This is a genomic window from Mycobacterium colombiense (genome assembly GCF_003284935.1).
Classification (GTDB): Bacteria; Actinomycetota; Actinomycetes; order Mycobacteriales; family Mycobacteriaceae; genus Mycobacterium; species Mycobacterium arosiense_A.
Map to the genome: position 1 here is coordinate 1 of NZ_QMEV01000020.1, position 54398 is coordinate 54398.

The 54398-nt window shown below is 66.8% G+C and carries 62 protein-coding genes, 4 tRNA genes and 1 pseudogene (1 of these 67 running past the window's edge); 32 read left to right on the top strand and 35 right to left on the bottom strand.

Annotated features, from left to right (window positions below; translation table 11 throughout):
- The 8 genes and pseudogenes from DQP57_RS11775 to DQP57_RS11810 all read right to left on the bottom strand — a co-directional run.
- Window positions 1-179, bottom strand: a pseudogene (locus DQP57_RS11775) (exopolyphosphatase); the annotation flags it as partial.
- The gene (locus tag DQP57_RS11780) at window positions 179-1303 is read right to left on the bottom strand and encodes a glycosyltransferase family 4 protein (RefSeq protein WP_112633149.1); all 1125 of its coding nucleotides are present in this window, start codon (window positions 1301-1303) and stop codon (window positions 179-181) included. The gene DQP57_RS11780 and the pseudogene DQP57_RS11775, both read right to left, overlap by 1 nt.
- Window positions 1303-2217, bottom strand: a complete 915-nt coding sequence (locus DQP57_RS11785; protein ID WP_205869103.1) for a phosphatidylinositol mannoside acyltransferase — start codon at window positions 2215-2217, stop codon at window positions 1303-1305. Before DQP57_RS11785 ends, DQP57_RS11780 begins: the two co-directional genes overlap by 1 nt.
- A 68-nt stretch (window positions 2218-2285) precedes the next feature.
- Entirely contained in the window at window positions 2286-2933 is a 648-nt protein-coding gene (gene pgsA, locus DQP57_RS11790) for a phosphatidylinositol phosphate synthase (protein ID WP_112633151.1), read from the bottom strand.
- A 49-nt stretch (window positions 2934-2982) separates the two neighbouring features.
- Entirely contained in the window at window positions 2983-3561 is a 579-nt protein-coding gene (locus DQP57_RS11795; protein WP_112633152.1) for an HIT family protein, read from the bottom strand.
- Window positions 3562-3563: 2 nt separating this feature from the next.
- Window positions 3564-5618, bottom strand: a complete 2055-nt coding sequence (gene thrS / locus DQP57_RS11800) for a threonine--tRNA ligase (RefSeq protein ID WP_112633153.1) — start codon at window positions 5616-5618, stop codon at window positions 3564-3566.
- 68 nt (window positions 5619-5686) lie between these two features.
- The gene (locus DQP57_RS11805) at window positions 5687-6313 is read right to left on the bottom strand and encodes a PaaI family thioesterase (RefSeq protein ID WP_112633154.1); all 627 of its coding nucleotides are present in this window, start codon (window positions 6311-6313) and stop codon (window positions 5687-5689) included.
- Window positions 6314-6349: 36 nt separating this feature from the next.
- On the bottom strand, window positions 6350-7234 hold the full coding sequence (locus DQP57_RS11810) for an aldo/keto reductase (RefSeq protein ID WP_240631741.1): 885 nt from the start codon (window positions 7232-7234) through the stop codon (window positions 6350-6352).
- Between the two features lie 58 nt (window positions 7235-7292).
- Here DQP57_RS11810 and DQP57_RS11815 point away from each other — a divergent pair, with 58 nt between their 5' ends.
- Window positions 7293-7793 carry a DUF1990 family protein gene (locus DQP57_RS11815; RefSeq protein ID WP_112633156.1) on the top strand — a complete coding sequence of 167 codons (501 nt, stop codon included), beginning with the start codon at window positions 7293-7295 and terminating at the stop codon, window positions 7791-7793.
- A 3-nt stretch (window positions 7794-7796) separates the two neighbouring features.
- Here the strand turns inward: DQP57_RS11815 and DQP57_RS11820 are convergent, their stop codons facing one another.
- Complete coding sequence (locus DQP57_RS11820; RefSeq protein WP_112633157.1) at window positions 7797-8276, bottom strand: DoxX family membrane protein; 480 nt, start codon at window positions 8274-8276, stop codon at window positions 7797-7799.
- Between the two features lie 91 nt (window positions 8277-8367).
- On the opposite strand from DQP57_RS11820, the gene DQP57_RS11825 reads away from it, so the two are divergent.
- The gene (locus DQP57_RS11825) at window positions 8368-9066 is read left to right on the top strand and encodes a helix-turn-helix transcriptional regulator (protein ID WP_112633158.1); all 699 of its coding nucleotides are present in this window, start codon (window positions 8368-8370) and stop codon (window positions 9064-9066) included.
- Here DQP57_RS11825 and DQP57_RS11830 read toward each other — a convergent pair.
- From DQP57_RS11830 to fdxA, 5 genes are read right to left on the bottom strand one after another with little or no spacing between them, the layout of a single operon-like run.
- Window positions 9047-10003, bottom strand: a complete 957-nt coding sequence (locus tag DQP57_RS11830) for an NAD(P)H-dependent flavin oxidoreductase (RefSeq protein WP_112633159.1) — start codon at window positions 10001-10003, stop codon at window positions 9047-9049. The genes DQP57_RS11825 and DQP57_RS11830 overlap by 20 nt on opposite strands.
- Before the next feature lie 6 nt (window positions 10004-10009).
- Window positions 10010-10354 carry a cupin domain-containing protein gene (locus DQP57_RS11835; RefSeq protein ID WP_112633160.1) on the bottom strand — a complete coding sequence of 115 codons (345 nt, stop codon included), beginning with the start codon at window positions 10352-10354 and terminating at the stop codon, window positions 10010-10012.
- A 52-nt stretch (window positions 10355-10406) separates the two neighbouring features.
- Complete coding sequence (locus tag DQP57_RS11840; RefSeq protein ID WP_112633161.1) at window positions 10407-10832, bottom strand: hypothetical protein; 426 nt, start codon at window positions 10830-10832, stop codon at window positions 10407-10409.
- Window positions 10829-11509 carry a helix-turn-helix transcriptional regulator gene (locus DQP57_RS11845; RefSeq protein ID WP_112633162.1) on the bottom strand — a complete coding sequence of 227 codons (681 nt, stop codon included), beginning with the start codon at window positions 11507-11509 and terminating at the stop codon, window positions 10829-10831. Before DQP57_RS11845 ends, DQP57_RS11840 begins: the two co-directional genes overlap by 4 nt.
- A 24-nt stretch (window positions 11510-11533) precedes the next feature.
- Window positions 11534-11881 carry a ferredoxin gene (fdxA, locus tag DQP57_RS11850; RefSeq protein WP_112633163.1) on the bottom strand — a complete coding sequence of 116 codons (348 nt, stop codon included), beginning with the start codon at window positions 11879-11881 and terminating at the stop codon, window positions 11534-11536.
- A gap of 56 nt (window positions 11882-11937) precedes the next feature.
- Between fdxA and DQP57_RS11855 the strand changes: the two genes are divergently transcribed.
- The 5 genes from DQP57_RS11855 to DQP57_RS11875 all read left to right on the top strand — a co-directional run bounded on the left by DQP57_RS11855 (window position 11938) and on the right by DQP57_RS11875 (window position 14643).
- On the top strand, window positions 11938-12246 hold the full coding sequence (locus DQP57_RS11855) for a DUF2249 domain-containing protein (protein WP_112633164.1): 309 nt from the start codon (window positions 11938-11940) through the stop codon (window positions 12244-12246).
- Entirely contained in the window at window positions 12246-13085 is an 840-nt protein-coding gene (locus DQP57_RS11860; protein ID WP_112633165.1) for a class I SAM-dependent methyltransferase, read from the top strand. Before DQP57_RS11855 ends, DQP57_RS11860 begins: the two co-directional genes overlap by 1 nt.
- A 161-nt stretch (window positions 13086-13246) precedes the next feature.
- The gene (locus DQP57_RS11865; protein ID WP_205869104.1) at window positions 13247-13456 is read left to right on the top strand and encodes a hypothetical protein; all 210 of its coding nucleotides are present in this window, start codon (window positions 13247-13249) and stop codon (window positions 13454-13456) included.
- Window positions 13457-13634: 178 nt separating this feature from the next.
- Window positions 13635-13898 carry a hypothetical protein gene (locus DQP57_RS11870; protein WP_112633167.1) on the top strand — a complete coding sequence of 88 codons (264 nt, stop codon included), beginning with the start codon at window positions 13635-13637 and terminating at the stop codon, window positions 13896-13898.
- Between the two features lie 97 nt (window positions 13899-13995).
- Window positions 13996-14643: a TetR/AcrR family transcriptional regulator gene (locus tag DQP57_RS11875; protein ID WP_112633168.1), complete on the top strand. Its 648-nt coding sequence runs from the start codon at window positions 13996-13998 to the stop codon at window positions 14641-14643.
- Here DQP57_RS11875 and DQP57_RS11880 read toward each other — a convergent pair.
- The 5 genes from DQP57_RS11880 to DQP57_RS11900 all read right to left on the bottom strand — a co-directional run bounded on the left by DQP57_RS11880 (window position 14634) and on the right by DQP57_RS11900 (window position 18703).
- Entirely contained in the window at window positions 14634-15860 is a 1227-nt protein-coding gene (locus DQP57_RS11880) for a lyase family protein (RefSeq protein WP_112633169.1), read from the bottom strand. The two genes, DQP57_RS11875 and DQP57_RS11880, sit on opposite strands and share 10 nt — an antisense overlap.
- Window positions 15857-16417 carry a protocatechuate 3,4-dioxygenase subunit alpha gene (pcaG, locus tag DQP57_RS11885; RefSeq protein WP_112633170.1) on the bottom strand — a complete coding sequence of 187 codons (561 nt, stop codon included), beginning with the start codon at window positions 16415-16417 and terminating at the stop codon, window positions 15857-15859. The genes DQP57_RS11880 and pcaG overlap by 4 nt, the downstream gene beginning before the upstream one ends.
- On the bottom strand, window positions 16410-17183 hold the full coding sequence (gene pcaH / locus DQP57_RS11890; protein WP_112633171.1) for a protocatechuate 3,4-dioxygenase subunit beta: 774 nt from the start codon (window positions 17181-17183) through the stop codon (window positions 16410-16412). Before pcaH ends, pcaG begins: the two co-directional genes overlap by 8 nt.
- 66 nt (window positions 17184-17249) lie before the next feature.
- On the bottom strand, window positions 17250-17735 hold the full coding sequence (locus DQP57_RS11895) for a hemerythrin domain-containing protein (RefSeq protein WP_112633172.1): 486 nt from the start codon (window positions 17733-17735) through the stop codon (window positions 17250-17252).
- Window positions 17732-18703, bottom strand: coding sequence for a Rieske 2Fe-2S domain-containing protein (locus DQP57_RS11900; protein WP_112633173.1), 972 nt, complete (start codon window positions 18701-18703; stop codon window positions 17732-17734). Before DQP57_RS11900 ends, DQP57_RS11895 begins: the two co-directional genes overlap by 4 nt.
- A 276-nt stretch (window positions 18704-18979) precedes the next feature.
- Here DQP57_RS11900 and DQP57_RS11905 point away from each other — a divergent pair, with 276 nt between their 5' ends.
- From DQP57_RS11905 to DQP57_RS11925, 5 genes are read left to right on the top strand one after another with little or no spacing between them, the layout of a single operon-like run.
- Window positions 18980-20326 carry an aromatic ring-hydroxylating dioxygenase subunit alpha gene (locus tag DQP57_RS11905; protein ID WP_112633174.1) on the top strand — a complete coding sequence of 449 codons (1347 nt, stop codon included), beginning with the start codon at window positions 18980-18982 and terminating at the stop codon, window positions 20324-20326.
- A complete protein-coding gene (locus DQP57_RS11910; RefSeq protein ID WP_112633175.1) occupies window positions 20323-20841 on the top strand; it encodes a 3-phenylpropionate/cinnamic acid dioxygenase subunit beta in 519 nt (172 codons plus the stop codon). The genes DQP57_RS11905 and DQP57_RS11910 overlap by 4 nt, the downstream gene beginning before the upstream one ends.
- The gene (locus tag DQP57_RS11915) at window positions 20838-21104 is read left to right on the top strand and encodes a dihydrodiol dehydrogenase (RefSeq protein ID WP_112633176.1); all 267 of its coding nucleotides are present in this window, start codon (window positions 20838-20840) and stop codon (window positions 21102-21104) included. The genes DQP57_RS11910 and DQP57_RS11915 overlap by 4 nt, the downstream gene beginning before the upstream one ends.
- Complete coding sequence (hcaB, locus tag DQP57_RS11920) at window positions 21101-21895, top strand: 3-(cis-5,6-dihydroxycyclohexa-1,3-dien-1-yl)propanoate dehydrogenase (protein ID WP_112633177.1); 795 nt, start codon at window positions 21101-21103, stop codon at window positions 21893-21895. The genes DQP57_RS11915 and hcaB overlap by 4 nt, the downstream gene beginning before the upstream one ends.
- Window positions 21892-22623, top strand: a complete 732-nt coding sequence (locus DQP57_RS11925; RefSeq protein WP_112633178.1) for a class II aldolase/adducin family protein — start codon at window positions 21892-21894, stop codon at window positions 22621-22623. The genes hcaB and DQP57_RS11925 overlap by 4 nt, the downstream gene beginning before the upstream one ends.
- Here DQP57_RS11925 and DQP57_RS11930 read toward each other — a convergent pair.
- Window positions 22608-23426, bottom strand: a complete 819-nt coding sequence (locus tag DQP57_RS11930) for an IclR family transcriptional regulator (protein ID WP_112633179.1) — start codon at window positions 23424-23426, stop codon at window positions 22608-22610. The genes DQP57_RS11925 and DQP57_RS11930 overlap by 16 nt on opposite strands.
- Before the next feature lie 50 nt (window positions 23427-23476).
- On the opposite strand from DQP57_RS11930, the gene DQP57_RS11935 reads away from it, so the two are divergent.
- Window positions 23477-24325, top strand: coding sequence for an SGNH/GDSL hydrolase family protein (locus DQP57_RS11935; RefSeq protein ID WP_112633180.1), 849 nt, complete (start codon window positions 23477-23479; stop codon window positions 24323-24325).
- Window positions 24322-24987, top strand: a complete 666-nt coding sequence (locus DQP57_RS11940; protein ID WP_112633181.1) for a DedA family protein — start codon at window positions 24322-24324, stop codon at window positions 24985-24987. The genes DQP57_RS11935 and DQP57_RS11940 overlap by 4 nt, the downstream gene beginning before the upstream one ends.
- Here DQP57_RS11940 and DQP57_RS11945 read toward each other — a convergent pair whose 3' ends face one another.
- Complete coding sequence (locus tag DQP57_RS11945; protein WP_112633182.1) at window positions 24988-25605, bottom strand: TetR/AcrR family transcriptional regulator; 618 nt, start codon at window positions 25603-25605, stop codon at window positions 24988-24990.
- A 155-nt stretch (window positions 25606-25760) separates the two neighbouring features.
- Here DQP57_RS11945 and DQP57_RS11950 point away from each other — a divergent pair, with 155 nt between their 5' ends.
- On the top strand, window positions 25761-26198 hold the full coding sequence (locus DQP57_RS11950) for an anti-sigma factor antagonist (protein WP_112633183.1): 438 nt from the start codon (window positions 25761-25763) through the stop codon (window positions 26196-26198).
- Window positions 26199-26220: 22 nt separating this feature from the next.
- The gene (locus tag DQP57_RS11955) at window positions 26221-27306 is read left to right on the top strand and encodes a glutamate--cysteine ligase (protein ID WP_112633184.1); all 1086 of its coding nucleotides are present in this window, start codon (window positions 26221-26223) and stop codon (window positions 27304-27306) included.
- A gap of 43 nt (window positions 27307-27349) precedes the next feature.
- Here the strand turns inward: DQP57_RS11955 and DQP57_RS11960 are convergent, their stop codons facing one another.
- The 3 genes from DQP57_RS11960 to DQP57_RS11970 all read right to left on the bottom strand — a co-directional run bounded on the left by DQP57_RS11960 (window position 27350) and on the right by DQP57_RS11970 (window position 29952).
- The gene (locus DQP57_RS11960; protein WP_430918938.1) at window positions 27350-28120 is read right to left on the bottom strand and encodes a sulfite exporter TauE/SafE family protein; all 771 of its coding nucleotides are present in this window, start codon (window positions 28118-28120) and stop codon (window positions 27350-27352) included.
- Window positions 28121-28200: 80 nt separating this feature from the next.
- The gene (locus DQP57_RS11965; RefSeq protein WP_112633186.1) at window positions 28201-29142 is read right to left on the bottom strand and encodes a catalase family peroxidase; all 942 of its coding nucleotides are present in this window, start codon (window positions 29140-29142) and stop codon (window positions 28201-28203) included.
- An 18-nt stretch (window positions 29143-29160) separates the two neighbouring features.
- Window positions 29161-29952, bottom strand: coding sequence for an SDR family NAD(P)-dependent oxidoreductase (locus tag DQP57_RS11970; protein ID WP_112633187.1), 792 nt, complete (start codon window positions 29950-29952; stop codon window positions 29161-29163).
- A gap of 201 nt (window positions 29953-30153) precedes the next feature.
- Between DQP57_RS11970 and DQP57_RS11975 the strand changes: the two genes are divergently transcribed.
- The 3 genes from DQP57_RS11975 (at window position 30154) to DQP57_RS11985 (ending at window position 33191) form a co-directional block, all read left to right on the top strand.
- Window positions 30154-30747, top strand: coding sequence for a hypothetical protein (locus tag DQP57_RS11975; RefSeq protein WP_240631742.1), 594 nt, complete (start codon window positions 30154-30156; stop codon window positions 30745-30747).
- A 91-nt stretch (window positions 30748-30838) separates the two neighbouring features.
- Window positions 30839-32398 (top strand): long-chain-fatty-acid--CoA ligase, encoded by a 1560-nt coding sequence (locus tag DQP57_RS11980; protein WP_112633188.1) that lies wholly within the window; start codon window positions 30839-30841, stop codon window positions 32396-32398.
- Window positions 32376-33191 carry an MBL fold metallo-hydrolase gene (locus DQP57_RS11985; RefSeq protein ID WP_240631743.1) on the top strand — a complete coding sequence of 272 codons (816 nt, stop codon included), beginning with the start codon at window positions 32376-32378 and terminating at the stop codon, window positions 33189-33191. The genes DQP57_RS11980 and DQP57_RS11985 overlap by 23 nt, the downstream gene beginning before the upstream one ends.
- Here the strand turns inward: DQP57_RS11985 and DQP57_RS11990 are convergent.
- The 4 genes from DQP57_RS11990 to DQP57_RS12005 all read right to left on the bottom strand — a co-directional run bounded on the left by DQP57_RS11990 (window position 33186) and on the right by DQP57_RS12005 (window position 35108).
- Window positions 33186-34016: an enoyl-CoA hydratase/isomerase family protein gene (locus DQP57_RS11990; protein ID WP_112633190.1), complete on the bottom strand. Its 831-nt coding sequence runs from the start codon at window positions 34014-34016 to the stop codon at window positions 33186-33188. The two genes, DQP57_RS11985 and DQP57_RS11990, sit on opposite strands and share 6 nt — an antisense overlap.
- A 62-nt stretch (window positions 34017-34078) precedes the next feature.
- Window positions 34079-34372 carry a hypothetical protein gene (locus tag DQP57_RS11995; RefSeq protein WP_112633191.1) on the bottom strand — a complete coding sequence of 98 codons (294 nt, stop codon included), beginning with the start codon at window positions 34370-34372 and terminating at the stop codon, window positions 34079-34081.
- Window positions 34373-34385: 13 nt separating this feature from the next.
- Entirely contained in the window at window positions 34386-34832 is a 447-nt protein-coding gene (locus DQP57_RS12000; protein ID WP_112633192.1) for a hypothetical protein, read from the bottom strand.
- Window positions 34833-34871: 39 nt separating this feature from the next.
- On the bottom strand, window positions 34872-35108 hold the full coding sequence (locus DQP57_RS12005; protein ID WP_112633193.1) for a hypothetical protein: 237 nt from the start codon (window positions 35106-35108) through the stop codon (window positions 34872-34874).
- 333 nt (window positions 35109-35441) lie between these two features.
- On the opposite strand from DQP57_RS12005, the gene DQP57_RS12010 reads away from it, so the two are divergent.
- From DQP57_RS12010 to DQP57_RS12050, 9 genes are all read left to right on the top strand, one after another.
- The gene (locus DQP57_RS12010; protein ID WP_165821804.1) at window positions 35442-36626 is read left to right on the top strand and encodes a tyrosine-type recombinase/integrase; all 1185 of its coding nucleotides are present in this window, start codon (window positions 35442-35444) and stop codon (window positions 36624-36626) included.
- Between the two features lie 181 nt (window positions 36627-36807).
- The gene (locus DQP57_RS12015; protein WP_240631744.1) at window positions 36808-37020 is read left to right on the top strand and encodes a helix-turn-helix domain-containing protein; all 213 of its coding nucleotides are present in this window, start codon (window positions 36808-36810) and stop codon (window positions 37018-37020) included.
- Window positions 37021-37352: 332 nt separating this feature from the next.
- On the top strand, window positions 37353-37994 hold the full coding sequence (locus DQP57_RS26590; RefSeq protein WP_133259233.1) for a hypothetical protein: 642 nt from the start codon (window positions 37353-37355) through the stop codon (window positions 37992-37994).
- Between the two features lie 826 nt (window positions 37995-38820).
- Window positions 38821-38973: a hypothetical protein gene (locus tag DQP57_RS26855; RefSeq protein WP_165821805.1), complete on the top strand. Its 153-nt coding sequence runs from the start codon at window positions 38821-38823 to the stop codon at window positions 38971-38973.
- Window positions 38974-39215: 242 nt separating this feature from the next.
- Window positions 39216-40409 (top strand): phage major capsid protein, encoded by a 1194-nt coding sequence (locus tag DQP57_RS12030; RefSeq protein ID WP_112633196.1) that lies wholly within the window; start codon window positions 39216-39218, stop codon window positions 40407-40409.
- On the top strand, window positions 40406-40636 hold the full coding sequence (locus DQP57_RS12035; protein WP_112633197.1) for a hypothetical protein: 231 nt from the start codon (window positions 40406-40408) through the stop codon (window positions 40634-40636). The genes DQP57_RS12030 and DQP57_RS12035 overlap by 4 nt, the downstream gene beginning before the upstream one ends.
- Window positions 40637-40972: 336 nt before the next feature.
- The gene (locus tag DQP57_RS26595) at window positions 40973-41389 is read left to right on the top strand and encodes a hypothetical protein (protein WP_133259234.1); all 417 of its coding nucleotides are present in this window, start codon (window positions 40973-40975) and stop codon (window positions 41387-41389) included.
- Window positions 41389-41763, top strand: coding sequence for a hypothetical protein (locus DQP57_RS12045; protein ID WP_112633199.1), 375 nt, complete (start codon window positions 41389-41391; stop codon window positions 41761-41763). The genes DQP57_RS26595 and DQP57_RS12045 overlap by 1 nt, the downstream gene beginning before the upstream one ends.
- A 122-nt stretch (window positions 41764-41885) precedes the next feature.
- Window positions 41886-42587 (top strand): hypothetical protein, encoded by a 702-nt coding sequence (locus DQP57_RS12050; protein ID WP_112633200.1) that lies wholly within the window; start codon window positions 41886-41888, stop codon window positions 42585-42587.
- Window positions 42588-43350: 763 nt separating this feature from the next.
- On the opposite strand, the gene DQP57_RS26600 is transcribed toward DQP57_RS12050, so the two are convergent.
- From DQP57_RS26600 to DQP57_RS12060, 4 genes are all read right to left on the bottom strand, one after another.
- A complete protein-coding gene (locus tag DQP57_RS26600; protein ID WP_133259235.1) occupies window positions 43351-44676 on the bottom strand; it encodes a hypothetical protein in 1326 nt (441 codons plus the stop codon).
- Between the two features lie 86 nt (window positions 44677-44762).
- On the bottom strand, window positions 44763-44975 hold the full coding sequence (locus DQP57_RS12055; protein WP_112633201.1) for a hypothetical protein: 213 nt from the start codon (window positions 44973-44975) through the stop codon (window positions 44763-44765).
- Window positions 44972-45280 carry a hypothetical protein gene (locus DQP57_RS26605; protein ID WP_133259236.1) on the bottom strand — a complete coding sequence of 103 codons (309 nt, stop codon included), beginning with the start codon at window positions 45278-45280 and terminating at the stop codon, window positions 44972-44974. Before DQP57_RS26605 ends, DQP57_RS12055 begins: the two co-directional genes overlap by 4 nt.
- Window positions 45281-45455: 175 nt before the next feature.
- Window positions 45456-45527, bottom strand: a tRNA-Val gene (locus DQP57_RS12060).
- Window positions 45528-45707: 180 nt separating this feature from the next.
- Between DQP57_RS12060 and DQP57_RS12065 the strand changes: the two genes are divergently transcribed.
- From DQP57_RS12065 to DQP57_RS12080, 4 genes are all read left to right on the top strand, one after another.
- Window positions 45708-45780: transfer RNA gene (locus DQP57_RS12065), tRNA-Gly, on the top strand.
- Window positions 45781-45808: 28 nt separating this feature from the next.
- Window positions 45809-45882, top strand: a tRNA-Cys gene (locus DQP57_RS12070).
- A 16-nt stretch (window positions 45883-45898) separates the two neighbouring features.
- Window positions 45899-45973, top strand: a tRNA-Val gene (locus DQP57_RS12075).
- A 548-nt stretch (window positions 45974-46521) separates the two neighbouring features.
- Window positions 46522-47898, top strand: a complete 1377-nt coding sequence (locus DQP57_RS12080) for a hypothetical protein (RefSeq protein WP_112633202.1) — start codon at window positions 46522-46524, stop codon at window positions 47896-47898.
- Window positions 47899-48808: 910 nt separating this feature from the next.
- Here the strand turns inward: DQP57_RS12080 and DQP57_RS12085 are convergent.
- The 3 genes from DQP57_RS12085 to DQP57_RS12095 form a co-directional block, all read right to left on the bottom strand.
- Complete coding sequence (locus tag DQP57_RS12085; RefSeq protein WP_112633203.1) at window positions 48809-49435, bottom strand: hypothetical protein; 627 nt, start codon at window positions 49433-49435, stop codon at window positions 48809-48811.
- A gap of 319 nt (window positions 49436-49754) precedes the next feature.
- Window positions 49755-52880, bottom strand: coding sequence for a helicase-related protein (locus DQP57_RS12090; protein WP_112633204.1), 3126 nt, complete (start codon window positions 52878-52880; stop codon window positions 49755-49757).
- Window positions 52877-54398: the 3' portion of a phospholipase D family protein gene (locus tag DQP57_RS12095; RefSeq protein WP_112633212.1), read on the bottom strand. Its footprint extends 350 nt past the window's final position; 1522 of the gene's 1872 nt are visible here — the last part of the coding sequence; its start codon lies off the right edge, out of view — the gene reads right to left on this strand; it ends in the stop codon at window positions 52877-52879. The genes DQP57_RS12090 and DQP57_RS12095 overlap by 4 nt, the downstream gene beginning before the upstream one ends.

Below are 54398 nucleotides of genomic sequence, written 5' to 3' on the forward strand. Positions count from 1 at the left end.
TCGATGGCGACGGCGCGCGACACCACCGCGCGCCGGGCCAGTGCGCCGTCGAGCGCCTGCCAGGACAGGTCGTAGCGGACGTGCAGCCGGTCCAGCCGGTTGGCGGTCCGGTACGCCCAGGCGCCGACGACCGCCAGCACCGCGACCAAGACCGCGATGGCGACAATCAGCCACGTCATCAATTGGCCACCTCAACCTTGGCGCCTGACGCGGCGACCGTCTCGTACACCCGCATGATCTGGCTGGCCACCACCGACCAGTCGTAGCGCTGGACAGCGGCCGAACCGGCCGCCACGTAACGTTCCCGCAGCCCATCATCCTCTAGCACCGCGATCAGCGCATCGGCGAGCGCGTCGCCGTCGCCGACGGGCACCAGGCAGCCCACGTCACCGTTGCCCAGCACGCGGCGGAACGCGTCCAGGTCGCTGGCCACCACGGGGGTCCCGGCGGCCAGCGCCTCGACCAGGACGATGCCGAAGCTCTCCCCGCCGAGGTTGGGCGCGCAGTACACGTCGGCGCTGCGCATCGCCGAGGCCTTCCCGGCGTCGTCGACCTGGCCCAGAAACCGGATGCGGTCCACGAATTCGCCTGCCGCGACGCGCAATTGGTCCTCGTCGCCGCGACCGACGATGAGCAGCTGCACGTCCGCGAACCGCTCGACCAGCCTGGGCAGCGCTTCGAGCAGCACCGGCATGCCCTTGCGCGGCTCGTCGTAGCGGCCCAGGAACAGCACGGTCTTGCCGGCGCGCGGGTAGCCGTCCAGGCGTGGCGCGGAGGCGAAAGAGGCGACGTCGACGCCGTTGGGGATCTCCACGGCGTCGGTGCCCAGCGCCTCCATCTGCCAGCGGCGGGCCAGATCGGAGACCGCGATGCGGCCGACGATCTTCTCGTGCATCGGGCGCAGGATGCCCTGAAACACCGTCAGCGTCAGCGATTTGGTGGTCGAGGTGTGAAACGTCGCCACGATCGGGCCCTCGGCGATGTTGAGGGCCAGCATGGACAGGCTCGGCGCGTTGGGTTCGTGCAGATGCAGCACGTCGAAATCGCCTTCGGCGAGCCACTTTTTGACCTTGCGGTGGGTGGCCGGCCCGAACCGCAGCCGGGCCACGGACCCGTTGTAGGGGATCGGGACGGCCTTGCCGGCCGACACGACGTAGTCGGGCAGCTCGGCGTGCGGCGAGGACGGCGCGAGCACGCTGACGTCATGCCCCCGCTCGCGCATCACCTCGGCCAGTTGCAGAACGTGCGACTGCACCCCGCCCGGAACGTCGAACGAGTAGGGACAGACCATCCCGATCCGCATCAGGTGTCCTTGAGCCGGGCCTGCTTGGCTTCGGGGAGGTCGGCCAGCCACTGCGGCTGCATCATGTGCCAGTCCTCGGGGCGGGCGGCGATGTTCTTCTCGAAATGATCGGCCATCGCCTGGGTGATGGCGCTTACGTCGCCGCTGGTGCAGTCCAGCGGCGGGAGTATGGCGACGCCCCAGCCGCCGTCCTCGAACCAGCAGTGCGCCGGCAGCAGGTCCGCCCCGGTCGCGATCGCGAGCTTCGCCGGCCCCGCCGGCATCCGGGTGGGCTCGCCGAAGAAGTCCACCTGCACGCCGGTGCGGGTCAGGTCGCGCTCGGCCATCAGGCAGACCACCCGGTTGGCCCGCAGCCGGTCGCACAGCACGTCGAAGGGCGGCCGCTCGCCCCCGGACAGCGGCAGCACCTCGAATCCGAGGCGCTCGCGGTAGTCGATGAACCGCCGGTACAGCGACTCGGGTTTGAGGCGCTCGGCGACGGTGGTGAAGGTGCCGTGGGTCTGGGCCAGCCACACCCCGGCCATGTCCCAGTTGCCGCTGTGCGGCAACGCGATCACCGCGCCGCGACCGGCGGCCAGCGCCGCCTCGATGTGGTCTCGCCCCTGGACCGAGTCGTGCAGCTGGCGGCCCAGCACGGCCAGGTCCATCCCCGGCAGCCGGAACGCCTCGCGCCAGTAGCGGGCGTAGGAGGCCAGCGAGGCCCGCATCAGCGAGTCCGGCACGTCCTCGGGCGGCACGCGCAGCACGCGGGCCAGGTTCTTGCGCAGCTGGTCGGGGCCGCCGCCGCGCGCCGCGTAGCGAGCCCCGGCGTCAAAAACGTTGCGCGCGGCGAACTCCGGCATCGCCCGCACCGCCATCCAGCCCGACGCGTAGGCCCAGTCGGCGGCCATGTCGCCCGTCGGGCGGCCCACCATCCGGCTCGCCAGCTGGCGCACCCGACGGGGTTGTGCCCCAATCGTTTTCATGCCCGGTGGAGTGGGGATCACGGGCCGTCCGATCCCACCAGGCGGTCGGTCGCGCCCGGTGAGGTGCGCACCGCGTGCAGCCGCTGCGCGCAGGTGAGCAGGCTGGCCAGCGCCAGCACCCACATCGCGACGGGCAGCGCCGGCGGCCAGGCGACGAACGGGAAGTCCGACACGCCCGCGCCGACCAGCACGATGATCAGCCGCTCCGGGCGTTCGATCAGGCCGCCGTCGCCGCGCAGCCCGCTGGCTTCCGCACGCGCCTTGATGTAGGAGATCACCTGCGAGGTGACCAGGCAGATCAGCGTCGCCACCGCCAGCAGCTGGTCGTGCAGGCCGAAGACGATCCACCACAGCAGCCCGCAGAACACCGCGCCGTCGCTGACCCGGTCACAGGTGGCGTCGAGCACCGCGCCGAATCGGGTGCCCCCGCCGCGTTCCCGCGCCATCGCCCCGTCGAGCATGTCGAAGAGGACGAAGAACCAGACCACCAGCGTTCCGATGAACAGCTTGCCCATCGGGAACAGCGTCAGCGCACCGGCCACCGCGATGACGGTGCCCAGCACGGTCACGACGTCGGGGGTCAATCCCAGCCGCAGGCACGCCCGTGCGGTCGGGGTGGTCAGCCGCGCGAACGCCGCCCGCGACAGGAACGGCACCTTACTCATTGGCGCCGCTCCTCAGCATCGCTACGCTCTGCATTGTCGCCGGCGCAGCTCATGGTTGTTTCGTCCACTCCGTGGCCAGCAGCTGACGCGTCTCGCGCAGCAATTGCGGGATCACCTTGGACCCACCGATGATGGTGATGAAATTCGCGTCGCCACCCCAGCGCGGCACCACGTGCACGTGCAGGTGTTCGGCGAGCGAACCGCCCGCCGACGTCCCCAGGTTCAGGCCGACGTTGAAACCGTGCGGCCGCGACACGTTCTTGATGACGCGAATCGCCTTCTGAATGAAGGACATCAGCTCCGCGCTTTCCGGATCGGTCAGGTCTTCGAGTTCGGACACCCGCCGATAGGGCACCACCATCAGGTGTCCGGGGTTATAGGGGTAGAGGTTGAGGACGGCGTAGACGAGTTCGCCGCGGGCGACCACCAGGCCGTCTTCGTCGGTGAGGTGGGGAATGTCGCTGAACGGCTGCTCGCTCTTGCTCTTGGGGTCGCGCTTCATCGGCGCCTCGGCCAGATAGGTCATCCGGTACGGCGTCCACAGCCGCTGCAGGTGGTCCTGCTCGCCGACACCCCGGTCCAGGATGGTGTCGTCGGCGCCCTGCTCGGCCGGCTGGCGATCACTCACAGTCACTCACCACTTGACACTTTCACGAGGTCGGCTGTGGGCACGGAATTCTCACGATCGGCGATCCACTTCACGATCGCGTCGACCGCCCCGTCGCGGGGCACGCCGTTGATCTGGGTGCGGTCACCGAAACGGAAGCTGACGGCGCCGGCCGCCACGTCGCGGTCACCGGCCAGCAGCATGAACGGCACCCGCTGATTGGTGTGGTGGACGATCTTCTTGGCCATCCGGTCGTCGCTGGTATCGACCTCGACCCGCACGCCGTGCGACTTCAGTTGCGCGGCAACGCTTTGCAGGTATTCCACGTGCTCGTCGGCGACCGGGATGCCCACCGCCTGCACCGGGGCCAGCCACGCCGGGAACGCCCCCGCGTAGTGCTCGGTGAGGATGCCGAAGAACCGCTCGATCGAGCCGAACAGCGCCCGGTGGATCAGCACCGGCCGCTGCCGCGACCCGTCGGACGCGGTGTATTCCAACTCGAACCGGTCGGGCATGTTGAAGTCGAGCTGGATGGTCGACATCTGCCAGCTGCGGCCCAGCGCGTCCTTGACCTGCACCGAGATCTTCGGGCCGTAGAACGCCGCACCGCCGGGATCGGGGACGAAATGCAACCCGGAGGCCACGGCGACCTCCCGCAGCACCTCGGTGGCCTCGTCCCACATCTCGTCGGAGCCCGAGTACTTCTCCGGGTCCTTGGTGGACAGCTCCAGGTAGAAGTCGTTGAGCCCGTAGTCGGCCAGCAAATCGAGCACGAAGCGCAGCAGCGAGGTCAGCTCGTCGCGCATCTGTTCGCGCGTGCAGTAGATGTGGGCGTCGTCCTGCGTCATGCCGCGCACCCGGGTCAGGCCGTGCACCACGCCGGACTTCTCGTAGCGGTACACGCTGCCGAACTCGAAGAGCCGCAACGGAAGCTCGCGATAGGAGCGACCGCGTGACCGGTAGATCAGGTGGTGCATCGGGCAGTTCATCGGCTTGAGGTAGTAGTCCTGCCCGGGCTTGCGCACCGTGCCGTCCTCGTTGAACTCCGCGTCCAGGTGCATCGGCGGGTACATGCCGTCGGCGTACCACTCGAGGTGGCCCGACGTGATGTAGAGCTGCTCCTTGGTGATGTGCGGGGTGTTGACGAACTCGTAGCCGGCCTCGATGTGCTTGCGCCGCGAGTACTCCTCGAGCTCGCGACGGATGATGCCGCCCTTGGGGTGGAAAACCGCCAGGCCGGAACCGATTTCGTCGGGGAAGCTGAACAGGTCGAGCTCGCTGCCCAGCTTGCGGTGGTCGCGGCGCTGGGCCTCTTCGATCAGCTCGAGGTAGGCATCCAGCGCCTCCTGGGACTCCCAGGCGGTGCCGTAGATGCGTTGCAGGCTGGCGTTGCTCTGGTCGCCGCGCCAATAGGCCGCCGAGCTTCGGGTCAGCTTGAACGCCGGGATGTGCTTGGTCGTCGGGATGTGCGGACCGCGGCACAGGTCACCCCAAACCCGTTGCCGGGTACGGGGATTGAGGTTGTCGTAGGCGGTGAGTTCGTCGCCGCCGACCTCCATGATGTCGGGGTCGCCGGATTTGTCGTCCACGAGTTCGAGCTTGTACGGCTCGTTGGCCAGCTCGGCGCGCGCCTGCTCTTTGGACTCATACACGCGCCGCTCGAACAGCTGGCCCTCTTTGACGATCTGACGCATCCGCTTTTCCAGCTTGGCCAGGTCTTCGGGCGTGAACGGCTCCGGCACGTCGAAGTCGTAGTAGAAGCCGTCGGTGATCGGCGGGCCGATGCCCAGCTTGGCTTGCGGGAACAGCTCCTGCACGGCCTGGGCCAACACGTGCGCGGCCGAATGCCGGATGACGCTGCGGCCCTCGTCGGTGTTGGCGGCCACCGGGACCACCTCGGCGTCGGCGTCGGGCGCCCAGCTCAGGTCGCGCAGCTTTCCCGAGTCGTCGCGCACCACCACGATCGCGTCGGGTGTGCCCCGCCTCGGCAGTCCCGCCTCGCCGACCGCGGCGGCCGCGGTGGTCCCGGCCGGCACCCGGATCGGGGCTGGCGGGACGTCGTGGGCGGGGGCGCTCATGAGGCTGGTTCTCCAAGGTTGGTGGTGTGAGGAGTCGATCGCTGCCATGCTATCGGGGCCGACCCCGCTCAGGGCTGGCCAGGCTTGAGCCGCACGAACAGCGCGTCGGCTTCGGTCAGCAACCGATCGCCGTCGGTCAGCCGTCCCGAGACGAAGATCTTGCGCCCGTCCACCCGGTCGATGCCCGCGTCGAACTGCAGTTCCTTTTCGATCGGGACGATGTGGCGGTAGTCGATCTTGAGGTAGGCGGTGCGCTGGCGCGGGTTGCCGGTGAGCACCGAGGCCGACAGCCCGAGGATCGAGTCGAACAGCATGCCCAGCGCGCCGCCGTGCACGGCCCCGTTGCGGCCCAGATGGAACCGGGCGAAGCGGGCCTGGCCGTGGATGCGGCCGTCCTCACCCTTGTGGGCCGACATCGGGATGGTCAGGATGTTGCCGCGCATCGGCAGGTCCATCCGCCGGCCCGACGGGGACGCCCACTCGTCGGCGTCGTACGGCGCCAGCAGGGCCGACGCCTTCTCCAGCAGGTCAGCGGCCTCGGTGATCACCTCGTCGGGGGCGTCGGCGGCCCGGGCGCGGTCCTGCACCGAGCGCACGGCGTCGATGAACCTGCCGTAGTCGGGCCCGCCCTTGGTCGTCGGTTCGGGCGGATTGAACCCGCCGCCGGGGTGTCGGTGATGTTCGGCCACCACCACACCGTATTGCCCGGCGGGCGGGCCGAAGCGCGCCGGTTAGGCCGGCTGCTGAGCCCCGGCGGCCGCCAGCGTCTCGAACTCCTCATCGGATAGCTCGATCTCGGCGGCGGCGACGTTCTCCTCCACATGCGCGACCTTGGAGGTCCCCGGGATCGGCACCATCACGGGCGAGCGTTTCAGCAGCCACGCCAAGGCCAACTGCGACGGCGACGCGTCGTGGTCGGCGGCGATGCGCTGCAGCGGGCCGTCGGCGGCCGCGAGCGGTCCCGCGGCCAGCGGGAACCACGGGATGAACCCGATGCCCTGCTTGGTCGCCGCCTCCAGCAGCGGCTCGGCACTGCGGGCCGTCAGGTTGTACATGTTCTGCACCGACACGATCTCGGTGACGCGCAGGGCCGCGTTGAGCTGGTCGACGTCGATCTCCGACAGGCCGATGTGGCGGATCTTGCCCTCGTTCTTCAGCGTGAGCAGCTCACCCACCTGGTCTTCCAGCGGGAAGTTCGCGTCGACGCGGTGCAACTGGAACAGGTCGATGGTGTCCACGCCCAGCCGGCGCAGGCTCATCTCGCACTCCTGGCGCAGGTAACTCGGATTGCCCAGCGGGATCCAGATGTCCGGGCCGGTGCGCAGCAGGCCCGCCTTGGTCGCAATCACCAGGCCGTCGTAGGGATGCAACGCCTCGCGAATGATCTCCTCGGAAAAGTAGGGGCCGTAGGAGTCGGCGGTGTCGATGAAGTTCACCCCCAGCTCGACGGCCCGGCGCAGCACCCGGACGCATTCGTCGCGGTCTTCGGGCGGGCCCCAGACGCCCTTGGCGGTCAGGCGCATGGCGCCGAAGCCGAGTCGGTTGACGGTCAAATCGCCGCCGAAGGTGAAGGTTCCGGATGCCCCTGCAACAGTTTTCGAGTTTTCTGCGGTCACACCTTTAGACCGTACGCGCCGAATGTCACCGCGCATCCCGGCGTGGCAAGCTGGGCACGTGGACCTACGAGCGCTCGAGGAACTCCCCCTGACCTACTCCGAAGTGGGGGCGACCGCGGGCGGCGAGCTGCCCGCCGGATACGACCATCAGCACGCCGAGCGCCAAATCGGCACGGGCCAACAGCGTTTCGAGCAGGCCGCCGCCGCCGTCATGCGCTGGGGCATGCAGCGCGGATCCGGGCTGCGCGTGCAGGCCAGCTCCGAGGTCGCCGTCGTCGACGCGGTAGTGGTGGTGAAAATGGGCTTTCTGCCCGCGCCCTGCCGCGTCGTCTACGTCGTCGACGAACCCCACATCCGCGGCTTCGGCTACGGCACCCTGCCGGGCCATCCGGAGTCCGGCGAGGAACGCTTCGTGGTGCGGCGCGACCCCGTCACCTCGGCGGTGTACGCCGAGGTGACGGCCTTCTCCCGGCCCGCGACCTGGTGGAGCAAGGCCGGCGGGCCGGTGGTGAAGGTCGGTCAGCGCCTCATCGCCAGGCGCTACCTGCGGGCGGTGTGACCGTCATCGGGTGGCGACGCCGCCCCCGATTCCGGCCCCGGTGCCGCGGCCGATGACGCCCGTGTGCACGCCCTGCGCCAGCCGGGCCAGCGCGACGGCGCCGACGAGCAGGCCGAAGTCGCGCAGCGCGACGTCGTAGAAGCCGGGCCCGCTAACCAGGTCGATGATGATGCCCGCCAGCCACGCCGCGACCACCCAGGCGCCGATCCGCGGGGCCACCGCGACCAGCACCCCGGCCACGATCTCGATGACCCCGACCAGATACATGCACTGATCGGCCGTGCCGGGCACGAGATCATCGATCCACCCGGCCAGGTACATGCTCCAGTGATGCGGGTGGGTCAGCAGGTTGAAGAACTTGTCCAGCCCGAAAACGATGGGCGCGACCGTGAATACGGCGCGCAGCGCGAAATACGCCGAGTAGGCCGGATCCCGCAGCTGATCGGCCAGGGCGGGGGTGGCGCTGGCGTGGTTGGTGCTCATGGCAGCCTCCGTTTCTAACAGATGATATTTCGTACGTTAGATTGGGTAGACTGTAGCGTCAAGCATTTTGTCTGTTAGAAATGGCGGTCGGATGGACGACGCGGACGCCCTGCAGCGCGACGCCGCCGGCATCGGCGCACTCGCCGATCCGGTGCGCCGGCGGCTGTATCAGTACGTGTGCGCCCAACCCGGGCTCGTGGGCCGCGACCAGGCGGCCGACGCCGTCGGGATCCCCCACCACCAGGCCAAGTTCCACCTGGACCGGCTCACCGCCGAGGGCCTGCTGGAAACCGATTACGCCCGCCTGACCGGCCGCTCGGGGCCCGGCGCCGGACGGACCTCCAAGCTGTATCGCCGCGCGCGCCGCGACATCGCGGTCAGCCTTCCGCACCGCGAATACGAGCTGGCCGGGCGCCTGATGGCGACGGCCATCGCCCGGTCGGCCGACACCGGGGAACCGGTCACCGACGTCCTCGACCGCGTCGCCCGCGAGTACGGCCGGTCGATCGGCGCCGGCAAGCGCCCGCCGGCCGACGCCGAGGCCGCGCTGCGGCGCGCGGTCGGATTGCTCAGCCGGTACGGCTACGAGCCGCGCTTTTCCGACAGCGAGGTCGAGCTCGCCAACTGCCCGTTCCACGCGCTGGCCCAGGAGCAGACGGAGCTGGCCTGCAACATGAACCACGCGCTGATCAGCGGCTTGGCCGATGCGCTCGCACCGCACGGCCCCGACGCCCGGCTCTGCCCGGGGCGGGACCGGTGTTGCGTGGTGCTCACGCCCGCCGGCCGGTAGACCCCCAGCGGGCCAGCAATTCTTCGGCCCCCGTACACATCTCGTCGACGACGTCGGCCACCGAGGCCTCGTCGCGGATCATCCCGACGCCCTGGCCGGCATCCACGGGTGCGATCCGCGTGTCCCCGGCGCTGATCGCGGCGGCCAGCTCGTCGCAGGCGCCGGCGTCCAGCGCCTCCTCGTGGCCCGTCCAGTGCTCGACGAAATCGTTGGCCAACACCCGCGACGGGAAGCGCGCCGGCCAGGGCAGCCCCTTGGCCACGTCGAAGACCCGGGTGACGGCGGTGTCTGTTTCGCCGGCGGTGACCAGGGCCCGGCGGCCCGCGTCGCCGGTGAGCGCTTCCGGACATGCCGACAATCGGGTGCCGACCCACGCACCGCTGGCCCCGGCGGCCAGCACCGCGGCCAGGCTGCGCCCCGAAGCGACCCCGCCGCCGGCCAGCACCGGCACCGAGACGGCGTCCAACACCGCGTCCAGCAGCGGCAGCAGGCCCAGCTTGTCCTCGCCGTGCCCGCCGCCCTCGGAGCCGCGCGCGACCAGGATGTCGACGCCGGCATCGACGGCCCGGCGCGCCCCGTCGCTGTCGTAAACCTGTGTGACCGTAGGGATTCCGGCGTCGTGCGCCTTGGCGACCCACGACCATTCGGTGCCGAAGCTGACCGACAACAGCACGGGCCGGGCGGCCAGCGCGTCCTCGAGCAGGCCGGCCTCGTTGCGCATCACCCAGTCGACCAGCCCGATGCCGAACCGGCCCTGGACATGCGCGAGCTGCTCGGCCAGCAGCGTTCTGGTCGCGACGCTGCCCATGCCGACCATGCCGAGGCCGCCGGCCGCCGTCACCGCCGCGGCCAGGCGGCCGCCCGCGACGCCGCCCATCGGGGCGTTGACGATGGGAACCCGCAGTCCAAAGCTCGTTGACCAGGGCGTCGACAACATCGGCGGCTAGTGCTCCGACGGAATGGTCTTGAGCACGGTCAGCAGGACCACCGAATCCTCGACCGCGTGCAGGGCGTGCCGTTCGGGGGGAATCGCGACGTACTCACCGGCCTTGCCGTCCCAGGCGTCCCCGCCGGTCGTCAGGCGCACGTGGCCCTGCAGCACCTGCAGGGTCGCCTCACCCGGGCTGTCGTGTTCGGACAGGTCGTGACCGGCCAGCAGGGCCAGCACGGTCTGGCGCAGCTCGTGGGTGTGGCCGCCGTGGATGGTGTGGGCGGCGCGTCCGCTGTGCGATTGCTTGGCCTCGGCGATCTTTTCGGCCGAGAGGTCGGTCAGCGAAATGGAATCCATGTCGGTCCTTCGAAGTTGCAAGGCCCCGCCTGGGGCCTCAACGGGTTGGGAGTCAGCCGCTCAGTAGCAGTATCCCCGCCACCACGAGGGCGACCACCTTGACCGCCTCCAGCGCGACGTAGAAGTAGTGGGCCCGCGAGCGCGGCCCGTCCGACCCGGCGAGCACCCTGTCCGCACGGCGGGTCAGCGCGGGACGCACCGCGACCAGCTGGACGGCCAGCGCGGCAACGGCGACGGCCACGGCCACCGTGACGCCCGCCCGGGTGGGGCCGGCCACCACGATGGCCCCGATGACGAGCGCGAAAGCCACCTCGACGGTGTTGAGCGCGCGAAAGACCAACCGCCCGATGCCGAGTCCGATCTGCAGCGTCACATTGGGCGCCCGGAACTTCAGCGGGGCCTCCAGGAACGAGATGGCCAGCACCATGCCGAGCCAGACAAAGGTCAGCGCGACGGCAATCGCTGTGCCCGTGCTCATTTGGTGGCCCCTTGCAGCGTCAAATGGGCCAGACACAGGTCCGGCTCGACGAACGGGTCGAGCCGGTCCACCGAGACGGGCGCCCCCCAGGTCTCCATGGCTCCCTGCATGAGGCCCAGATGCACCGGGCACACGACGCTCGACCGGTTTTCGGCCAACTCCAGGAACGGGCAGTGCCGCAACCCGACCTGCTGCTGTCCGTTGCTCACGCGGCGTTCGGGCGCGAAGCCGAGTTCGTCGAGCACATCCATCAGATGAGCGATGGCCTGCTCGGCGCCGTCGCGCGACGGGTGCAGTTCGGCATTTATCTTCTGCCCCCACGCGCGGCCCGCGGCCAGGGCCTTGGGTCCGGGATCGCCCTCGGCGGCAAAGGCCGTCGCCAGGATCTCGGCCAGCAGCCGATAATGCCGCGTGCCGCCGCGATCCATCCGCCGGACCGCGCGGAACATCAGCGGCGGCCTGCCCGGTCCCTTGCGGCCCAACTCGACGAGTTCGGCCTGGCCGTCTGCGACCAGGCTGTCGAGATGGAAGCGCACGGTGTTGGGGTGCACGCCGAGCACGTCGGCGATTCCGGCGATGCTCATCGGATCCGGCGAGGCCCGCAACAGTCGGATGACGGCCCGCCGCCGGCCGGCCGATTCCCGGTCCGACGAGTCGTGGGACTTCTCCACCTTCAACGCGCCCCTCCCGCCTCTTGCCCGTTACGCCTCGGCAGTTGTGGGGTGGCCCGCCACCAGAGGTGTGTCGACACCGAGTGGACCGAGCTTGCCCGCCCCGCCCGGCGACCCCAGGGGCGCGTCGCGACCCGGCAGCGTCTCGGTGAAGAACGCCTCATTGTCGGCCAGGTACGGTTTGAGGTCCTCAGGCAGGTCATCTTCGTAGTAAATCGCTTCCACCGGACAAACCGGTTCACACGCGCCGCAATCGACGCATTCGTCGGGATGAATGTAGAGCGCCCGGCCGCCTTCGTAAATGCAATCCACCGGACATTCGTCGACGCAGGCGCGGTCCATCACATCGATGCATGGCTTCCCGATCACGTAGGTCATGCGCTAGAGTTTACACAACACTACTTGTAAAAACTAGAGCGGAGGTCGGAGAACCCATGGCCGCCAACGAACTTGACGTGCGCGAGCTGCGCAAGCCGGACAAGCATCCGACGATCTTCGCGACGTATGCCGCGCTGAAAGTCGGCGAATCCTTCGTGCTGGTCAATAACCACGACCCCAGGCACCTGCACGACGAGTTCGAGGCCGACTACCCGGGCGGCTACGACTGGGAGTACCTCGACACAGGACCCACCGTCTGGCGGATCCGGATCGGTAAACTCACCGACGCCCCACCCCCGGCGCTCCACGGCCACCTCGAGCTGGCGTTGGAGCCCCTGGAAAGCTCTGCACGGCAGGAGATCTGATGCCAGGACAACGAGCAGGTGCCGAACTCCCGCTACCGTCATCGGGGCGCGCCGACGACGCGGTTGCCGGCCACTGGCTGCTGGCCCGGCTCGGCAAACGCGTGCTGCGCCCCGGCGGCGTCGAGCTGACCCGCACCCTGCTGGCCCACGCGCGGCTGAGCGGGGCCGACGTCGTCGAGCTGGCACCCGGCCTGGGCCGCACCGCCACCGAGATCGTGGCGCGGGGGCCGCGGTCGTACGTCGGCGCCGAGGGCGACCCGGACGCGGCCAACGTGGTGCGCGGCGTGCTCAGCGATCTCGGTGCACAGAACGCCGCGGTCCGGGTCGCCGACGCGGCCGACACCGGATTGCCCGACGCCAGCGGCGATGTCGTGATCGGGGAGGCGATGCTGAGCATGCAGGGCGACGCGGCCAAGCGGGCCATCGTCGCGGAGGCGGCGCGGGTGTTGCGCCCGGGCGGCCGCTACGCGATCCACGAACTCGCCCTCACTCCCGACGATGTGCCCGAGGACGTCAGCACCGACATCCGCCACGCACTCGCCCGGGCGATCAAGGTCAACGCCCGGCCGTTGACGGTCGCGGAGTGGTCGAACCTGCTCGCCGAGCACGGGCTGGTGGTCGACCATGTGGCGACCGCGCCGATGGCGCTGCTGCATCCCCGCCGGCTGGTGTCCGACGAAGGTCTGCTCGGCGCGCTGCGATTCGCCCGCAACGTGCTCGTGCATCGCGACGCCCGCAAGCGCGTCCTGACCATGCGCCGCACGTTCCGCAAGCACCGCGAGCGGTTGGCCGCCGTCGCGATCGTCGCCCACAAACCGGCGCCCTCGAGCACCGCCTGACATAACACGGCTGCGACCTTCGCCTTTGCACCCCCGGGGACTTTGGGCCCGTTCCGCAATCTGTACGTGACGGTTTAGTGACGCCCCCTGACGTAACTTGGCTGCGGCAGTTGCGGGGAGAACAAAGGAGATTGCCGGCTATGGGTGTTACCTCACCGTTGTTGACCGAGTCCGACCTCGATGCGCTGGCGTCGGATTTCCTGCAGTCGCATTACCTCGGGGCGATCTATGCCGATTGGTCACCGGATCGACGGCTGGACGTGTTCCTGCGACGGCGCGGTCTCGCCCGGGTCGCCAACGACGGCGACCTGTCCCACAACGTTCTCGAGCGCATCATGGCCCGTGGCCGCGCCACGATGACGCGACAATGATCGGCCCGTTTTCTCCGTAGGCCCAGGTAGGCGATCCGATGACGAAAAACCTCAAAAAAACGCGATTTCGCGCGGCGAAAATACCGACCAACGCATTGGTACAGACGTACTATTGTGCCCTAGAGCTGAACACGCCGCCGGGGTCGGATGAGTCGTTGAGGCTAGCGGGGAGGGCACGATGAATTCACCGAAATGGATGGTTCATTGGCCGCAGCGCAGACCCTCGGCCACGATCTACCAGCTGACCGATCGGCTCCACAAGGGACACATCGCTCGGGTACCCGCGCACCAGATCACGACGACCGTGGCGGCGTGGCTGGCCGATCTGGGTGCCAACAGCCCGTTGGTCGACGAGCTCGAGCGCGCGGTGTGCGGTGGCGACTGGGCGGCCGCGCACGCGCTCAGTGAATGCTTGTCCATCGAGATCGCGGTGGCCGACTGAGAAGTCGTCCAGCAAAGCGCCGTTCTTAATCGACATTATTGCTGGTTTTCATCGACAGTTTTGTTGACGTATATCGACGTGCCCAACAGTAGCGGGCGTGTCCGACCTCCCGACACAAACGAAATATCTACAGGCCTCGCGGGGCCGCCGCGCGTCGCACCACGCCGGTGACGACCGCGAGCAGGCGATACTGGCCACCGCCGAGCGGCTGCTGCAAGAACGGCCGCTGGCCGACTTTTCCGTCGACGACCTAGCAAAAGGCGCCGGGATCTCGCGGCCCACCTTCTACTTCTATTTCCGGTCCAAAAACGCCGTCCTGCTCTCGCTGCTCGACCAGATGAACGGCAAGGCGCAGGCGGCGCTGGGGGCGCTCGACGTGGTGTCATCCGGTGACCCCGAGGCGATTTGGCGGGCGCGCATCGAATCGTTCTTCGAGGTCTCCGGATCGCACCGGGCGGTCGCCGTCGCGGGCGCGGCGGCCAAGGCGACCAACCCCGAGGTGCGGCAGCTGTGGTCGGCGCTGATGAGCAAGTGGATCGCCTACACCACGATCGCGATCAAGGCCGAGCGTGGCCGCGGCACCGCCCCCGACACCATCCCGGCCGCGGAATTGTCTGTGGCGCTGAACATGTTGAGCGAGCGGATGATGGCCGCGGCGTTCACCGCCGAGGATCAGGCCATCCCCGAAGACCGGGTGATCGACACCCTGCTGCACATCTGGCTGGCCAGCATCTATCAGCGCTGAGCGAGCGCCTTCGCCGCACGGCTCAGGCTCTCGTCGATCAGCCGGTCGGTGGCGCCGAAGTAGGTGGCGGACGGTTCCTTGCCCGCCAGGTCGGCGATCGCCCGCTGCTCCCCCAAAACATCTGCGGCGGCTAGGTTTTCGGCCATGCGCTGCGTGTGCACGGTCAGCCCGGCGAGCAGCTCGCCACTCTGGGAGGCCGCGACCAGGGCGCGCCGGCCCAGCGTACGCAGGGTGTCCCATTCGGCGTGCCACGCCCCGTCGGGCCGCTCGTCGTCGGTCAGCGCCGCGGCGGTGTGCAACGTCGCGGCCAACGGGGGTGCCGCGATGGCGGCGCGGCGGATCAGGATGGACAGCACCGGGTTTCGCTTGTGCGGCATCGACGACGAGCCACCGCGGCCGGCGGGTGTCGGCTCGCCGAGTTCGGCGATCTCCGGGCGGGCCAGGGTGACGACGTCGGAGGCGATGCGGCCCCAGCAGTCGGTGCAGCCGACGAAGGCGTCGGCCGCGGCGGTGACGGGTGCGCGGGCGGTGTGCCACCCGGGGCGGTCGGCCAGGCCCAATGCGGCCGCGGTGCTGTGTACCAGCCGCAGCGAGACACCGGCCGGGTCGGTCGTAGCGGTGAGCAACGCCGCCAGCTCCGTCGTCGCGGCCAATGTGCCTGCGGCGCCCCCGATCTGGACCGGCGTGGTCAGCGACGCCACTCGCTCGCACGCGTCCACGGTCCCGTTCAGCCAGCCGGCGGCCTTGGCGCCGAAGGTGGTGGGTGCGGCGTGCTGGGTGAGGGTGCGGGCCACCATGGGCGTGGCCCGATGCCGCGTGACGAGTTCGGACAGCGTGGAAATCTGTTGCATGAGTTGGGTCGTCAGGTCGTCGGCGGCCGCGCGCACGGCCAGCATCAGGCTGGTGTCCAGGACGTCCTGGCTGGTGAGCCCGCGGTGAATCCAGGGCGCGACGGCGGGTTCGGCCCGCTCTCGCAGCAGCTTCACCAGGGGTATGACCGGGTTGCCGCCGTCCTCGGCGCCGACCGCGATGGCCTCACAATCGTGCTGCGTCACCAGGTTCGACGGTTCCGTCGCCGCGCATGCGGCCGGAGCCAGGCCGGCGGTCACCAGGGCGCTCAGCCACGCGGATTCCGTCGCGAGCATCGCTTTCAGCAGGGCCTCGTCGGTCATGTGCTCGCCGGCGCGCTGGTCTCCGGGCCACAACAGGTTGGTCATCGCGCGCCTTCGGAGTACGCCAGGAACACGGTCTCCGCCGGGCCCTGCAGGTGGATGTCGAAACGGTAAGCGCCGCCGTGGTTTTCGGCGACGCTGAGCAAGGTGCGCCGGCGCTCGGGGGTGACCGCGGCCAGCAGCGGATCGGCGTCCGGGTCGGCGCCGGGCAGATAGGCGCGGGTGAACAGCCGGTCCAGCAATCCCCGCGCGAACACGGTGAGCGCGAAGAACGGCGGTCGCCCGGGGGCCGGCGGGCCGGGCGTCAGCGTGGTGAACGAGTACCTTCCGGCGGCGTCGGTCGCGCAGCGCCCCCATCCGGTGAACTGGGGTGGACGGCGCAGCGAACCGGCTTGGCGCGGAACGCATCCCGTGGTATCGGGCTGCCAAAGTTCCACCAGTGCGTCGGGAACGGCGACGCCGGCGCCGTCGTACACGGTGCCGTACAGCCGGATGGCCTGCGGGTGGCCGTCGTCGACCATCAGGTTGTCCCCCGGATACGGCAGTCCCAGGTCGAGGAAGGGGCCGACCGTTTGCCCTGGGGTGCACGACGATTCAGTCATGATCGTCCTCGGTCGGGGTGCGAGCACCGCCGGTCAGCACGATGTCCCACCGGTACCCGGTGGCGTATTCGGGCACGGTGAGCTCGTGGTCGTAGCGGGCGATCAGTCGTCGGCGTGCGGCGGGATCGAGGACCGACTGGAATATCGGGTCCAGCTCGAACATCGGGTCGCCGGGAAAGTACATCTGGGTCACCAGACGCTGCGTGAAAGCCGTTCCGAAGACGGAGAAATGGATGTGCGCGGGCCGCCAGGCGTTGTGGTGGTTGCGCCATGGGTACGGGCCGGGCTTGATGGTCAGGAACCGGTAGGTGCCGTCCGGCCCCGTCAGGCAGCGGCCCGCGCCGGTGAAGTTCGGGTCCAGTGGCGCCGGGTGCTGGTCGCGCTGGTGGCGGTAGCGCCCGGCGGCGTTGGCCTGCCAGATCTCGACCAGCTGGCCCGCCACCGCCCGGCCGGTGGAGTCGGTGACGCGTCCGGTGACGACGACGCGCTCCCCGATCGGCTCGTCGGCGTGACCGGCCGTCAGGTCGGCGTCGAGGGGGTCGACGTCCTGGTGGCCGAAGCAGGGTGCCCAGCGCTCGACGCCCTCGGGATCGACGACGACCAGGGGTTGGTTCGGGTGGCGCAGCACGGTGCTGCGGTACGGCGGATAGTCGAGGCGCGGCTGCCCGAGTGACCCCGCTTGCGCGGCGGCCCCCTGGTATTGCGCTGCGATGCGGGCGATCTCCGCCGTGATGTCGGCCTGAGAAGCGACACGCTCGGCGTCCATGTGCCGTGAGGCTACTCTCGGTGGCCCCCCGAATCCCGCAAGCGGGCGATGTCGTCGGGGCAGACGTTAGAGGGCGCGCACCAATGCCGCGCGGCCCTTGGTCCGCAGGCGGTGCAGGGCCGAGCCGCGGTATTGCTCGATCTTGGCGGCCATCTTGTCGCCCAGCTCCTCGAGCTCCGCGTCGGTGATCTGCACCTCCGGCGGAGCCGGGATCATGTCGCGTTCCTCTTCGTCGGCGTGCGCCTCCAGGACGGTCTTGAACGAGTTCCACTCGTCTTCGTAGCCGGGCGCGCTCTGCGGGGTCTTAAGCAGCACCGAAAGCTGGTCGACCACCTGGCGGTGCTCGGCGTGGGCGATCGCGATCAGCTTGCTGGCATCCTTGAGCGCCGGGTAGTACAGGTCGTCCTCGATGCGGAAGTGAATGTCGAGTTCGATCAGCAGGTCATCGAAAAGGGCATGCCGCTCTTCGGAATTCACCGGTGCGTCGCTGATCTTGCGGCCGAGGCCCTTGATCACGATGTGGTGTTCTTTCAACACGTCGTAGGCGTTCAATTGGCTCCTCCTTTTGCGATTCCTACCGCGCCGCCGGGAGCGGGCTGCTGCTCGCCGCGGACTTCGACCACTCCGTCGACCAACCGGGCCTCGTAGCACGGCAGCGGCGCCGCGGCCGGACCGCGCACCACCTCGCCGGACTCGGCCGCGAACCATGAACCGTGCCAGGGGCACACCAACCGGCCCCGGTCCAGCCAGCCGTCGGCCATCGGCGCTGCCAGGTGCGGACAGAATTCGCCGTACGCCGCCACCTCACCGGGCTTGGTCTGGCAGACCACCAGGCCCACTCCGTCGACCTCGACGCGCACCGGTTTGCCGTTCAACGAACTCGCCGGCAGCACCGGCGTCCAGGTCGGGGTGCGCAGCCGCGGACCGGACTGGTCGATGCCGATCCCGGACTCGAAGACCAGCGCGCCACCGAGGTAGCTGCCGGCCACGGTGATGCCGTAGCCCAGGGCGGTGAGCACGATGCCGCGTCCGTGGCGCCCCTTGCGCCGGTCCCACCAGGACTGCATGTACAGCGCGGTGGCGGCCAGGTTCACGAGGCCGTGCACCGCCCCGACCCGGCGGTCCTCCTCGTGGGTGTGCTGCCAGTCGGTGACACCGGTGACGGCCGAGCCGAGGCTGGCCAGGATGCCCACCCCCAGCGCGCGCGAGGCGAATCGGGAGGCGTCGACGACCTCCGACGCCGGCTGGCCGGGCAGGATGCTGAGCGCGTCGAGCGCCACCGTCGTCCCCAGGGCGCCGCTGGTCAGCGACGCCAGCGGCGGGTGCACCGGGTGCCCCAGCCAGACGCCGTTGAGCGCGTTGGTGACGGTGTTGCGGGCGCCGCCCAGCCCGTTGTAGGCGAAGCTGAGCAGGTGCTCGAACCGATAGCTCGGCCGGTCGATCCACTCCTGGCGCCCGATAGCGGCCAGAACCTTCGATCCGACCTGCTGCAATCGACCCCCTCGTGGCCGACCCACCATGGCACCAGTTCCTTCCTCAGATCCGTGGAAAACAACGGTTAATAACCGCAAAACCAGATGATTACCCATTGTTTACGCCGCGCTCACGGGCGCGGAGTGGCTGTCGTGAACCACCGTAGCCGCGGCGTTGCGCCGTGTAGTTGTGTGCAACCTGTGAATTGGCACCAAGCATTCTTGTAGAACGCTGATGACGCGGCCGTCTGGTGATTGACCGGCGCCCTCGACTGCGAGACTCTACTTAGCGGAGAGTGTTTCTGTAGAACAGAGAGACGTGGGATGGCCGACCAGAGCGCCGACGTGGCCGAGGTGTTCGAGAACGTGCGCCGGGGGATGATCCCCGCGCACATCTACAACGACCCCGAGCTGTTCGCGCTGGAGAAGCAGCGGCTGTTCAGCCGGGCGTGGACGTTCGTGGGGCACGAATCGGAGATCCCGCAGGACGGGGACTACGTGGTGCGTCGCGTGCTCGACGACTCGTTCGTCATCACCCGCGATTCCGACGGCACGGTGCGGGCGCTGTTCAATATGTGCCTGCACCGCGGAATGCAGGTCTGCCGCGCGGAGATGGGCAACGCCTCCAACTTCCGCTGCCCCTACCACGGCTGGACCTACCGCAACGACGGCCGGCTCACCGGGTTGCCGTTCCACCGGGAGGCCTACGGCGGCGACGAGGGATTCGCCAAGGGGCAAACCCTTTTGCCCGCACCGAATTTCGCCAGCTACAACGGACTGCTGTTCATCAGCCTGGATCGAGATGCCGAACCGCTGGAAGAGTTCCTCGGCGACTTCAAGTTCTATCTGGACTACTACACCAAGCAAAGCGCCGGGGGCGTCGAGGTGCGCGGGCCGCAACGCTGGCGCATCAAGGCCAACTGGAAGATCGGCGCGGAGAACTTCGCCGGCGACATGTACCACACCCCGCACACCCACGCGTCCATCGTGGACATCGGGCTGTTTCGCGAGCCGAAAGCGCAGAAGCGCAAGGACGGCGCCACCTATTGGGCCCACCGCGGCGGCGGCACCACCTACAAACTCCCGCCGGGCGGCTTCGAGGAGCGGATGCGCTACGTCGGCTACCCCGACGACATGATCGGCCGCATCAAGGACGTGTGGACACCGCAACAACAACGGGTGGTCGGCGAGGACGGATTCATGATCTCGGCCGCCACCTGCTTTCCGAACCTCAGCTTCGTGCACAACTGGCCCAAGGTGCATGACCGGGAAGATCAAGTGCTGCCGTTCATCTCGATCCGGTTGTGGCAGCCGGTCAGCGCGAACGAGACCGAGGTGTGCTCGTGGTTCGCGGTGGACTCCGCCGCTCCCCCGCAGTACAAACAGGACTCGTACAAGGCGTATCTGATGTGCTTCGGGTCGACCGGCATGTTCGAACAGGACGACGTGGAGAACTGGGTGTCGCTGACCACCACGGCGGGCGGTTCCATGGCGCGGCGGCTGCTGCTGAACAGCCGGATGGGCCTGCTCGCCGACGACCGCCCGGTCATCGACCCGTTGGCGCCCAGCGCATTCCACGGGCCCGGTCGCGCGCAGGTCGGCTACAACGAGCACAATCAGCGGGCGTTGCTGAACATGTGGGCCGACTATCTGCAGCGGGTGCCGGCATGACAAAACCCTTGCCATTCAACGATCTTCGCCATCTCGAGGCGCATCAGTTCCTGGTGGACGAGGCATACCTGCTCGACGCCCAGCGGTACGAGGCGTGGCTGGACACCCTGACCGACGACATCCGCTACATCATGCCGGTGCGCGTCACGACCGCGCGCGGCGCCGGGTTCGACACCTCACCCGGCATGGACCATTTCGACGAGGACAAATACTCGCTGAGCCAGCGGGTCGCGCGCATGGGCACCGAGCACGTGTGGGCCGAGGACCCGCCGTCGCGGCTGCGCCATTTCATCACCAACGTGCGCACCTTCGCCGGCGACGACGACGCGCACCTGGTCGTCGAATCGGCCGAGCTGCTATTCCGCAGCCGGGGCGACGTCAACGACGGCGCCCTGCTGTCGTGCGGGCGCGAGGACGTGTTGCGCCGGTGCGGCGATCGCTGGAAACTGGCCCGGCGCAAGATCATCGCCGACGAGTCGGTGCTACGGATGCAGAACCTGGCGGTGTTCCTATGAGCGACGAGCTGCAGCGGCTACTGGACGGCGCGGTCGGCGAACCGATCAGCGTCGCAAACGAATTCACCGAGGTCGTGGTGCGCCGGGTCGAGACCCGCAACGGGTCGCGGCTACTGATCAGCGCGCCCCGATCGGGCCAGTGGATCACCCTGGACGCGCTTGAAATCGAGGCACTGACCTGGCAGAATCCCCGTACCCTGGCTGCCATGGTCGGCAATGCCCATGCGCCACTGCTGCCCGACGACGGCGAACCGCAGCCGTGACCGCGTGGCTGGAGGGCAAACGCGCCCTGATCGTGGGCGCCGGTTCCGGGATCGGGCGGGCCGTGGTGGCGGCCTTCGGCGCCGAGGGCGCGAATGTTGCCGTGCTGGAACGTGATCCAGACAAGTGCGACGCGCTGCGCCGGCAGTTGCCGCAGGTGCCGGTGATCGAGGGCGACGCCACCACCCACGAGGCCAACGACCGGGCCGTCGCCGCCGCGGTGGATACCTTCGGCGGGCTGGACACCCTGGTCAACTGCGTCGGCGTGTTCGACTTCTACCGCGGCGTGGGCGACATCGAGGCCGACGCGCTTTCCGATGCGTTCGACGAGATGTTTCGCACCAATGTGCTCAGCCATCTGCAGTCGGTCAAGGCGGCGATCCCGGCGCTGCGGGCCGCCCCGGGGTCCTCGATCGTGTTGACCGAGTCCGCGTCGTCGTTCTATCCCGGACGCGGCGGCGTGCTCTACGTGTCGTCGAAATTCGCTGTGCGGGGCCTGGTTTCGGCGTTGGCGCACGACCTTGCGCCGGAAATCCGAGTCAACGGGGTGGCGCCCGGCGGCACGCTGAACACCGACCTGCGCGGCCTGTCCAGCCTGGGGCTCGGCGCGACCCGGCTGGACGACAGCCCCGACCGGGCGAGCGAGATGGCCGCACGCACTCCCCTGCGCGTCGCGCTCACCGGCGAGGACCACGCGTGGAGTTACGTGTTCCTGGCATCCGACCGGTCCCGCGGCATCACCGGCGAAACCGTGCGGCCCGACGGCGGATTCGGGCTGGGCGCACTGCGATGACGAACCTGGATCGGCAGCGGGCCGTGGTGGCGCAGGGCTGCCGCGTCGCGGCGGCCCGCGGGCTGGTCGACGGCATCCTCGGGCACCTTAGCCTGCGGGTCGATGACGAGCGCCTGCTGGTGCGCTGCCGAAGCGATACCGACGCCGGGGTGGCGTTCACCCGCCTCAGCGACATCCGGCTCGTCACGTTCGACGGAACTGCCGGTGCCCCAGGCGAACTCGACGGGTATCGCGTCCCCAACGAATTGCCGATCCACGTCGAAACGATGCTGGCCGATCCGGGGCACGCGGCCGTCGCGCACCTGCACCCGCCGGACGTGGTCGCCGCCGACCTGGCCGGCATCACGATCCGGCCCATCTACGGCGCCTACGACATTCCCGGCGCGTGGCTGGCGCGCGGCGGCGTGCCCGTCTACGAACGCGCCGTGCTGATCCGGAATTCGCGCCTGGGCAAGGAGATGGTGGCGGCGATGCGCGGCCGCCCGGTGGTGATCTGCCGGGGGCACGGAATCACCAGCGCCGCCGTCACGGTGGCGCAGGCGGTGCTGCAGGCGATCAGCCTCGACGCGCTGGCCCGGATGTCGTTGCGGGTGCGCGCGGCCGGGGGCACGCTGCGCGACATCGACGACGCGGACTGGGACGACCTGCCGGACTTGGGGTCGGCATTCACCGCCGAGGCGGCCTGGCGGCACGAACTGGCGCGCCTGGGCGATCAGCAGCCGAGATGATCGCCAATCTCCTTGGCGGCAGCCGCAAGTGCGGCGGCCACCGTGGCATACCGGGAGGCGTCCAGCCGGTTTTGTGGCGCCGCGGCGTTGAGCGCGAGCCGTAGGCCGGGCGCGCGGGTGGGGATCGGCACGGCGACCGAGGCGACGCCTTCCTCGCTCTCTTCGGAGTTGGTGGCATAGCCGCGCTCGCGGATGCCGGAGAGCTCGGCTTCCAACTCGGTGCGGCTGCCGATCGAATGCGAGGTGATCCGCTCGAGTTGCTCGTCCGGCAGCAGCGCACGCAGCTCCGATGGCGACAACTGGGCCAGCATCACCTTGCCGGTCGACGTGCAATGGGCCGGCATGGCGCGGCCGAGCCGCGACGCCACCCGCACCGCGGCCGGCCCCTCGACGGCGGCGACGAATCGGACGCTGGCGCCGTCCAGCATTCCGACATGCACTGTCTCGCGCAGCTGTTCGGACAGGCTGCGCATGACGGGTGCGGCGGAGCGGGCGATGTCGATGCGGCCGAAGATTGCGAACGCCACCCCGGTCAACGACGGGCCGGGCAGGTACGCCTTGGACACCGGGTCTTGCCGGACGAACCCGCGGTAGGCGAGCATCGCCAGCAACCGATGCGCGGTGGACGACGCCACGCCCAGATAGCGGGTCGCCTCGCTCAACCGGATCTGGGGTTGCTCGCCCAGCAGCAGCAACAGCTTGAGCGCGTTGTCCACCGACTCGATCGGGTACTGCGGCGCAAGCGAATCGGCGACGGGGGCCGCCCCGGCGGCCCGGGCGTCCGGCTCACGCTTGTGTGGCATGGGTCCACGGTAACCAGTTATGGGCGCCGATTCGGGTTATTCTCGGCTGCGTGAGCGGGGCTATTCGTGCTGGATACCGCCGTTACGTCGCCATCGGTGACAGCCAGACCGAGGGCCTGTGGGACGGCGACGACACCGTCGGCCTGCTCGGATTCGCCGACCGCCTCGCCGTGCGGGTCGATTCGCTGTATCCCGGCCTGCAATACGCCAACCTGGCGATCCGCGGTAAGCGGATCAACCACGTGCTCACCGAGCAGCTTCCGCAGGCACTGGCGATGCGGCCCGACCTGATCACCGTGTGCGCCGGGATGAACGACGTCATCCAGCCCGGGCGATCGTTCGGTCCCGCCCTGACCGACCTGCAACGGGTCTACGCCGCGCTGGCCGGATCGGGGGCGACGGTGGTGACGACGACCTTCCCGAACGTCGCGCAGTTCCTGCCGCTGGGGCGGCTGGTGGCGGGGCGGCTTGCCCGCATCAACGCGGCGATCACCGCGGCCGCCCACCGCTACGGGTTCGCGCTCGTCGACCTGTACAACGCGCCGTCGATGCGTGAGCTGGACACCTGGGCCATCGACCGGGTGCACGCCTCGACCAAGGGGCACATCCTGTTCGCCGATGCGGCCGCCGAAGCCCTGAATTTGCCTGACAGCAACCATGATTGGGCGCTCGGCCGCCGCGATCCCGCCCGGCGTTCCTTCGCGGCCGGCACGTACGAGCAGCTGCGCTGGACGCAGGAGAGTTTCTTTCCGTGGATCTGGCGGCGGCTGCGCGGCCTGTCGTCGTACGACGGGCGCGAACCCAAGCGTCCGCGGCTGGCGGGCTGGGCGTCCCCAGCGAGTTCCACCGCGCACCTCAGGCCGCGGATCCGCGGTCGGTCAGGCATTCTTGACCCATGAATCTCGAGCCCCTGCTGCACTCGATTCCGCCGCTCGCGGTCTACTTGGTGGTCGGCGGTGTGGTGGGGATCGAGAGCCTGGGCATTCCGCTACCGGGTGAGATCGTGCTGGTCACCGCGGCGCTGATGTCCTCGCACCACGACCTGGCCGTCAATCCGCTGGGGGTCGGCGTCGCCGCGGTGATCGGCGCGGTGATCGGCGATTCGATCGGCTACGCGATCGGGCGCCGGTTCGGCATGCCGCTGTTCGACCGGCTCGGGCGGCGGTTCCCGAAACACTTCGGTCCCGGGCACATCGCGCTCGCCGAAAAGCTGTTCAACCGCTGGGGTGTTCGGGCCGTCTTCCTGGGCCGCTTCATCGCCCTGCTGCGAATCTTGGCCGGGCCGCTGGCGGGGGCGCTGAAGATGCACTACCCCCGATTCCTGGCGGCCAACGTCTCGGGCGCGATCTGCTGGGCGGGCGGCACGACCGCACTGGTGTACTTCGCCGGAATCGCCGCCGAACGCTGGCTGGAACGGTTCTCCTGGATCGGGCTGGTGATCGCCGTCGTGGCCGGGCTGACCGCCGCAATCCTGTTGCGGGAACGCACATCCCGGATGATCGCCGAACTGGAGGCCGAGCACTACCGCAAGGCCGGCAGCACCGCGCCGGACAGCGTCTGACTAGACGGCCTCGCCGGTGTCGGCCACCAGCGGCGGCCGGTGTTGGTCGATCAACGTGCGGGCCATCCTGCGGGCCCGCAGCGCGGCGTCGAGGTCGCCGACGGCGGCCAGAATGATGGCGCCCTTCATCAGGATGTGCCATGACGAGGCGAAGTCCTCGACGTCGGCCAAACCCGCCGCCTCGGCGCGGCGCCGCACGATGTCGCGGACGTGGTCGATGTGGGCGATGCACGCCTGTCCGATCGGATGCTCGGGCCCCAGCTCGAGCAGCACGTTGATGAACGAGCAGCCCTCGTATCGGTCGCGTAGCTGGAACCAGTCGTGCATGACGTCGAAAATCGCCAGCAACTGTTCCTCGGGGGTGTTGCCGCGCAGCCGCGACTGCTCCTCGATCAAACCGTGCGTCCAGAGCTCCTCGCGACGCTGCAGCACCGCCAGCACCAGGTCATTCTTGGTCGCGAAATGCCGGTACAGCGTCGCCCTGGCGACACCGGCCCGCCCGATCACCTCATCGGTACCCACCGCGCGGATGCCACGCCGGCTGAACAGGTCATAGGCCGCGGTCAGAACGCGTTCGCGAGGCGACACGGCGGGAGTTCCGACATCGGGAGTTGTCATACCAGGCCTTACCGTACTCTTAGGCCCTTGCCGGTAGACAGACCGCCCTGTCTCGTTATAGAAAAGAGATTCGCATCCACGAACAGTCTGTCTTCAGACATTAGGACGGGCATCCATCGGGGCGTTTCCCACGCCTGTCGATTAGGGGGTCCATCATGAATTCCGTCATTGTCGAGGCGATGCCGACCACTCATCTGACGCTGAGCACCAAGCTGGTGTACGAACTCGGCGACCCCAACAGCACCCTGCGGGCGACCGCGGACCGCAGCGGCCCGTCGGTGGTCATCTACGCCGGGGGCGAGGTCGACGCCTGGAACGAGGACACCTGGCGCCACCTGGTGCGCGAGGCGGCCAGCGGCGTCACCGCGCCCGGCCCCTTCGTGGTCGACGTCACCGGGCTCGACTTCATGGGCTGCTGCGCCTTCGCGGTGCTCGCCGATGAGGCGAAAAGCTGCCAGGCGCGCGGCATCGACCTGCGCCTGGTCAGCTGCGAGCCGCTCGTCGCCCGCATCGTCGACGCGTGCGGGCTCGGCGCCGTGCTGCCCATCTACCCCACCGTCGACTCCGCGCTGTCCGCGGCCGACCGCTGCTAGGGGCCGGGCCGTCAGCGGCTCAATGGCCGACCATCCCACCGTTGGTGCCGAGGAGGAATTCCTCCTCATCGACCCGCGAACCGGCGAGCCCGCCCCGCGCAACGCCGCCGTGGCCGCCGAGGCGAAGCGGCGCGGCGTCGAGCTGCAGCTCGAACTCAGCAGTTGCCAGGTGGAAACCACATCGACCGTGGCCGCGACCAGCGCCGAGCTCGGCGAGGAACTGACCCGGCTGCGGCGCACCGCTGCGCAGGCCGCCGAGGCCGCCGGGGTTGCGCTGCTCGCCTGCGGGCTGCCGCCTTCCACGCCGCACGAGTTCCCGGTGACCGACACCCCGCGCTACCAGCGGATCGGCGAACAGTTCGGCATGATCGCCCACGAGCAGGGAATCTGCGGATGCCACGTGCACGTGCAGGTGCCCGATCGCGGCGCGGCCATCCACATCAGCAATTGGCTGCGGCCGTGGCTGCCGACTTTGCTTGCGCTGTCGGCAAATTCGCGGGTGTACCGCAGCGCCGACAGCGGGTACGCGAGCTGGCGCAGCGTGCTGTGGCGGCGCTGGCCCGCCGCGGGGGCACCGCCCTATTTCGCCTCGCCCGAGGAGTACGACGACACCGTGCGCATGCTGGTCGACAACGGGGTCATCCTGGACAAGGACATGATCTATTGGGACGTGCGCCCGTCGGCGGATTTCCCCACGGTGGAGGTCCGGGTGGCCGATGTGCCGGCCACCGTCGCCGAGACCGTGCTGCTCGCCACCCTGATCACGGCGGCGGTGATGACGGCGCTCGACTCACCCGACGACGCTCGGCGGCTGCCGCCGGGTGCGCTGCGCGCGGCGTACTGGAAGGCCGCGCACGACGGATTGTCCGGCCACACACTCGATTTGATCCACGGCCGCGGCGCGGTGCCGGCGGCCGAGCAGCTGGGGGCGCTGGTGCGACGGGTGCGCCCCGCGCTGGAGTCACTGGGCGAATACGACCGCGTGCGCGACGAACTCGCCCGCGTCGTCACCGACGGCAACGGCGCGATGCGTCAGCTGCGGGCGTGGCACAAGCGCGGTGAAGTGTCCGATGTCCTCGCCGAGGCCGCCGCGGCGACCCTGAGTTGAGACGGCCGGGACGGTCAAACGCGCTGTCGCGCCTGGCTTCTCGTCAGGTGACCGCGAGCAGGCGGTAGAGTCCGATCAGTCCCACGGCCACGATGACCGCCCGCAGCGCGTTGCCCGACAGCCGCCGCCCGTACCGCGCGCCGAGCAGCCCCCCGACCAGTGAGCCCGCCGCGATCAGCCCGGCGGCCGGCCAGCTGATCCGATCGAACGCGACCGCCGTATAGGCAAGGGCGGCAACCACATTCACCATCAATGCCAGCAGGTTCTTGGCCGCGTTGGTGCGCTGCACCGACTCCGGCAACAGGGCGCCCATCAGGCCGACCAGCAGGATCCCTTGTGCGGCGGTGAAATAGCCGCCGTAGACGCCGACGGCGAACGTGCCGAACACCAGCGTCGCCATCCGCCGGGGGCTGACGTGTTCGGGCGATCGACCCGCCTGCTCGGCCCGCCGGGCCGTCCACGCCTGGATCCGCGGCCCGATGACCACCAGCACCAGCGCCAGCACCAGCAGCACCGGCACGATGTCGGCGAACACCTTCTCGGGCAGATGCAGCAGCAGGTACGCACCCAGCGCCGCACCGGTCAGCGAGGCCGGGAGCTGCCACCGCAGCCGGTCCCACTGACCTCGCAGCTCGGCGCGATAGCCCCAGGTGCCCGAGACGCTGCCGGCGACCAGACCCGTCGCGTTGGACATGGTGGCCGTCACCGGCGGGTAGCCGAGCGCGACCAGCGTCGGGAAGGTGATCAGGGTGCCGGACCCGACCAAGGCGTTGATCGCACCGGCACCCAGCCCGGCCAGGCATATGAGGAACATCTGAAATAGCGACACCGAAGAAAAACCCTAGCGTGCCGACGATTTCGGTGCGAGGTGACCGTGGGGCCGGGCGATGCCGGTCAGGCGGGCGGGGCTTCGGCGCCGCGTTCGACGCCGGTACGCAGCTTGACCGAGGCCGAATACGCCAGGGACCGAAAGTGCAGCACCGGATCGTCGGAGGGTTCGATGCCGTCGGTCACCCGCATCGGGTCGAACACCACGATGTCACCGCCGTGCTCGCGCTCGGTGTCCAGGCCGGTGATCGACAGGGTGCCGACGGTGACGATCTGGGTGCTCTGCCAGGCCGCCGACGGGTCGACGGTCGAGTCGGTGGGCCCGGCGATCTGCACCCGGAAATCGAACCGCACCGGCCCGTCGTCCAGCCGCGCCTGCAGCTCGTCGGTGAGGAAGTCCGGATCCTTGCCGTGGGCGTCCGCCCCCGACAGGTACTCCTCGGACACGGTCGGAACCAGGTGGTAGCGAACGAATCTCGCGCTGCCGTCCGCGGCGATCCAGCGGAAGGCGTGCAGGCCGTGGTATTCGGTGGTGGCGTAGCTGGCCGGCACCCGGTTGGCCTCACGCAACAGGGGCAAGGCGCCCAGCAGCCGCGGATGGGTGAGCAGGTGTGTGGCCATGCGCAGCGGCGTGGTGAGGCCGGGCCGCATCGCCTTGAGCAGATCGATGAATCCGTCGGGCGTGCTGGAGACGAACAGCCGGGCGGTCTGCGTCGAGACGTCGGTGGTGGAGCCGTCGGGCAGGGTGAACTTGACCGCCATCCCGCGCACCCCGGGCGCGCCGTCGCGCTGCTGGGGGTTGCCCGACCCGTTGGAGAAGCGGATCAGCGCCGGGACCGTCGAACCGTCGAGATGCCGTGCGCGCGAGAGCATGAGCGCGTCAGGGGTCGCGGTGAACGTGCCGCGGTACAGGGTGCCCTTGGCGTGCAGCGCGCGACAACCGGGCTGGGCTCCGCCGGCGCCCCGGATGGCCTCGATCGCCTGGTCAGGAGTAAGTGCACCGCTCATGGACGAATCTTAGTTGGATCAGTCGGGAAAGCCGAAGAGTTCGACGACACCGTGATCGCGACCGGCGGTGTAGCCGCCGTCGACGGCAAGCGCCTGGCCGCTGACGAACGAGGCGTCGGGCGACAGCAGGAAGGCGGCCATGGCGGCGATCTCGTCGGGCTGTCCCAGGCGCTGCAGGGCGTGCTCCTTGGTGATGGAGGCCAGCGGCCCCTCCATCCCCGGGATGCTGAACACGCTGTGCGCCATGGGTGTTTCGATGAAGCCGGGGCAGATGACGTTGGCCCGGATGCCGCTCGGCCCGTAGTCGAGTGCGATGTTCTTGGTGAGCAGCACGACGCCGCCCTTGGCCGCGTTGTACGAGCTGCCCCCGGCGGTGCCCTCCAGGCCTTCGACGCTGGCGACCGTCACGATGGAGCCGCGTTCGCCGTCGGCGCGGGGTTGGTCGATCATCTTGGCCAGGGCCGCCTTGGCCACCAGGAAGGTGCCGGTGAGGTTGATCCCGATCACCCGGTCCCATTCGGCGCGGTCGAGCAGGTGCACCGGGCCTCCCCCGGCGACGCCGGCGGCGTGGAAGAGGCCGTCCAGGCGGCCCGGCACGGCGGCCAGCACCGCGGCGATCGCGGCTTCGTCGGTCACGTCGGCGGGCACGAAGGTGAAGCTCGCGCCCAGGTCGTCGGGCGGGGCGGCCAGGTCGGCGCCGATCACCGTGCCGCCCTCGGCCAACAACCGCCGCGCGGTGGCCAACCCGATGCCGGACGCGGCGCCGGTGACGACGAAGGTGCGGGAACGGGCGCGCTCGGGGTTCACCATGTCGCATCCTTCACGGGTCGGGCGGGTCGGCCCAGTCATGGTGACACACGTTCGCGCCGTTGGCTTTAGCAACGCATGCACCGGTTCGATAGGCCGGCTGTATCGAGCCATAGCAAACCCGTCTTGGACATGGCCGTCACGACCGGGGCACGATAAGCCCACGGGCGAATTCCGCAGCGCCCGACGGCGTTAGGAGCAACGATGTCAACACCGCAGCCGCAGGCCCTGTTTCGTCGGACCGGATGGCGAGTCGGGGCGATCGGCGCAGCCGCCGTCGTCGTGCTGGCCGCCACCGCCAACCGGGCCGAGCCGACCGCCGCGGTGGCACTGATGTCCGACGACGCCGTCGCCATCGCGCAGGGCGTCTCGGTCACCCCCGCGCCGGGCTGGACCGTCGGACACCGCGGCCCGAACTGGGTGGCGCTGAACAACGCCGACACCAGCGCGCAGCTGCGGATCACGGTCAAACCCGCGGCCGGCGCAGACGCCGCCGGGCTGCTGCAGGCCGACGTCGACCAATTCACCGGCGGCGCCTCGGCCATCCTGACCGACGTGAACCGCCTGACCGCGCCGGAGACCCGGGCGCTGCCCGGCCCCACCTTCCAGCAGGAGGCCTCCATCGACTACACCGCGACCGTCGTGCACCCGCAGGGCACCATTCCGGTGATCGGCACCTTCACCGAGCTGCTGAACCCCTCGACCGGCCGATCGGCGTTCGTCGACTTCCGGCAGGACAGCAGCGCGACCAGCCAGGCCGCCGGCGAGGGCGGAATGATGATCGCCTCCCTGCAATGAGGCGCTAGCGACCCGCGCGGGCGAGGGTCGGCGTCGCGCGCGCAACCGACCGCGTAGTACAAACTGGTACGAATCGAACGCGGAGGGGTTCATGCCACCAGCCGACACGGCGACCAGCACGGCGGAGACGCTCGCCGGCATCGTCGAACGACACGCGCAGCAGCGGCCGGACGCGATCGCCATCCGCTACGGCGAACGCCAGTGGTCGTGGGCCGAATGGAGCTCGCGGATCCGTCGCGCGGCCGGGGCGCTGCGCGCCGCCGGGCTCGAGCGGGGCCAGTGCGTGGCGTTCCTGGACAAGAACCACCCCGCCTGTCTCGAGGTGCTCATCGCCGGCGCCTCGATCGGCGTCGTCACCACCGTCGTGAACTGGCGGGTGATCGGCGACGAACTCGTCCATGTCCTGGCCGACAGCGGCGCCCGGGTGCTGCTCGTCGGCGCCGAGCTGCGGGCGTCGGCCGAGGCCGCCGCCGCGCGGGTTCCTGTTGTGGAACGCATCATCGAGGTCGGCGACGAGTACGAATCGTTGGTCGCCGCGGCGGCGCCGACGCAGCCCGACGCGAGCGTCGAGGAGAACGAGACCGCGTTGGTGATCTACAGCTCCGGCACCACCGGGCGCCCCAAGGGCGTGCTGCTCAGCCAGCGCGCCCTGGTCAATCACGCGTGCAACCTGGCCCCGGCGTTCCCCTTCGACGAGGGCGACGCCAACCTGGTGGCCATGCCGCTGTTCCACGTCGGCGGCATCGGCTATGCGCTGTTCGGAATCCGTTCGGGTGCACCGACATTCATGACCCGTGAGCCCGACGCGGCAACGCTGATCGGCGCGGTGCGCGCCGGTGCCACACACGCGTTCTTCGTCCCGCCGGTGATCGCCCGGTTCCTGGATGCGGGTGAGGCGGCGGCCGCGGCCATCGCCGGCCTGCGCTACATCGTGTACGGCGCCGCGCCGATGCCGCTGCCGCTGCTGCATCGCGCGCTGTCGACCTGGCCCGACACGAAATTCGTGCAGGTGTACGGGCAGACCGAATTGTGTGGTGCGGTCACCGCGCTGTCCGACGACGATCACCGCGATTCGGCGCGGCCCGAGCTGCAACTGGCGGCCGGAAAGGCGGTGCTGGGCTGCGAGATTCGCATCGTCGACCCCGAGACCGGTAACCCGTTGGCGGCCGGCGAGTCCGGTGAGGTGTGGGTGCGCAGCAACCAGAACATGACGGGCTACCTCAACCGGCCGGACGCGACCGCCGAGACCATCACCGCCGACGATTGGGTGCGCACCGGCGACATCGGCCGCCTGGACGCCGACGGTTACGTCTACATCGAGGACCGGATCAAGGACATGATCATCACCGGCGGCGAGAACGTGTACGGCCCGGAGGTGGAAAGCGTGCTCATCGAGCATCCCGCGGTGCAGGACGCCGCGGTGATCGGGGTGCCCGACGACTTCTGGGGCGAAGCGGTCAAGGCGATCGTGGTGGCCGACGGCGAGGTCGATCCCGCCGGCATCATCGAATTCTGCCGAGCGCATCTGGCCGGCTTCAAATGTCCGCGCACCGTCGACGTCGTGCCCGAACTCCCCCGCAACGCGAGCGGAAAGATCCTGAAAACTCAGCTGCGGGAACCCTTTTGGCGTGACCGGGCGCGGGGCATATGAGCACTGCGGTAGACGCGGCGCGCCGCGACTGCGCGATCAGCGTGCTGGGCGGCCCACCACCGTCGTCGACATCGCGGGTCGCAGGATCGTCATGGACCCGACGTTCGATCCCCCGGGCGTGCACGCCTACCTGACCAAGCTCACCGGTCCCGCGGTCGGCGCCGAGGCCCTGGGGCCGGTGGATGCGGTGCTGGTGAGCCACGACCAGCACCCCGACAACTTCGACGACGAGGGCCGCCGCATGGCGCTGGCCGCACCGCTGCTGCTCACCCACCCCGGCGCGGCGGGCCGATTGGGTCCGCCGGCGGTCGGGCTGGCGCCCTGGCAGTCTTACGAACTGCAGGGCGGATCGGGATCGCTTACCGTGCAAGCGGTTCCGGCGGTGCACGGTCCGGCCGATGGGCAGCGCGACGACCGCGGTCACGTCAACTGCGAGGTGACGGGTTTCGTGCTGTCCGGCCCGGGGCTGCCGACGGTGTACCTCAGCGGCGACAACGCCTCGATGGCCGCGGTCAAAGACGTCGCCGACCGTGTCGGCCAAGTGGACATCGCCGTGCTGTTCGCCGGGGCGGCGAGTGTGCCCACCAAGGAGCGTGGCCGGCCGCTGACGCTGACCGCGGCGCGCGCGGCCGCGGCGGCCGAGTTGCTCGGCGCCAGGGCGGTGATCCCGGCCCACGTGGACGGCTGGGCCCATTTCAGCGAGGGCGTCGACGAATTCGTCGCGGCGTTCGACCAGGCCGGCATCAGCGACGTGCTGAGGGTCGCCCCGCACGGCGAGTGGGTCGACCTATAGGCGTCCCTCGACGCGCAGGTCCGGATGCACCCAGTCGGGCGAGCGGCGCTCCTTGAACGAGCGGAAGCCTTCGATGGCCTCGGCGTCGGACAGGCTGGCGGTCATACCGATGCGGTCATAGAGGCCCAGGTAGCTGTCGATGCTGGACTTGATGACGCCGCGGGCGCGCGGCGCGGTTCGACAGCATTGCGCCAGAAGGTCTTTCGCCGCGTCCAGCAGGCCCTCGTGCGGCACCACCCTGGTGACCAGGCCCCAGTCGAGGGCTTCCACCGCGGTGAGCACCCGCCCGGTGAACATCAGGTCGCGGGTGCGCACCGGGCCGATGACGCGGGTGAGCATCTGGCTGTAGTAGGTGTCGGCGTAGCCGCGGAACAGCTCGGGCACCCGGAAGGTCGCCCGGTCGCTGACCACCGACAGGTCGCTGCACAGCGCGATCTGGAAGCCGCCGCCCTGGCACAGCCCGTTGACCGCGGAGACGATGGGCTTGGCCGAGGTGCGCACGGCGTCGAACGGCGTCACGTCCATGCCCAGGGCCGAACCGAAGGTGATCCAGTTGTCCTCGCCTCCCCCGCCGCCCATGTCGCCGCCGGGGGCGAAGACGTCGCCGGTTCCGGTGAGCACCAGCCCGGCCAGATCCGGGTCCTCGTTGAGACGTCCGACGGCATAACGGATTCCGAAGTACATCGCCGGGCTCAGGGCGTTGCGCGCGTCGGGCCGGTCGATGGTGCACACGGCGATCGGTCCCTGGCGCTCGAAGCGCAGGTACGGCGTGCCCAGCCAGTCGCCGTCGGGTGGGCGGGGGGTGCTCTGCGGTGTCTGCGCCACGGGACTCCTCTCGGGTCGGCGTCGCTACTGTAGCTCTTACAGTATTTTGGCGACCCGGGCGCCTATACGTAGGGCAGCGTCACGGTCTCCGCCGTCGCGGATGCGTCGGCGATCACCGAGGCGAGTTTGGTCTGCAGGGTCGACGTGGCGTCGCCCACCGGCTTGTCGCAGAACCTGCAGAGCGCCTTGAAGTTTGGTTGTTCGTCTTCGTCCGGCCAGAACCGGCGGGGGCCGACCTGAGCCCCCGGGTCGAACTGCACGGATTGATGTGGGGCGTCTTTGAGGATTCTGCCGACCGGATGGCGTTGTGGGCATTCGAGTTTCAGCATGCCGACGCCCTCGAGGTTTCCGACCATGATTCACCGTCCTTCAGTGCAGGATTCGCGCGAGCTTGCGCCAGCGTCGGTGGCGGTGGCGAAACATCACCCGGACGAAGGCGCGGGTCAGCAGCCCGTGCAGGCCGTCGTCGGTTTCGATCTCGTCGGTGTAGCGACAGCTGTGCTCGTCGATGGGTTCGAATGTCAGGCGGTGATTCCAGGTGCGGACGGGGCCGCCGTGCTCGTTGGTGTAGATCTCGGTGGGCTCGAGTCGCTTGATGGTGAGGTGATGCGTCCAGGCCGGGATCACGCCGAACCACCAGAACCGCGCCGATCCCTGGGTGCCCACCTCGATGCGCTCCGGGACATCGAGCCGGTAGACCCGCAGCACCGGGCTCAGCACATGCCGCATCAGCTCGGGCTTGCGCGCCAGGGCCGACGCCGTCTCGACCGGGATCGGCAGCTCGGTAGTTAGGGTTACCTTACTCACGCAGTTCATGGTGGCGCAGCGGGCGCGATCAGGCAATAGCGCGCATGCCTATCCGGGCGGTTCCGGCGCCGTGGGGCTCGGCGCCTGGGTCGGCGGGGACGGGGCGGGTGACGGAGCGGCCGACGGTGGGCAGTCCGGCATGAAGATCCATACCGATGACCACTTGGCGGTGATCTTGTTGCACGCGACTGGGGTGACGGGCGAGGCGTCGCCGACGGCAATCAGCGCCGCGATGAGCCCGGTGACCAGCGCCGGAAGAAGGATGCGGGAGACGAGAGTCAACATGGTTCCCTCCGCGCCTGGCGTTCGAATTTCCGCCGCGACGTGCAATTGAGGGTACGGCAGGGACCATCGGGCCGCAGGGCGAGAAGCCGACGGCGCGGGATGTCTCAAAGGTGGGATGATCGCGGTCAAGTGGAGGTGACCTGCGTTGATTTGTGGTCCCGGCTGGGATCGAATTAGCCGCTTCTGTAGTTGCTCCGCACAGCCTGTACCAGTCATAATATGCCTGTCACCAGCTGATATACTGAGCGTACGCCTTGGACCGTAGTGGACGCAAGAGCCCCGAAGCGGACCGATGGATAACACACGGATAACATCACTGAAGGGCATCATCTAGTGGCCGGGAAGAAGGGGCACCGCGGGTGGGGCTGGCTGCGCCAGAGCGGCCGGCGTCCACCCAAGCGCTGGCATGCCAGCTACATCGGCCCCGACGCCGCCCGGCACAAGGCGCCTGGCACCTTCGGGGCCAAGATGGACGGCGAGGCGTGGCTGGCCGCGGAGCGGCGGCTGATCGACCTCAACGTCTGGACCCCACCGGCACAGCGCGAGGCCGAGAAGATGGCCCACGGCTTGACCCTCGCCGAGTACACGCCGACATGGATCGAGCAACGGACGGTCAGCGGGCAGCCGCTCAAGCCGCGCACCAAGAGCCATTACACCAAGCTGTTTGAAGAACACATCAAGCCGGCGCAGCTCGGCAAGCTCCCGCTGAGCAACATCACGGTCCAGGCCGTGCGCCAGTGGCACGCGACCACGCTTGTCGACAAGCCCACCTATAGGTCTCACGCTTACGGGCTTGTCCATGCCGTTCTAGCGACCGCGGTCAGCGACGGATACCTCGCGTCGAACCCCGCACAGATCACCGGCGCCGGGAGCAGCGCAAGCAAGAAACAGGCCGTGATCCTCGACGTTCCGGAGGTCGCGCAGCTGGCCGACATGATTGACGAACGGTTCAAAGCCCTAGTCCTAATCAGCGCGTGGTGCGGCCTGCGTTGGGGCGAGGTAACCGAACTGCGACGTAAAGACTTCAGCGCCGATCGCTCCCTCATCACAGTTGAGCGCGGTGTCATCCACCGGGACGGTAAGTGCATCGTGGACACCCCGAAATCGAAGAAGGGACGTACGGTCGTCACTCCCCCGCACATTCGGCCGGCCATCAAACACCACCTGGCAACCTACGTCGCCAAAGGCCCTGACGCACTTGCCTTCCCGCCCGACCGTAGTTGCCACTTATCCGACAAGACTTTTCGCCGCTACTTCAAGACGGCGCTCACCGCGATCGGGCGCGACGGAAAGAAGAAACCGCGCCCGGCGATCCATGACCTTCGGCACTTTGCGGGCACTCAGACGGCCCGCGTCGGGAATCTTGTCGAAACCATGGGCCGACTCGGGCATTCCACGGTCAAGGCCTCTCTCATCTATCAGGGCATTGTGAGCGGCCGGGACGCCGAGATTGCCGAGGCGTTATCGACGCTAGCCGGTTCAACATCGAGCGGTACATCTGCCTCCACCACCACATAACGATCACGCTGGCCAACCTTGCGCACTGTGTTTTGCGCCACTGGGCCGCCACAAGCTGCCCGCTTAGCCGCAGGTCGCAGCCGTCGCGTATGTGCCGAGGCCTACGAACGGCCCACGCCGCCAACAGAATTGGCACCGACAGAACCGCGGGGATCGTTGGAGGGGGTGCGATAGTCGATACATGACCACATCAGACACGATGACGGACTTGGAGTCGCTTCCCGTCCGCATCAGTATCGCACAGGCGGCGGCCGTTTTCGGTCTGTCGCACAAGACTATACGCCGATGGCTCGCCGAGGGGCGGATCAGCGGATACCGACTCGGCAAGCGCGCCATACGAATTGACCGCGACAGCCTGCTTGCGGTGCAGCGCCCGATTGGGGGCATGCTGTGACCCCGGCAGAGCGCAAGCTCCGCGCCAAGATCGCCGGCCATGCCTCATGGAAGAACACGACGGACCGCGCCGCACGCACAGCTCCGGCTCGCAGAGCCGCGGCGGAACGTTTTGAGCGTCAAGTAGACCCCGAGGGCAAGTTAGCGCCGTCCGAGCGCGCCCAGCGCGCGGAGAGCGCGCGTAAAGAGCACATGGCTCGCCTGGCGCTGAAGTCCGCACGGGTGCGACGTGCCGGCGCTGGGGGTACTCAATGACCGAACCAACCGAACCAGATGAGTACGTGTTGACTGACGCGCAATGGCGCGCCGTGCGCCCGTTATTCGAGAGCTTCGATGACGACGAATGACAACATTATTCTGCGGCCCATAGCTGATTGGCCGTACTCCATCGCAAGCAATATCGAGGTATGGAGTCATCAGCGCATAGTCGGCGCAAAGAATGGCAGCAAAAGAACCATTATGGCTCGGCGAATAACGCCAGTGGGTCGCCGTGTTACGCTCTCGGATGCGCCCAGGAAAGAAACCTTTAATGTCGATCGACTATATAGGCGGTACTTTCCAGAAATCGCATATCCGAAAGTGCAAGCGTGTTGCCGAAATGGCCATCCGCTGATAGAGCCTGCGCACGAAGTCCAGTCCGATTGGCTGCCACCGCGGGTGGCCTACTGGGGTTGCGGGAACCGGATTTGCCGGCATTGCAATCCCGACTTGCCCGAGAAATTCGCAAACGGATATTCACGTGCTTCCGGAAGCCCGGAGCGACCGCGCGGCGATAATGACGAAATAGCCGGGATGGTCAGCCTCGGCCATGGCTTTCAGATAGAGACGATAGGCGATGCCGATATGCCGCGTCCCGACCTGGTACCCGACCGTCTGCGCGAGCTGGATGCCCTGCTGCGCGAGATGCCGCAGGGCACGGCATGGGGTGCCGATGACTATGCGCCGGGGTGCCATGGATTCGCGGCGAGGCCGTGACTCGTCTAATGAGCCGGGACGCTCCCTCGGGAATTCACCGGCAGAATGTCTGGCGGGAGCGGGCGAAAGATACCGAGCTGCCATTGTGGCAGCGCGTCGCTGCGCTGGCCTATGGCAATCACAAAATGAACGGGCACGCCATTTTCACACCGGGAGAGCTGGTTAAGACGCTCGCCAAGCCGAAGGCCGAGGTATATCGCGCCATCGGTAAAGCGAAGGATAAAGGCTGGATCAGTCTGGATTCGACCGCGCGGTGTCTCGTGGTTCCCCCGCACGCGGTTGTGGGCGGCGACGGAGGGGGGTCGCTCGACCCTTGCCCCGTCCACGGCGGGGTGGCAACCAGTGCCACCCCGCGATCGCGAGCACGACACGCTGAGCAGCCACAATGACCTGGTTTGTGCCGCCTGGGGTGTCTTTCAGTGATACCCAATGTTGCACTCAGTGCCACCCCGCACACGGGCTGACCAGCACGGATATGACGACACTCTATGACTCTATCTAGGCGTCCCAGTCCAGCAACTTGGCGACCAACAGGCCGCCCCAACTATTGACGACGCCGCGGGAGCGGGTTGATTCCCGTTTGCTTACCGAGCCCGGTTGCCGCGCTCCGCGCGGCCGGAACGAACCCGGCGTAATCGAGCGGGTTGTTAAAAGTCTCGCACTGGTCGGACGTTGAACGCTGGCCGGGCGCATATCACCGCAGGTAGATTACTTCCTCGCCTTTCTACTAAAGGTGGGAGATTCCCTATCGCGACATCTCCTAGAAAAGACAGACTTGAAAATGAAAACTTGTGAACTTCCATTGCGCGTAACCTTTCCCGACTGCGTGAGCGGCGCCGTAGTGGATAGCGCCGAAGGCATCGTCGGCCTGCTCAATATCGCCGCCGGTCACGACACGATGCGGCTGGCTTTTGGGCCGACCCAGGTTCGCCAGCTGGCCGCGCTGTGCTTGAACATCGCTGACGAAATGGAGCGATAACCAGACTTCCCACGCCAGGCGGGCCCTCTCAGTCACCCCCTGGCGTGGGATTTGGCCACCGGCGGCCTTCCGGCACCGAAGACGCCCCACAGCCCCATCCGCTCCGCTGGCACAGCGGACAGCGGCGATGGCCCATTCAGCCATCACCACTTGCTCGACTCGCTGGCACCGCGAGCGGCACGCCCAGGCACCGGGCGAAAAATTTCCGACCACACAAACAAGCAAGGAATCAGTTTTTTCAAATGAGAGACATTACCGAACTGCGCGAAACTCGTGCCAAGCTCGCGGCCGCGCGGGCAGCGATCACCAGCAGCGTCGAGGCACGAGGCGACTCCCACGCCAACCCGAAAGAGAGCGAGGCGTTTCGACGCCTCACGGAGCGGATCGAGACCCTCAACGACGAGATCGAGGAGGCCGTGCGCGCCGGCCAAGACAACCCTCAAGCCCGGGCGGTCGCCGGGGCAATGGCTCGCGCGACGAACTGCAACCGCCCTGGCGCCGACGCGGGTACCCGAATCGGCGACCGCGCTGGCGCTGGCGATTGGGCCTCGCGGGCGGCTGATGCGATCTGGGCCGCCAACTCGTTCGACGGCGAGACCCGCGCCATCACCGCTAGCTCCATCGATTTGCCCAGCATGGTGTTGCCGCAGGTCGTCCCGATGGAACGCCCGAAGCGGGTCATCGATCTGTTGGTGGATCGCGCTGAATCACCAAGCAACGCATTCGAATTCTGGCAGCAGACCACGCGCACCAATAACGCTGCGATGACCGCTGACTTCGCCACCAAACCGACGAGCACGTTCACGGTGACGCCGGTCGAGGACCGCCTGCGGGTGCTGGCGCACCTGTCCGAGGATGTTCCGAACAGGTTGTGGCTCGACTACGACGAGCTGCGGCAATTCCTGATTACCGAGCTTTACCAGGGATTGTTGGATGCGCTTGAGGAGCAGGTCCTCAATGGCGACGGCAGCGGGGAGAATTTCGAGGGCATCCTGCACGCCTCCGGTACCACCGCAGTCGCTTTCGACACCGACGTGCCGACCACCCTGCGTGGCGCGCTGTCGACGTTTGAGACTTCCGGTGTTCAGCCGACGGGGTGGGTGCTCAACCCCACGGACGCTGCCGCGCTCGACCTGCTGCGCGAAGGTGGCACCCCCGACTTGTTCGTCCTCGGCGGTGGATACCAGAACGGACCGGCGAACAGCGCCAACATTTTCGGCGACGTCCCGCGGCTCGTGAGCCCGCGCGTTCCTGCTGGGAAAGCATTGCTGGCGGATTGGACAAAGGTTCGTCTGTTCACGCGGGGCGGAATCCTGACAATGCTCGATCCCTTCTCTGGATTCGCGACCAACACAACCCGATTGCGGTCGGAGATGCGCATCGGTATGGGCTTGCTGCGGCCGAGCGCCTTTGCGGTAATTGCTCTTTCGGCATGATGCAGCGCGAACCACGGCACAGCTGGGTCAAGTTTGACGACGAGCGCGGGTTCAACGACGAGCCCGCGTTTGTCGATCTTGACGAGGCGGCACGGCGCATGAGCCTGAGCAAGTCCGCCGTGATGGAGCTGGTCCGCATTCACGCTCTGCGATACACGGTGGCAGCCGGCGAGCTGCTCGTTGAGCCGGCGATTCTGCACGGCGCAGTAACGACGCCTAGCAAGTAAAAACTTCGTGGCCTGGGGTGCTGAATGCCAGGCAGCACCCCAGGCCACGGACAAACGTCCGGCGCCGTAGCGCACGCCGGATCACAGCCGCCGCGTATGGGGTCGGTTAACCTTCCCCGGCCCCGGCTCGCCGAGTGCACTTCGCGTGCAGCCGCTTAAACGCGGCGCCGCGATGCGGCGAGCCGCGCGGCGGCCGCTCACTCGACAGGACAACGTATGCAACTCGGTTGGCGACTGTGGGTCATCGGCCACGGCAAGGGCGGTCTAAAGCTCTGCGCACCGTTCGTCACTGGGCCGCGGTGGCGTAACGACAACCCCGGAACCCCCCTTCCGCCTGTGACTCTCGCCGCCGATGGCATCCTGCGCGCCTCGTGCGTCTACGGGCATAATGACCCGCCGCAGCCGGGATGCGTGTGTGGCATTCACTATTGCGATACGCCGCACAGTTTGCTCACTATGGCACCCCGTAATAACCGGTGGATCGATTTGCGGCATTCGTCCTTCGCGCTCACGTTGGGCGAAGTCCACGGTCCCGTGCTGCCTGATGAATGGTACTTCCCGGAACGGTGGAATCCTGCCGTCCTCAGTCGCCATCAGGGCAGCTGCCGCTGCGCTGAGTATCGGGTGCGCGCCATCGTGGGCCGCGCGGCCGCCGGCCTCAAGCACTACGGCGTACCCGTCTACGAGGCCACCCCGACGCTGGAATACTTGCAGAGCGTCGAACGGCGTTGGCGCCGCGAGAGTCAGTCGTGATGGCTCGCATCCCGGCCGCCATCATTGATGTTGACGACACGTTGGTCGACGCACGCGGGCGCAGGATCGCGCAGGGTATCGAGTTCGCGCGTCGCCAGTACGGCGCCGGTCGAACGATTGTGGTGGTTACCGCCCGCGAGGCACGGCTGTACCGGCAGACAACGCGTTGGCTGGCGATGAATCTGCCGGTGCCGTTCGTGGGTCCGTTCCATCGCCGCAACGGCGACGCTCGGCCCTTCGCGATCGTCAAGCAAGAGATTTACCGACTGCTCAGCGAGCGCTTCGACATTTGTGCAGCCATCGATGACAACCCATCCGTACTCGCGGCGTGGAGACAGCTAGGCATTCCGGAAGTCGAAGCCGTGCCACATTGACAGAGGAAACCCGCAATGACCTACCACCATCCACCGAGGCCGTAATACGTGGAATGTGCTCACCAAATCTGTGATTAGCAGACTACGCACGATTCCCGAGAGATCATTGGAGAAGGATTGAAATGTCCAGGCTAGGCCGCGGATTCCCCAATAACCAGCTGATGTGGCAGTTGCGGCCGTTGGTGACGCCGGTCCCGCAGTTCGATTCGACCGGCGCCGGCCTCTACAGCGGCAGCAACGCCGGTAGCTGGACACACAACGTCGGCACCCACGCCAAAGCGGTGCTGATATTCGGAATGTGGTACAGCAACACAGGGTCCGGCAACGCAACCGTCAGCTTCGGAGGCACCAGCGTTCCATCAATTACCGGCCTCGGCGCCTATGGCAACACCACATGGGGCGGAGGCGGCGGCTACTACACCTATTACTACGTGTGGGCGATGCTGAATCCGCCCGCTGGGACCGTGACCGGAGCCTTCTCGATCCCCGGTGGATCAGGCTGGGCCATGACCATCAACTCGATTACTTACAGCAATGTTTCAAGCATCGGCGCTGGCCTGACCAACTACGGCGCCACGACCGCGGTATCCCATACCGGGGGCGTGTCCCCTAGCAACGGTAAGACGTTAGTCCATGGACTCGCGCAAAACACCAGTGCGTCAACACCTTTCACGAGCTACAACCAGAATCAACGGTGGCGCTCGTCATCAGGCTACGCCATGCTGCTCGGTGACGCGCCGGCTGCGGCGTCGGTCCCGTTCACTGCTGTCGCACCGGCTGCCAGCCCCGACTGGGCCAGTCTTATCGTCCCACTGGCCGCGTAACTTCAAATACGACCGACGCTGGCCGGGGATGGGTTTGATGACTCAAATGCGTTGCTTAGCAACATATTTGATCGTAGAATCGTCAGTATGACATCCACCCCCGGGGGCCCCTCGAAAGTTCGCGTGGCCGCATGCGGTGGTGACACCTGTCGCGGATTTCCCCCTCCGCGCGAGGAAGTACATTTTTTTTGGGACAACAAACCCAAACTGCAAACGCGCAGCTCAGAGTAGGTTTTTATGGAAACAACACCATCGCGACCATCGCCGCCACGAGGGTTACGTAAACGCTCAAAAGCCTTGTGGCACAGTGTAATCGAATCATGCGAGCCGAATCCGACAGAGTTGGCGATTTTGCACGAATTCTGCTTTGTACTGGACGAAATAGACGTTTTAAGGACCGTTTTAGCGCGATCCGAGCCTGTCGTCACCGGCTCAACCGGACAGCCCCGACCCAATCCCCTATACGCCGAGCTTCGCCGGCACCGCGAGCTGGCCGACCGGCTGGCCCGCACACTCGCCGTGCCGAGTGACAACGACGACGAATTGAGAAGATATTGAGGCGCCGACGCCAGCCGTCAGAAGACTGCGATTGCGGGGAGTGCAGGCTGTGGCGTATCCGCGTTATGCGCTGGGAGCGCAGACGCCGCGACTGTCCCGACCTGTTGCCAGAGCCCTACCCGCGGCGGCAGCACACTTAGCCGTTAACCGACTTTGGTGAAGGTGCGCGGCGGCATCATGCCGCGCCGTGTCGTCCCTTCGAGCCCTATTCGACAAACAGGGCTGGATCGGCCAGTACGACGCTGGGCGGCACATCGCCAACCCGTGTCAGTGACATGGGAGTCCGGTAGACCGTTCCCTGGTTTCCGCATGCGTTGGTTAACTGGGTGAAGGTTGAAACGCCGCCCAGCGTGCCATCGGACTGCGGTTCCCACGACCAACTATCCGTGGCCGTCGCGCTTTGGTCTGTTCCGGGTTGGTTTATCCCATTGCATGGGCCAAACAGCAGCCGGGGTGCGTTCTGCCAACGGCCGTCGACAAAACGGAGCACTGCCGAATTCCTGCCGGTGGCCTCTTGGTGGTTCCGGTTGCCTAGCTCGGTCCCTGTGGCAACACATCCAGAGGGCGTACACAGTGAACGAAAGGCCCACCAAGCTATCGCCGAAGTGTCTCCCGTCGTGGGGGCGCCGTTGGCCGTCTGCTTGGCAAGGTTCTCATCGAGGCGATAGGCGCCATCCAACCTCGGACCCACGACGGCCGAGGCTGCCGTGTCGGCCGTCGTGGAAACGACGACTGACGTAGGATCGGCCACGCTGACACTCGGCGCCACGTCACCCGTCCGCGTCGCCAGCAACGGGGCTTGGAGCACCGTTCCCTGCGGGTCGCATTCATTCGTCATCGTGGTGTCGGTGAGAACACCGCCGAGCGTTCCGTCGGGTTGGGGCTCCAACGACCATGTAACCAATCGTGTGTCCGCGCCGGCAACGACGCTTTTCCCGTCGGCTCCCAAACACTTCGGATGTTGCACTTGTGCCCGCACGGGCTTCCGCTGCCAGCGGCCGTTGACAAAATGAAGCTCGGCTGTGTGACTCGGGTTGGACGCGACCCGATGGTTGTTGACGTCAAGCTCCGTCCCGGTAGCGGTGCAACCGGTAGGTCTGCATGATGACCGAAACGCCCACCAGACGATGTTGTCGCCTTTGGATTCTCGGTCGGGGTAGGGCGCGCCGTTCTCAGTCTGTTTTGCAAGGTCTGCCTGCACGAGATAGGTTCCGTCGAGCGGAGGAGCAGCTGGCAGGGCGTGCACTGGGACCGCGGCCGTGGTTGCCGCGACATGCCGCGACAGAACCGGCAGCGCGTGACCGCCCGCCACGAAAGTCGCCAAGCCCATCGCGCCGACGAGAACGCTAATAAGTAGCACCCGCAAGGGCATCGACAGTGGGCGGCGATTCGACTCGACTTCTGGCGCAGGGTCCTCAACCGACCATGCCAGTTCTGCAGCAACATCGGCGCCGCTCGCGCCTGGCACGACAGTGGTATTGGCGTCATCGGTGATCGCGATTTGGGTGTCGTCACCCTCGTCTATGGCCATCATGGCTCCCTCTCAATGGGGAAAGAGTAGGACTCGGCCTCGACAAGTCGCTCAGGTTTGGCGAGACCGAGTCCTGGGTCAGCGTTTTAGAGCAAGGCCAGATCGGCCCGCACTAAATCCTCAAAGCGCCGCTGCTCGTCTGCCACGCAGCAGAGCGCATCCACCCCGGCCTGTGTAGGCCGGGGTCCGCCGGTTGCCGAAAGCACCGCCCGAGCCACCCAGATGTCTGGGTGGTCGGCGCCCATCCGGTCGGCGAGAAAGCAGAGCGTGGCATGTAAAAGATGAGCATCGCTGGTCATTTCGATGCCCCGTCGACCTCGTGCAGCCGCTCGACATCTTCGACCGCAGCGGTCAGAGCGCACGCCAGCCGACGCGCCTCTTTGCTACTCAGCTCGGCGTCGCCAACGTCGACATAGATATACCGCTCGCAACTGCCGTCGCCCTGCTGTATGCCGTCGACACTGACCGTCAAGCGGTCAGAGCCCCACGAGCCGCCGACGAAGCGACGGGAGACATTCGGGGCGCCGTCCGGGCCGGTGGGACCTAGCTGCCACTCGTAAACACGCAGTGCGCCAGCGGGAATGGGGAAGGTATTGTTCGGCATGTCCAGCTCCTTCGCAGTTGGGCCACACCCCGGGACGGTTGCCGCCGTCGCCGGGGTCCCCGCACTATGCGGAGAGGGTTTTTAGCTGCAGAGAACTGCGAATCGGATAACACCGAGATAACACCAAACTTGCTTCGTAGGCCTAGATACCATAGTCTACCTGCGACAACAAGAGTGGTCCCGGCTGGGATCGAACCAGCGACCTTCCGCGTGTGAAGCGGACGCTCTCCCACTGAGCCACGGGACCGGCGCCGAGACGGCGAACGACGTCGAAGACTAGCACGCGCCGGACCCGACACTACCGCCCGCATCGTGGGACAGGTCGACGCGATAGCCTAGACACGGCTCGTACCAAGAAATTTGTATGTGCCCGCTCACGTGGACTATCGTCGTGCTTCGCACCGGGCGACGATGTCGTCCGAGGCGCGCGGATGTAGCGCAGTTGGTAGCGCATCACCTTGCCAAGGTGAGGGTCGCGGGTTCGAATCCCGTCATCCGCTCGAAGGTGCAAGTGGCGTGGACCCCAACGGTGGAGTGGCCGAGTGGTGAGGCAACGGCCTGCAAAGCCGTGCACACGGGTTCGATTCCCGTCTCCACCTCCAAGTTTTTGGTTTCCCGGCGCGATTAGCTCAGCGGGAGAGCGCTTCCCTGACACGGAAGAGGTCACTGGTTCAATCCCAGTATCGCGCACCACGTTTGACGTGCGGTTTCATCCGCAAAATCGGCCCGCGTGAACTCAATGTGAACTGCTCGGCGCAAACTTCATCCGAGAGAAGGTTCTGTCCCCATGCACACGCGCTCGACGGGCGCCGCGACCGCTGCCGCTCGCGAGGAAGCCGGCTGACAAGTTGCGTCTCCGGTCAACCGAGCCTTTCGCCTCATAGACGTACGTTGTGCGTTATGTCGGAGTGGGCAGGCGAGCCGATGGGGACGATGCGACAACGCTTCACTTCGCGGCCTTGGTCCTCGATCGCACCGTGACCGTCGACCGCCAGCTGGTCACGGCGGCGGGCCGGCGTTCGGCCCGCCGAGTCCGGTGGGCTGGTATTAACGCTGTTGGACAAGCCGATCACCCGGCAGACCTTCGGCCACAACTGGCGTCCCGCGGCTGCGAAGGCGGGGCTTCCGGCCGGGGGCCGGATTTCACTCGCTCCGCCGGTACCTTGCGTAGCGCGTGCGTAGCAGGTGGGAGCTATCTCGACTTCACCACGTTCAAACCCCGAACTTGAAAGGAAGTAGCTGTGGCCAATGCCGCGCCTCGCCTGACTGTGGCCCAGTTCGACCTCTTGCGGTGGGTATCGGGCGGATGTAAGGACGGTGTGTACGAGGGCACTTCATATCGTGTGTCGGCGCGGAGTCTGCATAATCGCGGCCTGGTGCGCGTGACGGGCAAGAGCGCGACGTGGAATGCGAGCATCACCCCGGAGGGCAGCCGGATGCTCGAGGCCGAGGCGCGGCGGGTCGAGGTTGAGCGGGACCGGGCTCGTCGTGAAGCGGAAACCAAGGCGCAGAAGGAACGTGAGCAGGCGCAACTTCGCGAGCGGGCGGTTGAGCTGCTGGGCAGGGTAATTGCGGCAGGCGGACGGCTCGACGTCGGAACGGGGGTTACTGCTGATGAGGTCGTGAAGCTGTGTAACAACCTCCGGTTGTCAGGTGCGCTCCCTGTTGGCCAACGCCTGGCACACGAGCCGACGCGCATGGACCCTGTCTTCGGTGTCACGATCTACCTGGAGCCGGACTTCGCGGTCCTAACTTCACTGCGCACTTTCGCTGTCCCCGGACAGCTCCGCAACCCGCACCCGGCGGTTGCGGCATTTCGAGACAAGAAGGCGCTTGTCTCAAAGGCCGAGGTCGGGCGCGCCGCCCGGTTTTTGCAGGCGCTGGTTACGGCCTCGATAACAGTTGGGTGGAAGGTAACCGGCCGACCACGCAACGAAGGATACGGACGAAACCTGCCCGATCCCGATCTGATCGTGCGGCTTCCGTCGCAAGAGTTAATCGTCTCGATCCGGGAGCTAGACGAGCGTGGAAGACGCGTGACAGCCTTCGTCACGGAGACGGACTATTACACACGTACAACTCGGACCATCGCTAATAGGCACTTCGAGCCGTCAGCCAAGCTGGAAGTGAGATTGTCAAAAAAGTGGGACGACCAGACGGTCCTGTCGATACGCGACGAGCCTGGTTCGCCGATAGAGGACCAGTTGCCGACGTTGATCCGCGCACTCGAAATTGCCGAGGCGGAATCGGAGTGGTCTCGCAAGGAGGAGCAGCGCCGCCACGCGATCCGCGAGGTCCGCTGGGAGGAAGCCAAGAAGGAAGCCTTCGTCAAAGTCGCGTACGACCGCAACGCCGCTCAACTGGGTGAGCAGCTTGACCGTCGCCAAGCTGCGGCGGCAATGCGAATGTATGCCGACGACATCGAGTCGCGAACGGAAGAAGTCGACGATCCAGCACGAACGGAAGCCACCGAATGGGCGGCGTGGATTCGACAGCATGCCGACCACCTCGATCCGCTAAGCGAGCCGCTCCGCCTCCTCCGTGTCACTTCCGCCAGCCGTGATGAACTTGGGCCCCACATGAATGGCTGGAGCACGCACGGGCCGTATCGGCGGTAGACGCGGAGTGGGTTGGTTGGATCATCCCGCGTTTGTAGCGGACCTACCTACTTCATTGGACGTCGTTGATATCTGCTCAATCCCACTATCGTGCAACATGTTTGAACTGTAGAGATGATCATGTAAATGGCTTGCGTGAACTCAATGTGGACTCCGCGGTAGAAGCCCCCGGGGCTCCACATAGTGATGATCGCCGACGCAACGCGGGTTGTCTTCGCCGACCTCTGCGACATGCTTGGGCTCTTCGCAGCCCCGGCACAGGTCGCCGAAAGGCTAGACAATGGGTACACCAGAGTATTCATCGCCGACAGTCTTCGAGCGGCACCCAACATACGACCATCTGTCAACGAGTCGGGCATATTTACAGCGGTGGTTCGCTCCGGCAAGCCCGCGGCGGTCACGTTTGGGGTTGCCGCGAGTCTCCGTCCGTCTGCCCGACGGTATTCACGCTGCCCTTGATCGAGCCGCGCGGCGTATGCGGGGAAACCTGACATATATGCGACTTCGAGCATATGCGTTGACTGCGGACGGCCTTGCGTAATAATTGCTGGCCGTCAGGACTGTGCGTGGGGGCTAATACAGCATTCGCGCAGGTGCTGGTGGGGAGGACGGAGACTGGGGTGGAATATTGATGGATCGCATCCGCGACCAGGTGCGTCGGCTTTGTGGCGCAGGATATTTCGTGTTTCAGTTGCAAGTGCAGCCGGCCTGATCGGGATGCACGGGCCGGGCGCTTTGACCCGATACGAGATCCCATGACCTATGGCGCTTCGGCCACCCAGTGCCATCAGCGATCAGGGCTTGAAACGATAAGAGGCCACCGTGCGCCTTTTGCCTCACGAGGCGTGGGCTACGTATGCCGTTCTCTCCCAACCGATCTAGCGAAATTTGCTCGGGTCGCAGTTCGCGCTCAAGGTGCACTCCGGCGATGAGCCACCCGCTCAACGATCGAATCGAATGTCACTGGCGTAAGCCCTTCGCGGTACAACGAAACCTCGGCGGCGAGCCAGTTAGCTCGAAAGCCGATCAGCTGTCCCAGTTTGTACAGGCGCCATTCAATTTCGTCGGCCTCGACTCCGTACCGATTCGACCATCCATGTACATCACGGCAGTACTTTGCGTACGCATTCCATGGTCGTCGCCCGCCTGGAACATAGGACTCACCGGTGATCGCGAGGAGGGCGGACGCGACGCGGTCGTCAAAAATGAGGCAGCGGGCATCCCGTGACAAGCGACTGCCTGTGAAGTAGAGAAATTTGCTGAAGAATGCGTAGTTGAACCGGCTGATTCGGTTGTCGATGAACGCCCGATACCCGGCCTCAATGTCACCGAGGTAACTTGATTCAGCCGCCCGCCGCAGCGCCGCCAGGAGATGCGCCGGGCCCTCGTCAATCACTTTTTGAACGATCTGGGACGCATTGCGAAAATTACCTACCACTCCCCATGCGAGGATGTGCCAGAAGAGGTCGATGAAGTCTTCGTCATCACCGGATTCACGCGCCTTAGCTGCCCGCGCGAACAGGTCTTCACGCCCCATCGGGTCTGGACTTACCCGGATCCCCCGTCTCGCCCACCAGCCGATGTTTATCGGTCCGGGCTCAAAGGCGCTACCTCCCGCTACTGGCGAAACCTCGCAGCGAAGCAGGTCGCCGATCCCGTCTTCAGATTCAACCCACACCAGGACCCCCTTCCGGTGTCACACGCTTCTGCGAGCGTAGGCATCCTGACCGACAGCCAGTGGCGTTATCAAGACGCTCGCCCCACGCCATAGACCGCACTTAGACATCGTCGCAAGTCCGGCTCAGCACCGGAGGCTCGCACCGTGAGTGCGTTGTCCATCGCAAATTCGTTTGCCTTCAACTGCGCGATGGAGGCCTCAGGTCGAGTTGTGCCACGTGACTTTCAATAACACCGCGCTGCCGCAGGAGCTCCATCATGTCCTCCTGCCGTGGTTGACCGAGCATCATCCGATAGAGAGTGAGTGAATCCCGGAGCCGCTCGTACTGGGCGTCTTCACGGCTGAGGGGAAAGTGGACGATGAGCCGCTCGACTCGAGCGTCGCCCGGATAGATCCACCACGGTGAGAACTCACCGAGTTCTGGATGGTCAATGGCAGCATCAAAGGCGTTCTGCCACGGGTGTTTCCCAGGTCGTGTCGCCGCAAGTGCACTCCGACCATGCGCTGACGCGACGTTCTTGCGAACCGCGTGACCGCCGAAGCGATTGACGCGGCCCTCGCGCTGTTCGAAGTCCACAGGATTCGACGGAAGGTTCCAATGCACGACGGAGTGGCTCCACCAATGGAAGTCGATGCCCTCCTGCCCAACGCTCGTCGACGCAAGGACAAAGGGCCAGAACGGGCTGTTAAAGGCATTGCGGACTTCCGGTGCCCGCACACTCTCGGCGTCTCCGACGGCACCGCCATATCTCAGCGCAAAACGGACCGTGATCGGGATCTTCGCAAATTGCTCTTCCGTGGCCCGCGCGGTGTACCGCGAAGTGCGTAGCGTCAGGGCCTCGATGGCGCGATCTGCGATCTGAGCAAGTGCAGCAGCGTCGATACCGGACCCGGCAAACTCGAGCTTGAGTTGGAAGCAGTATTCGTCAAGTACTGACTGCAAGTTGCCATCCGCGCAGTACTGCAGCACTGACCGCCAGTAGGGCTGCTCCTTTCCGTAGATCTGATCGAGGAGGAACATGACGTCCATGCGGTTGAAGAGCGTTCGGATGCCGTTGGCTAGCCGGGCTGCGCTGCGCCACAGCACTATTCGAAGGTCATCGTCGATCTCATCGCAAATTCGGAGAAGCGCTCGATAAGCGATGTTCCCCGGGCTGTGAAGCGCTAGTAGCCCTAGGTCTTCATGCCAGTGCGGTGACGGTGGCTGCTCGAGTGCCGCTTTGGCGTGCTCCCGCAACGCCCCGCCGGAGTCGGCGATTTCCGAATCCTTGGTCGCACCTCCGTGCCCCGCAAGCCAGTACGCGGCGGCATCAGAACGCCGCTGAGGGCCGACTGGCCAGCTGCCCGGCCAGGCGAAGTACGCAACCCAAGCGGCGTCCGATCGATCATCATCCGGCGGCACGACGGCGGACCGGATGCGGTCGTTGACCCGTGTCCTCACAACGTCGGCCTCCAACAACTGCGGACCGTCATGCAAAACAGTGAGCGGGTCACCAATTTCGGCCAATGTCGGATGTGGCCAGAACAACGCAAGAGTGGACATGGCTGCCGCCTTGCCGTCTCGGAGCACGTAGTCGAACCGTGATGATACTGCTCTCCGAGCATCGGCAGTGTTTTCCGTCAGGCCCGACTCTGCGACCATCCGACGCTCCGCCTCGTAGCTCAGCAGGCTCGCCACGGAGGTTGGAACACTCGACCAGGCTGAGAAGATGAGCCGCTTCGTCATAGAACCGTTCGAGAACTCCGAGAACACACCGGCCGGGTTCAAGTAGGGCATCGACGGCGGTACCCACAGAAGTTTCCACCAGTCATTCTCGACCGTCTCGGCCGCCAATTCACGCAGCCGCGCGTTGGCGTAATCGAGTTCCTGATAACTCCTGACAGCCTGCGGATCGATGGATCGAAGTCGGCCGATCGTTGAGGCCAACTCTGTTGTCGCCGAACCGGTCTCGAATTGCATTCGGGCACGCTCGCCTGGTCGGTAGCCCTCCATGAAGCTGGCGAAGTACGGAATGGACTTCCAGTAGTCCAGGCTCACGGGCGAGTCGATCTCCCGCGCAAAGCTCTGAAGCGACGCATACTCGCGCAAATCGTCGGGCGTTGGAACACTGCTGACGATGCGGCGGACGTGCAAATCCCGGCCCTCTTCGAGGGGCGGCCGCTCGGATCGACTCATGAACGGTAGCAACGCGTCACGAAGTTCGAGAGCTTCGGTTACCGCGTCGGAACCTTCGATGATCGCCTGCCGGTAGTTGCGGAACCCCGCGCGGATTCGATTCAACGCAGTGCTATCGCCGTCGGCCAGGAACTCAAGAGTCGTCATAAAATCCCGGTAGTGGTCGTCATCGCTGTCATCAGCCACCGTGGTGTAGGGCTTGTAGGGCGTCGCCGATAGCAACAGCACCTTCGCATCGCGATGATTGAAGAGATGGTGGGCTAGTTCGCTCGCGGCGCTGCCGCTGTTCGGATCGATCAGATGCCTGAACCTCTGGAACTCGTCGAGGATCACCAGGTCAGGCTCGAGCGACTCGACGCTCGCCTGCGCAAGTGCTCCACGTAGGCCTGATATGAGGTGGTTCACCTCACGCCGCAGGTCAGGCGGCAGAGCAGAAAGCCCACGCAGCCGATCGCGGGTGAGGTAGAAATGCTCACGCAAGCCGCTATTTTGGATGAGTTCGGTGAATTCGCGCTGGATGACTTCGTCTAGCCCGGTGGCCCCCAGCTTCGCCCTCATCCCCGCGATGCCGGCCTCGAAGCGATCCACCGAGGCGACTCCACCCTGAAAGAACAATGCCGACGCCCGCTCCAACTCGGGATCCGAGCTTGTCGCACCATTCAGCATGATGTGCAGCAGCTGTCGCTCCGGCGCCGAACCTGTCTGCCATCCCATCTCGAACGAGGTTCCGGGGGTGAAGGATACGAGGTTGACCTTCTTGCCTGACAGTGTCGAATCGGACGCAAGCCGCGTGGTCTCGAGTGCAAGCATTGTGAGCCTGCTTGTGATGCCGATCAGCGGGTCACCTGTCACGTTGAGGCGGCGGAGGTTCTGCTTGGCAAGGTCGGTGCTTGAGCAGATGTAGACCACATCGATTCGGTCGATGTGCGCCGCGTTCTGCAGTTGAGCGATGGTAGATGCGATGACGCCGCGCGCGACGACGCTTTTCCCCAGACCTGTTTCGTCGGCTACCAGGAATCGTCCGCTCGAATTTGGTGCTCGGTAAAGCCTGTCAACGATGTGCTCGACGGCATCGCGCTGGAATCCCTTGAGCCCCGAGAGAATGCGGTCGGCGTCGGGCACATTCATCGAACACCTGCTTTTAACCTGGTGGAGTACGCGGCCCAGACTGATTCCCACAACTCATTGAACCCGTCGGGTAGCACCGACGGCGCACCCTCGGGGCGGCGGCCGTCTGCAGCCCTCACGTGTTCGATGATGCGTCGCACATCGGCGAGACCACCGTGTTCGACGCCGATAGCTCTTACGAGAGTTTCGAAGAGGCCGCTACCGTCGTCGGCCCAGCCAGCAGGCAACGCGCCGGACGGGTCGAAATGGAACACACCGTCTCCGTCATCGAACGCGAGGAGCAGAGCAAGCAGTCGCATGAATGCAGAGCGGTCGGCGAGCTGTCGGGCGATTACAGCGTCTTGCCGGCCCGGAATGTCGCCTTCCAGAGCCGCTGTGACGACCGTCGACCGAGTGACGCCCCGTCCGTCTGCGATCCTTAAGACGATGAACGGCGTGATATCAGTGAGTGCCAATCGCTCGAAGACCACGGGCTCACCCGGCACTGCGCTGGCCTTGGCGGGACGCGTCAGCAGTGTCACCCGCGCGTTTAACTCTGCCGGAATGTTGGTGGATCCATCTGCGGAAAGCACGATGTGGTAGACGGTTTCACGCTCATCAGCGTCGCCGTCGGGGGTATTGGGATGCTCCTCCCCCGAAACGACGCGGGCAAAATATCGGCGCGCGGCGAGCGACCGTAGTGCCTGCTCGAGCGCGTGATCAGCCACCTCATCCGGCGGAATCTCGGCGTCACCTTGGGGTTCGAACGTGATTGTCATCGCACGCAAACGTGATTCCTCCCCGAGTAGTGCAACGACACCCAGCTTCGGCTGCGGGCCTTCAAACTCCACCAGCATCTCGACGTTGCCTGCGAACGCCGCTTCGGTCGCATTCGCCGATCCTACGAATAGGTGCGATCCGCTACGCCGGTCAAGGACATACGCTTTCGCATGCAACCCCGCCATGGGGTTCGCCTGCGGAGACGCGGCCGCCGTATTCCCCGACTCCTTGTCCTGTGAATCCCCTTCTGGCGCGGCATCGTCGTCATTGGCTGCATCGTCGAGAATCAGCGCGTCGATGCGCCCGAGTGTTCGGCTATCGAGCCGTTCGAGTTGCTCCCGACGCGCGAGTACGACGATCGATTCCGACCGTGGCGGAATGATCCGGCGAATTCCCTCGTCACTCAGGAAGGGCGAGATGATCCCATGACGCACGCCGTCGAAGAGCGCGTGTAGCGGTTCCGGCGTTACGCCGCGAATTCCATAGGGATGGAATCGTACTGTTCGCACGTCACTCGGACGTTCCCACTCGATCCTGGCTACGGTGTTCGCAAGCTCCCTGATTCGCGCTTCACGGAGACCCGGCAGCGGCATCACGGCCAGCGCGGGCAGCGCCCGGACGAACTCGGCCAGCGGCGCGCTCTGTTCCGTAGCGTCGTCGGTGGCAACGCCGTCGAGCCGCACAACGAGGTCCCAGCTGCGGTCATTGGTCAAATTGCGGCTGGCGCACAGCAGCCGGTAGCTTCGGGCATCGCCGTCG

Bases quoted from the DNA above. Each gene is read 5' to 3' on its own strand.
- DQP57_RS11780 (WP_112633149.1), bottom strand. From the start codon at position 1,303: ATGCGGATCGGGATGGTCTGTCCCTACTCGTTCGACGTTCCGGGCGGG.
- DQP57_RS12005 (WP_112633193.1), bottom strand. From the start codon at position 35,108: ATGTTGACTCTCGTCTCCCGCATCCTTCTTCCGGCGCTGGTCACCGGG.
- DQP57_RS11910 (WP_112633175.1), top strand. From the start codon at position 20,323: ATGACAAAACCCTTGCCATTCAACGATCTTCGCCATCTCGAGGCGCAT.
- DQP57_RS26605 (WP_133259236.1), bottom strand. From the start codon at position 45,280: ATGCCGAACAATACCTTCCCCATTCCCGCTGGCGCACTGCGTGTTTAC.
- DQP57_RS12045 (WP_112633199.1), top strand. From the start codon at position 41,389: ATGGCTCGCATCCCGGCCGCCATCATTGATGTTGACGACACGTTGGTC.
- DQP57_RS26590 (WP_133259233.1), top strand. From the start codon at position 37,353: ATGACGACGAATGACAACATTATTCTGCGGCCCATAGCTGATTGGCCG.
- DQP57_RS11930 (WP_112633179.1), bottom strand. From the start codon at position 23,426: ATGCCACACAAGCGTGAGCCGGACGCCCGGGCCGCCGGGGCGGCCCCC.
- DQP57_RS11950 (WP_112633183.1), top strand. From the start codon at position 25,761: ATGAATTCCGTCATTGTCGAGGCGATGCCGACCACTCATCTGACGCTG.
- DQP57_RS11960 (WP_430918938.1), bottom strand. From the start codon at position 28,120: ATGTTCCTCATATGCCTGGCCGGGCTGGGTGCCGGTGCGATCAACGCC.
- thrS (WP_112633153.1), bottom strand. From the start codon at position 5,618: ATGAGCGCCCCCGCCCACGACGTCCCGCCAGCCCCGATCCGGGTGCCG.
- DQP57_RS12090 (WP_112633204.1), bottom strand. From the start codon at position 52,880: ATGAATGTGCCCGACGCCGACCGCATTCTCTCGGGGCTCAAGGGATTC.
- DQP57_RS11785 (WP_205869103.1), bottom strand. From the start codon at position 2,217: ATGGTGGGCCGCCCGACGGGCGACATGGCCGCCGACTGGGCCTACGCG.
- DQP57_RS11880 (WP_112633169.1), bottom strand. From the start codon at position 15,860: ATGACCAACCTGTTGTGGCCCGGAGACCAGCGCGCCGGCGAGCACATG.
- DQP57_RS11835 (WP_112633160.1), bottom strand. From the start codon at position 10,354: ATGGATTCCATTTCGCTGACCGACCTCTCGGCCGAAAAGATCGCCGAG.
- pgsA (WP_112633151.1), bottom strand. From the start codon at position 2,933: ATGAGTAAGGTGCCGTTCCTGTCGCGGGCGGCGTTCGCGCGGCTGACC.
- DQP57_RS11980 (WP_112633188.1), top strand. From the start codon at position 30,839: ATGCCACCAGCCGACACGGCGACCAGCACGGCGGAGACGCTCGCCGGC.
- DQP57_RS11900 (WP_112633173.1), bottom strand. From the start codon at position 18,703: ATGGTGGGTCGGCCACGAGGGGGTCGATTGCAGCAGGTCGGATCGAAG.
- DQP57_RS11855 (WP_112633164.1), top strand. From the start codon at position 11,938: ATGGCCGCCAACGAACTTGACGTGCGCGAGCTGCGCAAGCCGGACAAG.
- DQP57_RS12000 (WP_112633192.1), bottom strand. From the start codon at position 34,832: ATGAACTGCGTGAGTAAGGTAACCCTAACTACCGAGCTGCCGATCCCG.
- DQP57_RS11905 (WP_112633174.1), top strand. From the start codon at position 18,980: ATGGCCGACCAGAGCGCCGACGTGGCCGAGGTGTTCGAGAACGTGCGC.
- DQP57_RS11955 (WP_112633184.1), top strand. From the start codon at position 26,221: ATGGCCGACCATCCCACCGTTGGTGCCGAGGAGGAATTCCTCCTCATC.
- DQP57_RS12035 (WP_112633197.1), top strand. From the start codon at position 40,406: ATGATGCAGCGCGAACCACGGCACAGCTGGGTCAAGTTTGACGACGAG.
- fdxA (WP_112633163.1), bottom strand. From the start codon at position 11,881: ATGACCTACGTGATCGGGAAGCCATGCATCGATGTGATGGACCGCGCC.
- DQP57_RS11945 (WP_112633182.1), bottom strand. From the start codon at position 25,605: ATGACAACTCCCGATGTCGGAACTCCCGCCGTGTCGCCTCGCGAACGC.
- DQP57_RS11975 (WP_240631742.1), top strand. From the start codon at position 30,154: ATGTCAACACCGCAGCCGCAGGCCCTGTTTCGTCGGACCGGATGGCGA.
- DQP57_RS12015 (WP_240631744.1), top strand. From the start codon at position 36,808: ATGACCACATCAGACACGATGACGGACTTGGAGTCGCTTCCCGTCCGC.
- DQP57_RS26600 (WP_133259235.1), bottom strand. From the start codon at position 44,676: ATGGCCATAGACGAGGGTGACGACACCCAAATCGCGATCACCGATGAC.
- DQP57_RS11820 (WP_112633157.1), bottom strand. From the start codon at position 8,276: ATGAGCACCAACCACGCCAGCGCCACCCCCGCCCTGGCCGATCAGCTG.
- DQP57_RS11825 (WP_112633158.1), top strand. From the start codon at position 8,368: ATGGACGACGCGGACGCCCTGCAGCGCGACGCCGCCGGCATCGGCGCA.
- DQP57_RS11915 (WP_112633176.1), top strand. From the start codon at position 20,838: ATGAGCGACGAGCTGCAGCGGCTACTGGACGGCGCGGTCGGCGAACCG.
- DQP57_RS11970 (WP_112633187.1), bottom strand. From the start codon at position 29,952: ATGGTGAACCCCGAGCGCGCCCGTTCCCGCACCTTCGTCGTCACCGGC.
- DQP57_RS11840 (WP_112633161.1), bottom strand. From the start codon at position 10,832: ATGAGCACGGGCACAGCGATTGCCGTCGCGCTGACCTTTGTCTGGCTC.
- DQP57_RS12085 (WP_112633203.1), bottom strand. From the start codon at position 49,435: ATGGGGCGTGAAGACCTGTTCGCGCGGGCAGCTAAGGCGCGTGAATCC.
- DQP57_RS11995 (WP_112633191.1), bottom strand. From the start codon at position 34,372: ATGGTCGGAAACCTCGAGGGCGTCGGCATGCTGAAACTCGAATGCCCA.
- DQP57_RS12055 (WP_112633201.1), bottom strand. From the start codon at position 44,975: ATGACCAGCGATGCTCATCTTTTACATGCCACGCTCTGCTTTCTCGCC.
- DQP57_RS12030 (WP_112633196.1), top strand. From the start codon at position 39,216: ATGAGAGACATTACCGAACTGCGCGAAACTCGTGCCAAGCTCGCGGCC.
- DQP57_RS11925 (WP_112633178.1), top strand. From the start codon at position 21,892: ATGACGAACCTGGATCGGCAGCGGGCCGTGGTGGCGCAGGGCTGCCGC.
- DQP57_RS11860 (WP_112633165.1), top strand. From the start codon at position 12,246: ATGCCAGGACAACGAGCAGGTGCCGAACTCCCGCTACCGTCATCGGGG.
- pcaH (WP_112633171.1), bottom strand. From the start codon at position 17,183: ATGGACGCCGAGCGTGTCGCTTCTCAGGCCGACATCACGGCGGAGATC.
- pcaG (WP_112633170.1), bottom strand. From the start codon at position 16,417: ATGACTGAATCGTCGTGCACCCCAGGGCAAACGGTCGGCCCCTTCCTC.
- DQP57_RS11830 (WP_112633159.1), bottom strand. From the start codon at position 10,003: ATGTTGTCGACGCCCTGGTCAACGAGCTTTGGACTGCGGGTTCCCATC.
- DQP57_RS11940 (WP_112633181.1), top strand. From the start codon at position 24,322: ATGAATCTCGAGCCCCTGCTGCACTCGATTCCGCCGCTCGCGGTCTAC.
- DQP57_RS11965 (WP_112633186.1), bottom strand. From the start codon at position 29,142: ATGAGCGGTGCACTTACTCCTGACCAGGCGATCGAGGCCATCCGGGGC.
- DQP57_RS12050 (WP_112633200.1), top strand. From the start codon at position 41,886: ATGTCCAGGCTAGGCCGCGGATTCCCCAATAACCAGCTGATGTGGCAG.
- DQP57_RS11870 (WP_112633167.1), top strand. From the start codon at position 13,635: ATGAATTCACCGAAATGGATGGTTCATTGGCCGCAGCGCAGACCCTCG.